General features: G+C 73.0%; 47 protein-coding genes and 1 tRNA gene. 14 read left to right on the top strand and 34 right to left on the bottom strand.

Annotated features, from left to right (window positions below; translation table 11 throughout):
* Positions 1-188: 188 nt before the first annotated feature.
* Both FHG89_RS10455 and FHG89_RS10450 read right to left on the bottom strand, forming a co-directional pair.
* Positions 189-2,186: an acetoacetate--CoA ligase gene (locus FHG89_RS10455; protein WP_139584175.1), complete on the bottom strand. Its 1,998-nt coding sequence runs from the start codon at positions 2,184-2,186 to the stop codon at positions 189-191.
* 142 nt (positions 2,187-2,328) lie between these two features.
* Entirely contained in the window at positions 2,329-2,847 is a 519-nt protein-coding gene (locus FHG89_RS10450) for an acyl-CoA thioesterase (RefSeq protein ID WP_139584174.1), read from the bottom strand.
* 23 nt (positions 2,848-2,870) lie between these two features.
* On the opposite strand from FHG89_RS10450, the gene FHG89_RS10445 reads away from it, so the two are divergent.
* Positions 2,871-3,545, top strand: coding sequence for a hypothetical protein (locus FHG89_RS10445; RefSeq protein ID WP_139584173.1), 675 nt, complete (start codon positions 2,871-2,873; stop codon positions 3,543-3,545).
* 31 nt (positions 3,546-3,576) lie between these two features.
* Here the strand turns inward: FHG89_RS10445 and FHG89_RS10440 are convergent, their stop codons facing one another.
* Together FHG89_RS10440 and FHG89_RS10435 are read right to left on the bottom strand one after the other, a co-directional pair.
* Positions 3,577-4,869, bottom strand: a complete 1,293-nt coding sequence (locus FHG89_RS10440; protein ID WP_208760920.1) for a multidrug effflux MFS transporter — start codon at positions 4,867-4,869, stop codon at positions 3,577-3,579.
* 184 nt (positions 4,870-5,053) lie between these two features.
* Positions 5,054-6,223: an acyl-CoA dehydrogenase family protein gene (locus FHG89_RS10435; RefSeq protein ID WP_139584172.1), complete on the bottom strand. Its 1,170-nt coding sequence runs from the start codon at positions 6,221-6,223 to the stop codon at positions 5,054-5,056.
* A gap of 250 nt (positions 6,224-6,473) precedes the next feature.
* On the opposite strand from FHG89_RS10435, the gene FHG89_RS10430 reads away from it, so the two are divergent.
* Entirely contained in the window at positions 6,474-7,901 is a 1,428-nt protein-coding gene (locus FHG89_RS10430) for a UDP-glucose dehydrogenase family protein (protein WP_139584171.1), read from the top strand.
* 151 nt (positions 7,902-8,052) lie between these two features.
* Complete coding sequence (locus FHG89_RS10425) at positions 8,053-12,939, top strand: SCO7613 C-terminal domain-containing membrane protein (protein WP_139584170.1); 4,887 nt, start codon at positions 8,053-8,055, stop codon at positions 12,937-12,939.
* An 84-nt stretch (positions 12,940-13,023) separates the two neighbouring features.
* On the opposite strand, the gene purE is transcribed toward FHG89_RS10425, so the two are convergent.
* A complete protein-coding gene (gene purE, locus FHG89_RS10420; RefSeq protein WP_139584169.1) occupies positions 13,024-13,515 on the bottom strand; it encodes a 5-(carboxyamino)imidazole ribonucleotide mutase in 492 nt (163 codons plus the stop codon).
* 32 nt (positions 13,516-13,547) lie between these two features.
* Positions 13,548-14,723, bottom strand: a complete 1,176-nt coding sequence (locus FHG89_RS10415; protein ID WP_139584168.1) for a 5-(carboxyamino)imidazole ribonucleotide synthase — start codon at positions 14,721-14,723, stop codon at positions 13,548-13,550.
* Positions 14,724-14,956: 233 nt separating this feature from the next.
* Between FHG89_RS10415 and FHG89_RS10410 the strand changes: the two genes are divergently transcribed.
* A complete protein-coding gene (locus tag FHG89_RS10410; RefSeq protein WP_139584167.1) occupies positions 14,957-15,427 on the top strand; it encodes a hypothetical protein in 471 nt (156 codons plus the stop codon).
* Positions 15,428-15,434: 7 nt separating this feature from the next.
* Here the strand turns inward: FHG89_RS10410 and FHG89_RS10405 are convergent, their stop codons facing one another.
* The 4 genes from FHG89_RS10405 to mca all read right to left on the bottom strand — a co-directional run bounded on the left by FHG89_RS10405 (position 15,435) and on the right by mca (position 21,446).
* Positions 15,435-17,480 carry a thioredoxin domain-containing protein gene (locus FHG89_RS10405; protein ID WP_139584166.1) on the bottom strand — a complete coding sequence of 682 codons (2,046 nt, stop codon included), beginning with the start codon at positions 17,478-17,480 and terminating at the stop codon, positions 15,435-15,437.
* Positions 17,481-17,520: 40 nt separating this feature from the next.
* Positions 17,521-20,043, bottom strand: coding sequence for a putative bifunctional diguanylate cyclase/phosphodiesterase (locus tag FHG89_RS10400; RefSeq protein ID WP_139584165.1), 2,523 nt, complete (start codon positions 20,041-20,043; stop codon positions 17,521-17,523).
* A gap of 179 nt (positions 20,044-20,222) precedes the next feature.
* Positions 20,223-20,516, bottom strand: a complete 294-nt coding sequence (locus tag FHG89_RS10395; RefSeq protein ID WP_139584164.1) for a hypothetical protein — start codon at positions 20,514-20,516, stop codon at positions 20,223-20,225.
* A 48-nt stretch (positions 20,517-20,564) separates the two neighbouring features.
* A complete protein-coding gene (mca, locus tag FHG89_RS10390; RefSeq protein ID WP_139584163.1) occupies positions 20,565-21,446 on the bottom strand; it encodes a mycothiol conjugate amidase Mca in 882 nt (293 codons plus the stop codon).
* A gap of 200 nt (positions 21,447-21,646) precedes the next feature.
* Here mca and FHG89_RS10385 point away from each other — a divergent pair, with 200 nt between their 5' ends.
* The gene (locus FHG89_RS10385) at positions 21,647-22,087 is read left to right on the top strand and encodes a DUF4307 domain-containing protein (protein ID WP_139584178.1); all 441 of its coding nucleotides are present in this window, start codon (positions 21,647-21,649) and stop codon (positions 22,085-22,087) included.
* A 156-nt stretch (positions 22,088-22,243) separates the two neighbouring features.
* The gene (greA, locus tag FHG89_RS10380; RefSeq protein ID WP_139584162.1) at positions 22,244-22,741 is read left to right on the top strand and encodes a transcription elongation factor GreA; all 498 of its coding nucleotides are present in this window, start codon (positions 22,244-22,246) and stop codon (positions 22,739-22,741) included.
* Between the two features lie 48 nt (positions 22,742-22,789).
* Here the strand turns inward: greA and ilvA are convergent, their stop codons facing one another.
* The 3 genes from ilvA to FHG89_RS10365 all read right to left on the bottom strand — a co-directional run bounded on the left by ilvA (position 22,790) and on the right by FHG89_RS10365 (position 26,639).
* Complete coding sequence (gene ilvA / locus FHG89_RS10375; RefSeq protein WP_139584161.1) at positions 22,790-24,010, bottom strand: threonine ammonia-lyase; 1,221 nt, start codon at positions 24,008-24,010, stop codon at positions 22,790-22,792.
* 64 nt (positions 24,011-24,074) lie between these two features.
* On the bottom strand, positions 24,075-25,484 hold the full coding sequence (locus tag FHG89_RS10370) for an amidase (RefSeq protein ID WP_139584160.1): 1,410 nt from the start codon (positions 25,482-25,484) through the stop codon (positions 24,075-24,077).
* A 12-nt stretch (positions 25,485-25,496) separates the two neighbouring features.
* Positions 25,497-26,639 (bottom strand): cystathionine gamma-synthase, encoded by a 1,143-nt coding sequence (locus FHG89_RS10365; protein ID WP_139584159.1) that lies wholly within the window; start codon positions 26,637-26,639, stop codon positions 25,497-25,499.
* Positions 26,640-26,706: 67 nt separating this feature from the next.
* Here FHG89_RS10365 and FHG89_RS10360 point away from each other — a divergent pair, with 67 nt between their 5' ends.
* From FHG89_RS10360 to FHG89_RS10345, 4 genes are all read left to right on the top strand, one after another.
* Positions 26,707-27,129, top strand: coding sequence for an HIT family protein (locus FHG89_RS10360; protein ID WP_139584158.1), 423 nt, complete (start codon positions 26,707-26,709; stop codon positions 27,127-27,129).
* Between the two features lie 74 nt (positions 27,130-27,203).
* Positions 27,204-27,866, top strand: coding sequence for a peptide-methionine (S)-S-oxide reductase MsrA (gene msrA / locus FHG89_RS10355; RefSeq protein ID WP_139584157.1), 663 nt, complete (start codon positions 27,204-27,206; stop codon positions 27,864-27,866).
* A gap of 372 nt (positions 27,867-28,238) precedes the next feature.
* Positions 28,239-29,168: a ribonuclease Z gene (locus FHG89_RS10350; RefSeq protein WP_139584156.1), complete on the top strand. Its 930-nt coding sequence runs from the start codon at positions 28,239-28,241 to the stop codon at positions 29,166-29,168.
* A complete protein-coding gene (locus FHG89_RS10345) occupies positions 29,165-29,674 on the top strand; it encodes a GNAT family N-acetyltransferase (RefSeq protein ID WP_139584155.1) in 510 nt (169 codons plus the stop codon). Before FHG89_RS10350 ends, FHG89_RS10345 begins: the two co-directional genes overlap by 4 nt.
* Before the next feature lie 254 nt (positions 29,675-29,928).
* On the opposite strand, the gene FHG89_RS10340 is transcribed toward FHG89_RS10345, so the two are convergent.
* Both FHG89_RS10340 and FHG89_RS10335 read right to left on the bottom strand, forming a co-directional pair.
* Positions 29,929-31,299 (bottom strand): cystathionine beta-synthase, encoded by a 1,371-nt coding sequence (locus FHG89_RS10340; RefSeq protein ID WP_139584154.1) that lies wholly within the window; start codon positions 31,297-31,299, stop codon positions 29,929-29,931.
* A 72-nt stretch (positions 31,300-31,371) separates the two neighbouring features.
* Entirely contained in the window at positions 31,372-31,728 is a 357-nt protein-coding gene (locus tag FHG89_RS10335; RefSeq protein ID WP_139584153.1) for a YkvA family protein, read from the bottom strand.
* A 150-nt stretch (positions 31,729-31,878) separates the two neighbouring features.
* Between FHG89_RS10335 and FHG89_RS10330 the strand changes: the two genes are divergently transcribed.
* The 3 genes from FHG89_RS10330 (at position 31,879) to FHG89_RS10320 (ending at position 35,076) form a co-directional block, all read left to right on the top strand.
* Entirely contained in the window at positions 31,879-32,931 is a 1,053-nt protein-coding gene (locus FHG89_RS10330) for an SGNH/GDSL hydrolase family protein (RefSeq protein ID WP_139584152.1), read from the top strand.
* Positions 32,928-33,740, top strand: coding sequence for an SGNH/GDSL hydrolase family protein (locus FHG89_RS10325; protein ID WP_139584151.1), 813 nt, complete (start codon positions 32,928-32,930; stop codon positions 33,738-33,740). The genes FHG89_RS10330 and FHG89_RS10325 overlap by 4 nt, the downstream gene beginning before the upstream one ends.
* A 73-nt stretch (positions 33,741-33,813) precedes the next feature.
* Positions 33,814-35,076, top strand: a complete 1,263-nt coding sequence (locus tag FHG89_RS10320; protein WP_139584150.1) for an acetyl-CoA C-acetyltransferase — start codon at positions 33,814-33,816, stop codon at positions 35,074-35,076.
* Between the two features lie 7 nt (positions 35,077-35,083).
* On the opposite strand, the gene FHG89_RS10315 is transcribed toward FHG89_RS10320, so the two are convergent.
* The 4 genes from FHG89_RS10315 to FHG89_RS10300 form a co-directional block, all read right to left on the bottom strand.
* The gene (locus FHG89_RS10315; protein ID WP_139584149.1) at positions 35,084-35,404 is read right to left on the bottom strand and encodes a hypothetical protein; all 321 of its coding nucleotides are present in this window, start codon (positions 35,402-35,404) and stop codon (positions 35,084-35,086) included.
* Between the two features lie 46 nt (positions 35,405-35,450).
* Positions 35,451-36,209: a Bax inhibitor-1/YccA family protein gene (locus FHG89_RS10310; protein WP_139584148.1), complete on the bottom strand. Its 759-nt coding sequence runs from the start codon at positions 36,207-36,209 to the stop codon at positions 35,451-35,453.
* Between the two features lie 136 nt (positions 36,210-36,345).
* Complete coding sequence (locus FHG89_RS10305; protein WP_139584147.1) at positions 36,346-37,161, bottom strand: Bax inhibitor-1/YccA family protein; 816 nt, start codon at positions 37,159-37,161, stop codon at positions 36,346-36,348.
* A gap of 106 nt (positions 37,162-37,267) precedes the next feature.
* Positions 37,268-37,351: transfer RNA gene (locus FHG89_RS10300), tRNA-Leu, on the bottom strand.
* A gap of 101 nt (positions 37,352-37,452) precedes the next feature.
* Between FHG89_RS10300 and FHG89_RS10295 the strand changes: the two genes are divergently transcribed.
* Positions 37,453-39,288, top strand: coding sequence for a hypothetical protein (locus FHG89_RS10295; protein ID WP_139584146.1), 1,836 nt, complete (start codon positions 37,453-37,455; stop codon positions 39,286-39,288).
* Positions 39,289-39,343: 55 nt separating this feature from the next.
* Here FHG89_RS10295 and FHG89_RS10290 read toward each other — a convergent pair whose 3' ends face one another.
* The 15 genes from FHG89_RS10290 to FHG89_RS10220 form a co-directional block, all read right to left on the bottom strand.
* Positions 39,344-40,675 (bottom strand): NAD(P)/FAD-dependent oxidoreductase, encoded by a 1,332-nt coding sequence (locus FHG89_RS10290; RefSeq protein WP_139584145.1) that lies wholly within the window; start codon positions 40,673-40,675, stop codon positions 39,344-39,346.
* 103 nt (positions 40,676-40,778) lie between these two features.
* Positions 40,779-41,339, bottom strand: coding sequence for a hypothetical protein (locus FHG89_RS10285; RefSeq protein ID WP_139584144.1), 561 nt, complete (start codon positions 41,337-41,339; stop codon positions 40,779-40,781).
* Positions 41,336-42,754: a DUF58 domain-containing protein gene (locus tag FHG89_RS10280; RefSeq protein ID WP_139584143.1), complete on the bottom strand. Its 1,419-nt coding sequence runs from the start codon at positions 42,752-42,754 to the stop codon at positions 41,336-41,338. Before FHG89_RS10280 ends, FHG89_RS10285 begins: the two co-directional genes overlap by 4 nt.
* Positions 42,754-43,761 (bottom strand): AAA family ATPase, encoded by a 1,008-nt coding sequence (locus tag FHG89_RS10275; RefSeq protein WP_139584142.1) that lies wholly within the window; start codon positions 43,759-43,761, stop codon positions 42,754-42,756. Before FHG89_RS10275 ends, FHG89_RS10280 begins: the two co-directional genes overlap by 1 nt.
* Positions 43,761-44,345, bottom strand: coding sequence for a hypothetical protein (locus tag FHG89_RS10270; protein ID WP_139584141.1), 585 nt, complete (start codon positions 44,343-44,345; stop codon positions 43,761-43,763). Before FHG89_RS10270 ends, FHG89_RS10275 begins: the two co-directional genes overlap by 1 nt.
* A complete protein-coding gene (locus FHG89_RS10265) occupies positions 44,342-45,127 on the bottom strand; it encodes a DUF4129 domain-containing protein (RefSeq protein ID WP_139584140.1) in 786 nt (261 codons plus the stop codon). Before FHG89_RS10265 ends, FHG89_RS10270 begins: the two co-directional genes overlap by 4 nt.
* Before the next feature lie 20 nt (positions 45,128-45,147).
* Positions 45,148-45,861: a uracil-DNA glycosylase gene (locus tag FHG89_RS10260; RefSeq protein WP_139584139.1), complete on the bottom strand. Its 714-nt coding sequence runs from the start codon at positions 45,859-45,861 to the stop codon at positions 45,148-45,150.
* A 19-nt stretch (positions 45,862-45,880) separates the two neighbouring features.
* Positions 45,881-46,567 (bottom strand): dienelactone hydrolase family protein, encoded by a 687-nt coding sequence (locus FHG89_RS10255; protein WP_139584138.1) that lies wholly within the window; start codon positions 46,565-46,567, stop codon positions 45,881-45,883.
* 197 nt (positions 46,568-46,764) lie between these two features.
* Positions 46,765-47,271: an LppU/SCO3897 family protein gene (locus tag FHG89_RS10250; RefSeq protein WP_139584137.1), complete on the bottom strand. Its 507-nt coding sequence runs from the start codon at positions 47,269-47,271 to the stop codon at positions 46,765-46,767.
* 130 nt (positions 47,272-47,401) lie between these two features.
* Entirely contained in the window at positions 47,402-48,397 is a 996-nt protein-coding gene (locus FHG89_RS10245) for an HAAS signaling domain-containing protein (protein ID WP_139584136.1), read from the bottom strand.
* Positions 48,394-48,726 carry a PadR family transcriptional regulator gene (locus tag FHG89_RS10240; RefSeq protein WP_089017691.1) on the bottom strand — a complete coding sequence of 111 codons (333 nt, stop codon included), beginning with the start codon at positions 48,724-48,726 and terminating at the stop codon, positions 48,394-48,396. Before FHG89_RS10240 ends, FHG89_RS10245 begins: the two co-directional genes overlap by 4 nt.
* An 89-nt stretch (positions 48,727-48,815) precedes the next feature.
* Positions 48,816-49,757, bottom strand: a complete 942-nt coding sequence (locus tag FHG89_RS10235; protein WP_139584177.1) for a Ppx/GppA phosphatase family protein — start codon at positions 49,755-49,757, stop codon at positions 48,816-48,818.
* Positions 49,758-49,804: 47 nt separating this feature from the next.
* Positions 49,805-50,326, bottom strand: coding sequence for an amino-acid N-acetyltransferase (locus tag FHG89_RS10230; protein WP_139584135.1), 522 nt, complete (start codon positions 50,324-50,326; stop codon positions 49,805-49,807).
* Positions 50,323-50,880, bottom strand: a complete 558-nt coding sequence (locus FHG89_RS10225; RefSeq protein WP_139584176.1) for a DUF501 domain-containing protein — start codon at positions 50,878-50,880, stop codon at positions 50,323-50,325. Before FHG89_RS10225 ends, FHG89_RS10230 begins: the two co-directional genes overlap by 4 nt.
* A gap of 32 nt (positions 50,881-50,912) precedes the next feature.
* A partial coding sequence (locus FHG89_RS10220) for an FtsB family cell division protein (protein ID WP_139584134.1) occupies positions 50,913-51,396 on the bottom strand: 484 nt, incomplete at its 5' end.

Raw genomic sequence — 51,396 nt, 5'->3', positions numbered from 1 at the left:
GGGTTGAGTCCTGCGGGTGGGCAAGCGGGTGCCTGCGCCCCTTTGCTCTGCTGCCCCCCATGCGACACGACAGCAGGTGCGAGACCGCGAGCGCCTGCGGCATGCCACAGAGACTCGGGGGTCCCCGGGGCCCCGGTCGACCGGGCGGCGGAGGCTCGGAGGTCGCCCGGGGCCGCCGGGAGAGGGCGTCAGGCGGGGGTTCTCGACTGGGCGAAGGCGACGAACGCGGTAAGCGACTCGGGGTTGGCCAGGGCCCCCTTGGCCGCTGCGCGATCGACCGGGGTGCCGGTGAGGATCTTCTTGACCGGCACCTCCAGCTTCTTCGCCGACAGGGTGCGGGGTACGGCGCGTACCTGGTGGATCTCGTCGGGCACGTGCCGGGGCGAGAGCGCGGTCCGCAGCTCCCGGCGGATCTTCCCGCGCAGCTCGTCGTCCAGCTCCCGGCCCTCGGCCAGCACCACGAACAGCAGCAGCTCGCCGGCGCCACCCTCGTCGTCCTCAAGGTGGACGACTACCGAGTCGACGACCTCGTCGAGGCCCTCGACCACCGAGTAGAACTCGGCGGTGCCGAGCCGCACCCCACCACGGTTGAGGGTGGCGTCGGAGCGTCCGGTGATCACGCAGCCGCCCCGCTCGTTGATGGTGATCCAGTCGCCGTGCCGCCAGACGCCCGGGTAGACGTCGAAGTAGGCCTCGCGGTAGCGGGTGCCGTCCGGGTCGTTCCAGAAGCCCACCGGCATGCTCGGCATCGGCTCGGTGATCACCAGCTCACCCAGTTCGCCGATCACCGGGGTGCCGTCGGCGGACCGGGCCTCCACCTTCGCGCCCAACGCCCGGCAGGCGATCTCACCGGCGTACACCGGTAGGAGCGGCACCCCGCCGACGAAGCCGGTGCACACGTCGGTGCCGCCGGAGAGCGACTGGAGCTGCACGTGGTCGCTCACGGTGTCGTACACCCAACCGAAGCCCTCGGCGGGCAGGGGCGCGCCTGTGGAACCGACGCCGCGCAGCGCGGACAGGTCGGCGACGTCCCGCGGCACCAGGCCGGCCTTGCGGCACGCCAACAGGAACGGCGCGGAGGTGCCGAAGTACGTGGTACCGGTCTCGGCCGCCAGCCGCCACAGCCCACCCAGGTCGGGCTCAGCCGGCCGGCCGGGCTCCGCCCGGACCCCCGGGTTGCCGTCGAACAGCACGATGGCGGCGCCCACCGCCGGCCCGGACACCAGGAAGTTCCACATCATCCAGCCGGTGGTGGTGAACCAGAAGAACCTGTCGGACGGGCCCAGGTCGTGGTGCAGGGCGAGCATCTTCAGGTGCTCCAGCAGGATGCCACCGTGGCCGTGCACGATCGGCTTGGGCAGCCCTGTGGTGCCCGAGGAGTACAGCACGTACAGCGGGTGGTCGAACGGCACCGGCGTGAACGTCAACGGCTCGTCGGTGGGCGCGGCCAGCTCGGCCCAGTCCAGGACGCCGTCCTCGGGGGCGGCGGCCGGGTCGAGGTACGCGATGCCGACGGTGTGCCGCAGCGACGGCAGGGCGGCGCGGATCGCGGCGACCTCGGCGCGCCGGTCCACCGGCTTGTCGCCGTACCGGTAGCCGTCCACGGCGACGAGCACGGTCGGCTCGATCTGCTGCCAGCGGTCGGTGACGCTGCGGGTGCCGAACTCGGGCGCGCAGGACGAGAAGATCGCCCCCAGGCTGGCGGTGGCCAGCAGCAGGACGTACGTCTCCGGGATGTTCGGGGCGTACGCCGCCACCCGGTCCCCGGCGGTGACGCCGAGTCGGCGCAGCCCGGCCGACACCCGACGGACCTGCTCGCGCAGCTCCCCGGCGGTCAGCGTGACCGGCGCGCGGGTCTGACCGTGCGCGATCACCACCGGGTCGTCGTCGGCGCGGCCGGGTATCCGCAGCACGTTCTGCGCGTAGTTGAGCGTGGCACCGGGGAACCAGCGGGCGCGGGGCATCCCCCGCTCGGCCAGGGTGGCGGTCGGTGGGGTGTGCGCGATCACCTCGAAGTGGTCCCAGATCGAGCGCCAGAAGGCGTCCAGGTCGGTGACCGACCAGTGCCACAGCGCGTCGTAGTCCGCGAAGTCAAGCCCGCGGTGCTCGCGCAGCCAGCGCAGGTAGTCGCCGATCCGGGACCGCTCGCGTACGTCCGCCGGCGGCGCCCACAGCATGTCACCCACTGCTCAACCCTCCCCTGGCCCGGCACGACACTGTGAATGGGCCGTGGCGCCATCTTGCCCTACCTCGAAGCGCCATTCTGCGCACCGGGTGCGCCGATCGACGCGTGCGCGGCCCACACTCCACCCGGCCAACCCATGTGGTTCAGCTCGCGCGGTGGGCCTGGATGGCGCGACGGCGGGCCAGGCGGTGCGCACGGCGGATCTCCGCCTCCCGGTACCGGCGCTCGTCCTCCGGTGTCTCCGGCAGCACCGGGCGGACCGTGCGCGGCGTGCCGCCCACGTCCACGCCGACGAAGACCAGGTACGCGGTGGCCACCCGCACCGGCGCGTCCTCGGCCGAGTCCCAGCGTTCGGCGACCACCCGTACGCCCACCTCCATCGAGGTCTGCCCGGTCCAGTTCACCTGGGCGTGCGCGTGCACGAGGTCACCGACCCGGACCGCCTCGGAGAAGACGATCTCGTCGATCGCCGCGGTGACGGCCGTTCCGCCGCTGTGCCGGGCGGCCGCGGCTCCCGCCACGTCATCGACGAACTTCATCAGGACTCCGCCGTGCACAGTGCCGTAGAGATTCACATCGACAGCCGTCATGATCTTGCTGAGAGTGACGCGGGAGTACGACGTCGGCTTGCCGGTCGGAGCGGCGGAGAGGTGCTCGGTCATGCCGGAAACGGTACGGTGCGCGGATGCGACATCTCTGGAGCTTCCTCGCCGGGCTGGTGGTGGCGCCCATCACCTGGGTGCTCGTCACACTGGGGCAGGACGGGTCGAGCCGGACGGTCGACCGCTGGGTGGAGATCGGCACCTTCAACACCGCCAACCTGATCGAGCCGGCCGTCTACCTCGGCGTCGGCGGTGTCCTGCTGGGCCTGCTCGGCACACTGCGCTTCTCGCCGCTGGGCCCGATCGTGGCCGGGTTGCTGCTGGTCACCCCGTACGTCGGGATGTTCGTGGCGCCGTTCGAGGTGCGCGACGCGGTCCCGCAGGGCTGGAAGGTGTTCGGCGATCCGCTGCCGCTTCGGCTGCCGGTGGAGAACGGCACGCTCTTTCTGATCGGCATGCTGCTGCTGATGGCGGCGTTCAGCCGCCAGCGCTGGCGGCGTTGGCCGCAGCCGGTGGCCGTGCCGGCCGAGGTGCCGGCGGCGGCGCCGTCGGACGGCCCCCGCAGCGACAACTTCACCCTGACCGACTGGCCGCCCACCGAGCCCGCCGAGCGGGACGCCGCCCCGCTCACCCTCGGTTACCCGGCCGACCCGACGCCCACCGAGCCGCTGCCGCGCCGGGTGGGCGGCGAGTCGCCCTGGTCGGCGCCCCCGCGGGGCCAACCGCGCCCCGAGGACAACACCACCGAGATCCGTTGATCGTCGGGCGGGCCGGGGAACCGGCCCGCCCCTAGTGCAGGGCGACGGCCAGATCCGGGTCGACCGTGCGCAGCGCCGCGCGGGGCACCACCAGGACCATGACCGCCAGCGCCGCGGCCATGCCGCCCGCGATGACGACCGCCATCGGTACGGCCCCCGTGCCGAACAGGCCGGCGAGGGGCGCCGACAACGCACCGATGCCGCACTGCACGGCCCCGAGCAGCGCGGCGGCCGTCCCGGCGGCCTGGCTGTGCCGGCTCATGGCCAGCGCCGGCCCGTTGGGCAGGGCGAGCCCGATGGTGGCCAGGACGAGCCACAGTGTCGCCAGCAGGGCGGCCAGCCCACCGACGCCGGTGACGGCGAGCAGGATGAGCAGCAGCCCGGCCGCCGTTCCGGCGATCAGGGTGCTGACCAGGATCTGCTGCGAGGTGTAGCGGTGCAGCAGCCGCACATTGAGCTGGGTGCCCGCGATGAGGCCGACGGCCCCGGCCCCGAAGGCCACACCGAACTGCTGCTCGTCGAGGCCGTACTGGGTCTGCAGGACGAAGGACGACCCGGAGATGTAACCGAACAGGGCCGCCATGGCCAGCCCGGCGACCAGCACCAGGCCGACGAAGGCCCGGTCGTTGAGCAGCGTGCGGTAGTCGCGCAGCGTGCCCGCCATCCCACCGTGCCGGCGTCGCGCCACCGGCAGGGTCTCCGGCAGTCGCAGGGCCGCGATGACGACCAGCACGGCGCCCAGCACCGCCAGCGCCGCGAAGACGCCCCGCCACTCGGTCCAGCGAAGCAAGGCGCTGCCCAGGGTCGGCGCGAGGATCGGCGCGAGACTCATCACCAGCATCAGCCGGGAGAAGACCCGGGCGAAGGAATCGCCGCTGAAAAGGTCACGGATGACTGCCGTGGCGACCACCGCGGCGGCCGCGACGCCGAGCCCCTGCACGACGCGTAGAACGCCGAGCGTGGCGATGTTGGGGGCGAAGACACACAGCACGGAGGCCAGGACGTGCGCGGCCAGGCCGGCCAGCAGCGGCGGGCGCCGGCCCACCACGTCGGAGAGCGACCCGATCAGCAACTGGCCCAGCGAGAGGCCGAGCAGCGTGCCGGTCAGCGTCAGCTGCACGGCGGTCTCGGTGGTCTCCAGACCCGCCGTGATGGCGGGCAGCGCCGGCAGGTACATGTCGATGGTCAGTGGGCCGATCGCGATCAACGAGCCCAGGACGAGGACGAGTTGGAGCCGGTCACGCTTGCTCATCAGGTCGCCCGGCAGCACCTCAGGCTCGGGGGCGGAACCGGGGCCGGACTTCTCCACCAGCTGCTTCATCATCTCGATCTCTCTGCGGAGGGTCGTCGGTCGTGGGAGCGAGCGGTGGTGGGATCGGTCTCGGTGATTCTCCCGTGCCGACAACGTCGCAGAGGGGTACGACATCCCGCTGTGTGCGGCCTCACGCGCACGACGACCGCCCCACCGCCGGTTGCGGCGATGGGGCGGGGACGTGAGCGGGTGGCGGCTAGGCGATGCCGGCCAGCAGTTGACGTGCCATGACGATGCGCTGCACCTGGTTGGTGCCCTCGTAGATCTGGGTGATCTTGGCGTCCCGCATCATCCGCTCCACCGGGTAGTCCCGCGTGTAGCCGTAGCCGCCGAGCAGCTGCACCGCATCCGTGGTGATCTCCATGGCGGCGTCGGAGGCGAAGCACTTGGCCGCCGCGCCGAAGTAGGTCAGGTCGGCGTCACCACGCTCGGACCTCCCGGCGGCCGCGTACGTGAGCTGCCGGGCCGCCTCCAGCTTCATGCCCATGTCGGCGAGCATGAACTGGACGCCCTGGAACTCGGCGACCGCCTTGCCGAACTGCCGACGCTCGGCCACGTACCCCTTGGCGTAGTCGAGCGCGCCCTGCGCGATCCCGACGGCCTGCGCGGCGATGGTGACCCGGGTGTGGTCCAAGGTCTTCATGGCGGTGGCGAAGCCGGTGCCCTCCGCGCCGATCATGCGGTCGGCGGGGATCCGTACGTTGTCCAGGTAGACCTCGCGGGTGGGCGAGCCCTTGATGCCGAGCTTCTTCTCCGGGGCGCCGAAGCTCACCCCGGGATCGGACTTCTCGACGACGAAGGCCGAGATGCCCCGGGACCGGGCGGCCGGGTCGGTGACGGCGAAGACGGTGTAGAACTCGGACACGCCGGCGTTGGTGATCCAGCGCTTCACGCCATTGAGCACCCAGTGATCCCCGTCACGTACGGCCCGGGTGGTCATCGAGGCCGCGTCGCTGCCCGCCTCCGGCTCGGAGAGGCAGTACGAGAACATCGCCTCGCCGGCCGCGACCGGCGTCAGGTAGCGGCGCTTGAGCTCCTCGGAACCGGACAGCAGCAGCGGCATCGTGCCGAGCTTGTTCACCGCGGGGATCAACGAGGAGGACGCGCAGGCGCGGGCCACCTCCTCGATCACGATAGCGGTGGCCAGCGCGTCCGCGCCCGCCCCGCCGTACTCCTCGGGGATGTGCGGCGCGTGGAAGTCGGCGGCCCGCAAGGCGTCGTACGACGCCTTGGGGAACTCGCCCGTCTCGTCGGCCTCGGCGGCGTGCGGGGCCACCTTCGCCGCGCAGACCTCACGGACCGCCTCCCGGATCGCCTGGTGCTCCTCGGGCAACCGGTAGACGTCGAACGACTCGCCTGCGGCCATGTCGGCCCCTCCCCTTCACCGCTATCATGCGCAGTCTGTGACGTCTCCTGACCGCCGAACGCGCAGACTGAAGACTAGCGACTGCAGTTCAGGTGATGTTACCGGCGCGTAGGTATGGGCATGACGGAGCACCCACGCGGCTGGGCGATGATGGAAGACAGACAGTGAGCCACCCCTCCGGTGCCCGCCCAGGCGCCGCAGCAGAATGCGACGCGACGACGCGCCGCCAGTGCGAGCGGAGAAGACAGGCGTGACGATCCCCTACCCCACCATCCAGCCGACCCCCGCCATCGCCGCGGTGACGCCGCCCTCGGGCGCACCTCGGCCGCGGGTGACGTTCCTGGGGACCGGATACCTCGGTGCGACGTACGCCATCTGCTACGCCGAGCTGGGCTACGAGGTGCTCGGGTTCGACGTCGACGCCGACAAGATCGCGATGCTGAACGCCGGTCAGGTGCCGATCCACGAGCCCGGCCTGGACGAGCTGCTCAAGCGCAACCTCGCCGCGGGCCGGCTGCGGTTCAGCACCGACATCGCCGAGACCGCCGAGTTCGGCGACGTGCACTTCATCTGCGTCGGCACCCCGCAGCGGGCCGGCGGGATGGGCGCCGACCTGTCGTACGTCGAGGCGTCGGTCACCAGCCTCGCCCAGCACCTGACCCGCAAGGCGCTGATCGTCGGCAAGTCGACCGTGCCGGTGGGCACCGCGGAGTGGGTGGAGCAGCTGGTCGGCAAGCACACCCCCGGCGACCTGGGCGTCGAGGTGGCGTGGAGCCCCGAGTTCCTCCAGGAGGGCTTCGCCGTCGACGACGTGCTGCGCCCCAACCGGATCGTGGTCGGCGTGAAGAGCGAGTGGGCCAACGGCATGCTCTACGCCGCGCACAAGGGCGTCTTCGACCTGGCCGCCACCGAGGACCGCGAGGTGCCCCTGGTGGTCACCGACTTCGCGACCGCCGAGCTGGTCAAGGTCGCCGCGAACGCCTTCCTCGCCACCAAGATCTCCTTCATCAACGCGATGGCCGAGGTCTGCGAGGCCTCCGGCGGCGACGTCACCCAGCTGGCCCGGGCCATCGGGTACGACCCGCGGATCGGCAACCGGTTCCTCCAGGCCGGTCTCGGCTTCGGTGGCGCCTGCCTGCCCAAGGACATCCGCGCCTTCCAGGCCCGCGCCCAGGAGCTGGGCGCCGGTGAGGCGCTGCGGTTCCTGCACGAGGTCGACCTGATCAACCTGCGCCGCCGCACCCGGGTCCTCCAGCTCGCCGCGGACCTGCTCGGCCGCCGCTCCGGGCCGGCCGGTCCGGACTTCTCCGGCACCCGGATCGCCGTGCTCGGCGCCACCTTCAAGCCCAACACCGACGACGTCCGCGACGCCCCGGCGCTCGCCGTCGCCGCGCTGCTGCAGAAGGCCGGCGCCGACGTGCACGTGTACGACCCGCAGGGCACCGAGAACGCCCGGCGCGCCGTGCCCGAGCTGACCTACGAGGTCGGCATCAACGAGGCGGTCGCCGACGCCGACCTGGTCTGCGTTCTCACCGAGTGGGCCGACTTCCGCAACGCCGACCCGGTCGCCCTCGGTGAGCTGGTCGCCGGCCGCAAGGTCGTCGACGGCCGCAACTGCCTCGACTCGACACTGTGGACGCAGGCCGGCTGGGAGTACCGGGGCATGGGCCGCCCCTGACGGATCCGACGGCCACGGCCGGTCGCGGAGCACTCTCCGCGGCCGGCCGTTGTCGTTTGTTTGCCCCGGACCCGCCGACAAGTGTCGAAATCCGCGCCAGCTTTGGGCATGCTGCGACAGTGGGAGTCCACAGTGCGAGCGGAGGGGTGTCGTGGCGACCTTTCAGTGCACCTCGTGCGGTCGGGAGATCAAGCCGGCCGTCCGCTGCCCGCACTGCGGCGCCGACCAGCCGCAGTGGGTCGAGCACCTGGCGGACATCGAGCGCTCGATCGCGGAGATGAAGGCGCGCGACGCCGCCATCGCCCGCGAGCAACGGCAGATCGCCGCCAAGATGCAGGCCGCGCTCTTCCAGCGGGACATCCTCGCGCACGCCGGTGAGGAACGGATCAAGCAGGCCACCCGGCCCCGGCGGGTGCTGCGTCGCCGTCCCGGCCGCCGCCCACCGACCGCCACCACCGGCGCCCCACCACGGGTGCCGCGCCAGGGCACACCGCACGCGCCGGAGGATCCGCCGCCACCCCCACCCCGGCCGTCCTGGCTGGACGCCGACGACCCGGAGCATCCGCCGGAAGCGTCGTCGCGGGAGGTGCAGAACATCCCCCTCGGGCTGGGCGCGCTGCTGCTCGGCGTGGCAGCCGTGGTCTTCGCCGCGGTGGCGACCAGCTCGATGGACGCGCTGGCCCGGCTCGGCATCCTGCTCCTGGCCACCGCGCTGATGCTGCTCGCCCCGCCGGCGCTGGCCCGGCGTGGGCTCACCTCGACCGCCGAGACGATCTCCGCGGTCGGCCTGCTGCTGGTGCCGTTGGCCGGCAACGCGCTCTGGGCGGTGGACCGGGTCGGCGTCACCGGCGCGATCTTCGCCGGGGTGATATTCGCGGTCACCGCAGGCGTCGCGTACGGGTACGCCCGGTGGACGGGTCTGCGCGTACCCCGCTTCGCCACAGTGCTCGCCGCGCAGCCGGTGCTGCCCCTGCTGGCGTACGACCGGGTCACCGGGCCCGCCGGCTGGGCCCTGGTGCTGACCCTTGTCGCCCTCTTCGACCTGTGGCTGACCCGCTCCGGGGTGGCGTTCGAACGGCCCGTCCGGCAGGACCTGCCGGACCCGGTCGCTCCGACCGCGCCCCGCCAACGCGACCCCGAGAGCCGACCGGAGGGCGACCCGGAGGAGGCCGTCGAGGTGGTCGACGCCATCCCCGGCTCCGCCGACCTCCGACCGACCCGCCCGGTGCCCGGGCTGCGTGAGCTGATCTGGCTGCTGCACGCGGCGGCGGTCGCGGTCGCCCTCGCGTACGCGGTCACCGCCCTGCTGCGCGCACAGACCGTGCCGACGGCGGTAAGCGCCGGAGCGGCGCTGCTGCTGGCCGCCGCGGTGGGGCTGGCCGGCGCGCTGGTGCTGCGGCGCCCGCCGCTGCCGGACGTCGCCGCCGGCATCCTCACCCTGGCCGTGATCGGCGCGCTCGGCCGGGTCGTCTCGGTGGCGCTGCCCGGCCGGTCGCTGCTGCTGATCGCGGCGGTCATCACGGTCACCGGGCTGGCCGTCCGCGCGGTCCCCGAAGCCGCCCGGCGGGGCCCACAGATCGCCTCGGCGGTGGCGCTCACCGTCAGCGGGGTGGTGGTCGCCGGAGGCGCGCTGCGCGCCGGGGTGGCGCCGGTCCGGGCGTCACTTCCCGCCTGGGCAGCCGACCTGGACCTCTACCCGGCCGAACTGGCCGCCGCGGTCGGCCCCACCGCCTGGCAGCTCGCCGCCGCCGCGTTCCTGCTCACCATCGCCGCCGTACTGGCGCTGCCACCGGAGATCCGCCGGGAGTTCGCGGTCGCCGGCGCGGCGCTTAGCGCACTCGCCGTACCGGCCTCGTTCGGTCTCGGTTGGGCGTCCGCGCCCTGGCCGATGGTCGTCACCGCAGTCGGCATCGGGGTGAGCGGCCTCTCCGCGCGCAGCAGCCGGGCCGCTCTGGCCCACGGTGCCGGCGCCGCCGTGGTGGGCCTGTTCGGCGCGGGCGCCAGCCTCGCCCGGCCGACGCTCACCGCCGCGGTCCTGCTCACCCTCTTCGCGGCCGGCGCGCTTGTCGCGCTGGCGCCCCGGGTCCGCCTCGCCTCCGAGGCCGCCGACACGATCACCGCCTGGGCCGCCGGCGGCGCCGCCTTCGCGCTGCCCGGCGCGGTGGCCGCCTTCGTGGCCTCCACCGTGCCGGTCGACCTCACCCCCACCCCGGCCAGCCTCCGCGAGGCGACCGTCCCGGTGCTGGCGGCGAGCTTCCTGGCCGTCTGCGTGACCCTCGGGTACGCGGCCGTCGTGCAGGTCTCCCAGCGGCGCATCCCCGCGCCGCTGTCGATCGGCACCGGGCTCGGCGCGCTGGTGGTCACCGCCGCGGCCTTCGGCGCGCCCGGCGCGACAGTCGCCGACGCATGGGTCGGCGCGCTGCTGCTGGTCGCCGCCGTGCTGCTCTTCCTGGCTCCGTCGATCGACGCCGGCCGCCGCTCCGACCTCACCCTGGACGGCTCGGACCTGGCTGCGGCGGCGGTAACCACCGCGCTGATCGCGACGCTGGTACGCATCGCCGCGGTCCTCACACCGGGCGGGCAGCTGGCGGTGGCCGCCGGCCTCGTGCTCGTGGTCGCCGTGGGCGCCCGCGCCATGCCGGAGGAGTGGCGGCGCGGGCCGATCCTCGGCATCGCCGTCGGCGGCGTACTCATCGGTGTGCTCGCCGGTTGGACGGCGCTGCGCGGCGGGGTGGGTGTGCTGGCGACTCCCGGCCCGATCTGGGACGGCGACCTGAGCGGCTGGCCGGCCGCACCGACCGGCGGGTCCACCTGGCAGGCCCCGGTCGCGCTGGCGCTGCTGGCCGTCGCCGCCGGCATCCTGCTCCCGCCGCCATGGCGGTGGGACGTGTCCGGCGCGGCCGTGGTGCTCGCCACGATCGGCGCACCGGCCGCGTTCGACCTGCCCTGGTGGTCACCGGTCCTGGTCGGCGGCATGGTCGCCACCGTCTTCGGGATGGCCTCGGTGGCCACCGAGGAGGCCCGGGCCGCGCTGTCCCGGGCCACCGTCGCCGGGGTGGTGGCGCTGCACGCCGCCGGGGCCGGTCTGGTCCGGCCGTGGACCACCGCGCTGGCGCTGGGCAGCATCGCGCTGATCGGCGTGGTGGTGGCCACGCTGGCCCGCGTCCTGGCCGGGCCGCAGGTGACCGACATCGAGACCGAGGGGATGCCACCGCACCTGGTGCAGATCGGCGGAGCGGCGATCGGCGCCGCGCTGCTGGCCCTGCCGGGGGCGGTGGCGGCGCTGTCCGCCGAGTTCGACCACTCGGCGCAGGTGGTGCTCACCGCCGCGCTGGCCGCCACCAGCCTCGGCCTGGCCGCAGTGGCAGCGGTCCGGCGCCACGTTCCGCAGTACCTGCCGTGGGTGAGCGTGGCGGTGGTCGGCGGGGCCACCATCAGCGCGCTCGCGGCGATCCCCACCGGTCTCGCCGCGGGCGTCTACGCGGCCGCCGCCGCCCTGCTCGGCGTGCTCGCCGAGCTGATCCGGGCCGCGACCGTGCCGCCGACCGGCTCGGCCCAGCCGGTCCGCCGGTGGTCGGTGCTGCTCAACGGCGCGCTGCGACGGTTGCCCGACGACCCGGAGAACCGGCGGTGGCGGGTCAGCCCGTCCGCCGGTGCGCTGGCCGCGGCGGCTCTGCCGACCGTCCTGGCCCTCGTCTCGATCGCACCCGCCCTGTTCACCGCCCTGGTCGAGCCGCACCGCACGTTGACCCGAATCTGGCAGGGACCGCCGCCGGAGCTGCTCACCCCACCCTCGGACGTGATCAACCCGACCCACGTGCTCACCGCGTTGCTGCTCACCGCGACCGCGGCGCTGGCCGCCACCGGCTTCAGTGGCGGCCGACGGTCCCGGGCCGTTCCGGTGGTGCTGCCCGGCGCCGCCGTCACCCTGCTGATCGCGCCCATCGCGCTGGGCCGGGGCTGGCCGGCGAGCACCGTCGCCGCGCTCGCCGTCTTCACCATCGCGATGCTCGGCCTCGCGCTGACCCCGCCGCCCCCGCTGGTCGACCCGGCCCGCTCGCTGCGACTCGCCCGGGTGCTGGTGTTCGTCATCGGGTTGACCGCCGGCAGCGCCGGTCTGGCCGGCAGCCTGGCCACCAGGGACATGACCCTGTTCACCCTCGGCAGCGCGGTCGCCGTCGGCGCCGTGGGGGCGTTCTACGGCACCACCCAGCGGGCCCGCATCCTCGGCTGGCTGTTCGCCTCACTGATGGCGCAGCTCTTCGTGCTCACCGCCGGCCTGGTGGCCGGGCTGGCCGCCGTCTGGTCCGCGTTCGGGGTGCTCGCGGTCGGGGCGGCCCTTCAGGTGTTCGCCGCGACCCTGCCCCGCCTGCGCCGTCCGGAAGCGCAGCGCGAGGCCTCCACCGTGGAGTGGAGCGGGTACGCGGCCGCACTGATCGCCCTCGCCCTCGCCTTCGACTCGCCGCGGCACATCGCCGCCCTGCTAGCCGCCTGGGGGGCGGTCCTCGGCGTGGCCGCCACCCGGCCCGGCCGGCGGCCGGTGGAACGCCGGATCCTGTTCTGGTCGGTGGTGGCCTGCGAGATCACCGCCTGGTGGTTCCTGATGAGGGTCGCCGACGTGGCGCTGCCCGAGGCCTACACGCTGCCGTTCGCCGCGCTGGCCCTGCTGGTCGGCGTCCTGGAGCTACGCCACCGACCGGAACTCAGCAGCTGGGTGGCGTACGGGCCGGCGCTGGTCGCCGCCTTCGTGCCGACCCTGGCGATCGTGCTGGCCACCGAGTCGAGCACGTTGCGGCAGATGCTCCTGCTGCTCGGCGCCGTCGGGGTGCTGATCTTCGGCTCGTCCAGCCGGCAGCAGGCGCCGGTGATCGTCGGCGCGTCGGTCACCGCGATCGCCGCCATCCACGCCCTGTTCAGTCTCGGCCCGTGGCTGGCGCTGATCCCCGTCGGCATCCTGCTGCTGGTGCTCGGCGCCAGCAACGAACGCCGCCGCCGCGCCCAGGAACGCCTCCAGACGGCCCTACGCGGCATGAGGTGAATCCGGAGGGTCACGGCGGCGTGGCTGAGTGGGGACGGTGAGTGGGCCGGGCTCGTGGGCCGCTGCGACCCTGCCCTGCGGAGGTCAGGGCAGGGTGGAGTGGAGGGTTGCTTCCTTCTCCGCCACCAGCTTCTCCAGGTCCTGCTGGTAGGTGGCCATGCGGGCGCGCAGCGCCTCGTCGGACGCACCGAGGATCCGTACGGCGAGCAGGCCGGCGTTGCGGGCGTTGCCGATCGACACCGTGGCCACCGGAATCCCCGCCGGCATCTGCACGATGGACAGCAGCGAATCCATGCCGTCGAGGTGCTTCAGCGGCACCGGCACACCGATCACCGGCAGCGGGGTCACCGAGGCGACCATGCCGGGCAGGGCGGCGGCGCCACCCGCGCCAGCGATGATCACCTTGAGGCCCCGGTCGGCGGCGTCGCGGCCGTACTCGATCATCGCCACCGGCGTCCGGTGCGCCGAGATCACCCGGACCTCGTACGACACCCCGAAGTCGTCCAGCACCTCCGCCGCCGCCCGCATGGTCGGCCAGTCCGAGTCGCTGCCCATGATGAGCCCGACGGTGCTCACTGCGGTTCCTCCCTGGTTCGCTGCCGCGCGGGTCACTCGTGCCCCTCCCGCAACCAGCGCACGGCGCGCGCCGCCCGCGCCCGTACGTCGTCCAGGTCGTCGCCGAGCACCGTCACGTGCCCGATCTTGCGGCCGGGCCGCACCTGCTTGCCGTAGAGGTGCACCTTCGCGCCCGGCTCGGCGGCGAAGAGGTGGTGCAGCCGCTCGTCGATGGACATGCCGCCCGGCTCACCACCGAGCACGTTCGCCATCACGACCACCGGCGCGGTCAGCGCGGTGTCGCCCATCGGGTAGTCCAGCACCGCCCGCAGGTGCTGCTCGAACTGGGAGGTCCGGGCGCCCTCGATGGTCCAGTGCCCCGAGTTGTGCGGGCGCATCGCCAGTTCGTTGACCACGATCGCGGGGCGGCCGGCCGCGTCGCGCACCTCGAACAGCTCCACGGCGAGCAGTCCGACCACGCCGAGCGCGGTGGCCAGGTCGATGGCGAGCTGCTGGGCGGCGACCGCCAGGTCCTCGTCCAGGTCGGGGGCCGGGGCGAGCACCTCCACGTTGATGCCGTCCCGCTGGACCGTCTCGACGACCGGGTACGCGGCCACCTGACCGAACGGCGACCGCGCCACCTGCACGGCCAGCTCCCGGCGCAGCGGCACCCGCTCCTCGACGATCAGCCGCGTGCCACCGGCGAGCAGCGTGGTCGCCAGCTCGGTGGCCTGGGCGGCGTCGTCGACCATCCAGACGCCCCGGCCGTCGTAGCCACCGCGGGCCGCCTTGAGCACCACCGGCCAGCCGACCCGCGTGCCGAAGTCGACCAGGTCGGCCGGGTCGCCGACCGGCCGCCACGCGGGGTTCGGCGCGCCCAGCTCGGTCAGGCGTTCCCGCATGACCTGCTTGTCCTGGGCGTGCAGCAGCGCGTCCGCCGGCGGGTACAGGGACACGCCCTCCGCCGCGAGCGTGCGGATGTGCTCGTTGGGCACGTGCTCGTGGTCGAAGGTGACCACGTCGCAGCTCTTCGCGAAGGTGCGCAGCGCGGCGAGGTCGGTGTGGTCGCCGTACTGGACGTCGGCGGCGACCAGGGCCGCGCCGTCGTCGGGGGCCGCCGCGAGCACGCGCAGTGACTGGCCGAGGGCGATCGCGGCCTGGTGGGTCATCCGGGCCAACTGGCCGCCACCCACCATGCCGACAACTGGTAGTCCGGTGCGGGAATCCATAGCGCGGCCAGCCTATCCGGGCCATCGACGTGGCCACCCCGGAGGGCCGGCGACCCACCCGGGCGGCACGGGAGCACGGCCCCTACGGGCACGGTGGTGACTATTAGGCACATTTCGGGATGTGGCGCAGCGTGCTGCCGGTTGTCGCCAAAGCGACGGTGTCCGGCGCAACCCTGCGGCTCAACCGGACGTGTGACAGACATCGAGCATCCACGCTGGACCATGGGGGAATGATGAATCTGGCAGCTCTACGCGTCCTCGCGCCCGTCACCGTGCTGGCGGGGCTGACAGCCTGCACCACCGCGTCGCCCGATCCCGTGGCTGGAGCCGGCGCCACAACGCCCGCACCCAGCGCCACGCCCTCCAGCGCGACGACATCCGGCGACGCGTCGTCCACCCCCAGCGCGGCACCCAGCCCGTCGGCCAGCACCCGGGGCGCCTGCCCGGTGAGCGCCGCCACCCTGCACAAGGCAGCGGGGCTGGGCAGCACCCACCGGATCGACCCGGACCACATCAAGTGCGCACGCCGGTGGGCGACGGCAGGTGTGATCGCTGTCGATCCGGCCCAGCAGGGCGACGGCGTGATCGTTTTCGAGTACGCGGCCGGCAGGTGGAAGAAGATCGGCGAGGGCAGCGCCCTCGAATGCAGCTCGTTCGGCATCCCCAACGAGATCGGCGACCAGATCGGCTGTCACGACCAGTAGCCGACGGTCAGCGGTCCCCACCCAGCTCGGCGACCAGCTCATCGACCGAGGTGACCGGCCGCTGGCAGACGAAGCCCCGGCAGACGTACGCGGCGGGCCGTCCGTCGACCAGCGGCCGGTCGGCGAGCAGCGGCACGCCGGGCTGGTCCGGGAGCCCGGCCACCACCACCGCGCCGGGCGGGGCGTGCCGCCGGGCCGCGGCCACCAGCGGGTCGCCGGCCGGGTCGTCGGTCACCACGGCGATCTCGTACGGCCCGGACAGCAGCGCCTCCCCGACCGTGGCGGCGTACCCGGTGAACCGGGCGTGCCGCCCGACGATCGGCGCGACGGTGGCCAGGGCCTCCTCGGCGGCTTCCCGGTAGCGGGTCTCCCCGGTCAGGGCCGCGTACGCGACGAGCCCGGCGACCAGAGCGGACCGGCCGGACGGGGTGGCGTTGTCGGTGGGGTCGGCCGGTCGGGTGACCAGCCGCTCCGCGTCGTCGGCCGTGTCGTAGTACGCGCCGCCGGACGCCGCGAAGTGCTCCAGCGCGGCGTCAAGCAACTGGCCGGCCAGGGTGAGCCAGCGGCCCTCGCCGGTGAGCTGGTGCAGCGCGCAGAACGCCTCGGCCACGCAGCCGTAGTCCTCCAGGACGCCGGCCGGATCGCCGACCCTGCCGTCGCGGGAGACCCGGCGCAGCCGGCCGTCCACCACGTGAACGGTGGCCAGGTGCTCGGCGGCGTCGCGCATCGCGCCGTCGGCGACGATGGTGACGCCCTCCATCAGGTTGACGTCGTCGTCCTTGGGCGACGCGTACAGCGCGGCGACCTGGATGAACTCGGCGATGGCGGTGATCGCCAGGCCGTTCCAGGCGGCCACCACCTTGTCGTCGCGGGCCGGCTGGGGGCGGGTGTCGCGGGCCGCGAGCAACTGCCCGACGATCCGCTGCCAGCGGGCGCGGATCACGGGTGCCACGTCGTCGACGTCCCGGGCGAGCTTGAGCACACTCGTGCCGTCCTCGAAGGTGCCGGCGTCGGTCACTGTGAACAGGTCGGCGGCGAAGCGGCCGTCGTCCTCGCCCAGCGCCTCGACGAGCTGGGCGGGCGTCCAGGCGTAGGTGAGCCCCTCGACGCCCTCGGTGTCGGCGTCCAGCGCGGACGCGAACCCCTGGCCCGGCACGTGCAGCTCGTCGGCGAGGAACCGGGCGGTGTCGCGGGCGATCCGACGGGCCAGCGGGTCGCCGGTGAGCCGCCACAGCTGGGTGTAGACGCGCAGCAGCAGCGCGTTGTCGTAGAGCATCTTCTCGAAGTGCGGCACCGTCCAGTGCGCGTCCACCGAGTACCTGGCGAAACCGCCGGCGAGCTGGTCGTAGATGCCGCCCCGGGCCATCGCCTCGGCGGTGTGCCGGACGATCTCCAGGCTGCGCGGGTCGGCGGTGCGCTGGTGGTGGCGCAGCAGGAAGAGCAGGTTCATGTGCGGCGGGAACTTCGGGGCGCCCCCGAAACCGCCGTTCGTCGCGTCGTACTCGCTGGCCAGCGTGGCGGCCGCGGCGTCGAGCAGCGCGGCGTCCAGCGGCGCGGTGGGGCCGGCCACGACCTGCGCGCCGCCGATCGCCTCGACCACGGCGGCGCCCTGGCGCAGCACCTCCTCGCGCTGGTCCTTCCAGGCGGTGGTGACCGACTGGAGCAGCCGGACGAAGTTGGCGCGCGGGAAGTAGGTGCCGCAGAAGAACGGGGTGCCGTCGGGGGTGGCGAAGACGGTCATCGGCCAGCCGCCCTGACCGGTCATCGCCTGGGTGGCGGTCATGTAGACCGCGTCCACGTCCGGGCGTTCCTCGCGGTCCACCTTGATCGACACGAAGTTGTCGTTCATCAGGGCACCGACCTGCTCGTTCTCGAACGACTCGTGCGCCATCACGTGGCACCAGTGGCAGGCGGCGTAACCCACCGAGATGAGCACCGGCACGTCGCGCCTCTTCGCCTCGGCGAACGCCTCGTCGCACCACGGCCACCAGTCGACCGGGTTGTCGGCGTGCTGGAGCAGGTACGGACTGGTGGCGTCGGCGAGTCGGTTCACCCGACGACCATAACCACAGCCGCCCGGACGTGCCCGGCGGTCAGGAGGCGCCGTCGGCGCGGAGCCGGAACACGTTCGACTCGGCCGAGTCGCGCAGCGTCCCCAGCACCGCGCCGATCTTGTCCGCCGGCATCGGCTTGAAGAAGTGGTAGCCCTGCGCGGAGGTGCAGCCCAGCTCGGCCAGCGCCATCCGCTGCTCGGCGGTCTCCACCCCCTCGGCGACCACCCGCAGGCCCAGCTCGTGGGCGAGACCCACGGTGGTCCGGACGATCGCCGCGGCCTCCGGCGAGTCGGCCATCCGGATCACGAACGAGCGGTCCACCTTCAACTCGTCCACCGCGATCCGGGTGAGGAAGGTCAGCGAGGAGAAGCCGGTGCCGAAGTCGTCCACGGCGAGCTGCACCCCCATCGACCGCAGGGTGGCCAGCACCTCGTCGATGACCTCCAGCTCGCTCATCACCACGGTCTCGGTGATCTCCAACACGAGCCGGTGCGGTGGCACCTGGTGCCGACGCAACGCGTCGGCGATCTCCGCCGGCAGCCGGGGGTCCAGGAGGCTGCGCGCCGACAGGTTCACCGAGATCGGTACGTCCAGCCCCTCCCGTGCCCAGCCGGCGGCCACAGCGAGGGCCTTGTCCAGCACGTACCGGGTGAAGGTGCCGAGCTGCTCGCTGTTCTCCACCGGACGGATGAAGTCGGCCGGGCCCAGCCAGCCACGCCGGGGATGCTGCCAGCGGATCAGCGCCTCCACGCCGGTGGGCGCGCCGGTGGCCAGGTCGACCGCCGGCTGCAACGCCAACACCAGCTGGTCGTCGACCTTCAGCGCCTCACGCAGCTCGGCAAGCAGGGCGAGCTGGTCGGTGCTGGCCGCGTCCCGGCTGCCGTCGTACGCGGCGACGCTGCCCCCACCCTCCTTGGCCTGGTACATCGCGATGTCGGCCCGGCGCAGCAGCTCGGTCATGTCGGCCGTGCCGGCGTCGGCGACGACCACCCCGACGGACACCTCGATCGACATCCGCACCCCGGCCACCTCGGTCGGGGCGGCCAGCCGTTCGGCGATCTCCCGGGCCTGGCGCAGCGCGTGCGCCAGCGGCGCGGCCCGGTCGCCGAGCACCGGCACGGACGTCAGCAGCAGCGCGAACTCGTCACCGCCGAGCCGGCCGAGCAGATCGCCGGGCCGGGCCATCGAACTGAGCCGGTTCGCGGTCAGCCGCAGCAGCTGATCGCCGGCGGCGTGCCCGAGGGTGTCGTTGACTTCCTTGAACTGGTTGATGTCCAGCAGCAGCAGCGCCACCGGATGGTCGTGGGCGAGCTGACGCAACGACTGGTCACCCTTGCCGAGCATGGCCGCCCGGTTGGCCAGCCCGGTGAGCGGGTCGTGCACCGCCTCGTACGACGACCGCGCGGTCACCAGCCGCAGCTCGCGGTGGGTCGCGGCGTCGTGCAGCGCGGCGGCCAGGGCGTCGCCGAACGCGGCGACGGCGTCGCGCTCCCGGTTGCTCGGCGGGGCGGATCGCGGGAACCGGACCCGCAGCCGGCCGACCGGCGCGGCGCCGACCGAGAGGGGACGGATCAGCTCGTGCTCGTCCGGCTCCGACAGGTCCGGTGGACCCACCTCCCGGTCGACCATCTGGCCGCCCGCGTCACCCCGGTAGCGGCGCCACCGGCCGTCCGCCCGCGCCACGTCGACGTCCACCAGCTCGGCGTTGAACAGCGCCAGCGCGCCGGTGACCGCCGCACTGGCCGCGCCCCGCTCGTCGAGCTGGTTGAGGGCCGCGGTGGCCTCGGCGAAGGCCCGCCACGTCCGGCGTTCCTGGTCGGCCCGCAGCCGGTAGCGGTAGGTCTGCTGGAGCAGCCAGAGCAGCGGCGGGAGCAGCAGCAGCCAGCGCGCGTCCAGCTCCAGCAGCGCGACCACCACCAGGCCTACCGCCACGTTGCCGACGAACATCAGCAGCTTGCCGCGCAGCGCCGCGAGCAGGGGCGGGCCGATCGGCAGACCGTGCCGCAGGCTCAGCGTCACCCCACCGAGCCAGGCCGTCACCAGCAGGTACGTCACCGAGCCGGCGAGCACGGCCAGCGCCAGCATCGGGGTGGGCGCGGCGAGCAGCGGCTCCCCCAACGCGGTGGCCACGGACACCGCCAGCGCCGTGGCGGCCGCCAACGACGCCGCGATCCGGACGATCTCCAGCGCCGGGCGGCGGTCGTTGTGCAGCGAGAGCACCGTCCAGGACAGCCCGGCGCCGAGCAGGGTGGCCGACGGCAGCCAGCCGGCGGGCGCCAGGTAGAGGCAGACGATCAACGCCGCCTCGCCCCAGGTGATGCTGACCATGCCGGCGGGTGAGCGGAACCGCAGCCGGGCGAGCTGGGCGATGGCGACGACGCCGACGACGATGCCGAAGCGGGCCGGACCACCGAGCGGGTCGTCCGACGGCAGGCTGGCCGGCAGGGTCAACCCCACAGTGGCGGCGACGACGGCGGTCAGCGTGACCGCGGCGGTGAGCACGAGCAGCCGTACCGGCGTGCCGCGTACCCCGAGCCGGTCGCCGACCGGGCCGGAGGTCACCGACCTCCTCCATCAGGCGGCCGCGTGAGGGTACGACGGGCGGCCGGTGCTGTGACTGTCATCGGCGCCCCCTCCCGCGCACGGCTCGGGGATTTTTGGTCCCCCCGGCGGAAGGCTAAGCCAAACCGGGTGGTCGCAACAGGGGGCGACCACCCGGTTGGGCGTGAATCATGCGGGGACTACCCGTTCCGGTGCTGCTGGTGCCCGTCGGGAGCGGGCGTGGATGAATCACGGCCTCCGGTCCCGTCTGTCGGATCAGCGACTGCCGCGTCGGCCCTGGTCGGGTCGGTCGGCCGCCCCTGCTGGGGGAACCGGTCGGGCAGCCGGCGCAGCCGGGCGTTCATGTTGCGGATCAGCAGGATTGTCGCGGCGGCCAGCAGCAGGATGAGGAAGAGGCCCATCGGGCCGGCCAGCCCACCCGTGCGGGTGTCCCCGAAGTTGTTCTCCGCGAGCACCTGGGCAGCGGTCAGCATGGCGTTCCTCCGATGTGCGGTTGGTTACCAGAGTAGCGCCGCGGTGAATCAGCGCGCGTGCGCCGTCTCCCGCACACCGGCGAAAAGGTCGGACTCGGGCATCGGGCTGTCCACCATCGATCGGGCCAGCTCGAAGTCCTCAGTCGGCCAGGCACCCTGCTGCAACTCCATCGGCACCTGGAACCAGAAGCCGTCCGGGTCGACCTGGGTGGCGTGGGCGCGCAGCGCGTCGTCGCGGACCGGGAAGTAGTCGGCGCACTCCACCCGGGTGGTGATCCGGGGGCCCTTGTCCGGGCGGTCCTCCCAGCGCTTGAGCCACTCCTCGTACGGAGACTCCCGGCCCGCGGCGAGCATCCCCTCGTGCAGGGCCATGATCTTGGCCTTGGAGAAGCCGATGTCGTAGTAGAGCTTCAGCGGCTGCCACGCAGCGCCCAGCTCCGGGTAGCGCTCCGGGTCGCCGGCGGCCTCGAAGGCGGCCACGCTGACCTTGTGGCACATGATGTGGTCGGGGTGCGGGTAGCCGCCCTCCTCGTCGTACGTGGTGACCACGTGCGGACGGAACTCGCGCATCAGCCGCACCAGCGGCCCGGCGGCCACCTCGACGTCCTGGAGGGCGAAGCAGCCCTCCGGCAGCGGCGGCAGCGGGTCGCCCTCGGGCAGCCCCGAGTCGACGAAGCCGAGCCAGGCCTGGTCGACGCCGAGGATCGCCCGCGCGGCGTCCATCTCGGCGCGCCGGATGTCGGCGATGTTGGCCCACACGTCGGGCCGGTCGAGCTTGGGGTTGAGCACGCTGCCGCGCTCACCGCCGGTGCACGTCACGACCAGGACGTCCACCCCTTCGGCGACGTACTTCGCCATGGTCGCCGCACCCTTGCTCGACTCGTCGTCCGGGTGCGCGTGGACGGCCATGAGACGCAGTTGCTCTGCCAACTTCGGCGCTCCTCGTCTGTGCCGGACGGTGGACCCGACCGGACTCGACCGGCTTGACCTGCCGGGGATCCTCCACACCCCGCCGCCGGTCGCACCGCGCGGGGCCCGGCCTGCCGTTCCTGCCGCTGAGCCGGGCTGGGAGGATGGACCCTGTCATTCTTGCCGATGCCGCCGACAACAACGCCAGGAGATACCCGCCGGTGACCGAGACGCACGCCACAATTTCACCGGGCGCGCCGGTTTTTCCCGCCGGGCGCTACGGCCGCCGCCGCGAACCGGGCGGAAAGACCCGTCGTACGCTGCTGACCGCACTGGCCCTGCTGCTGCTGGTGGCCTCGCTGACGCTGATCTCGGTACGGCTCTACCGGCAGTACGGCGACCCGGCGTACGACGCGCAGGTGATCACGTACACCGACATCACCGACGGTCAGGTGCTCGTCGACTTCCGGGTGACCGTGCCGCCGGGCGGCTCGGCGGTGTGTGTGCTGCGCGCCCGCGACCGCGCGGGTGTCGAGGTGGCCCGCGAGGAGGTCACCGTGACCGCGGCCCCGGGCGACCGGCACGTCACCACCCGGCACCGCCTCGCCACCACCGCACGGCCGTTCATCGGCGAGGTGCTGCGCTGCCGACCCCCGGCCTGAGCTGGGGAGACGTCGCGCTCCTGGCGCGGCGGGGGCCGCCTACCCGGGGTGCTGCACACGGACACCGCCGGTGATGGCCGACACGCTGTGTCGTACCGCACTGGTAACTTGGTAGTTCACCTGTCAGCCAGCCACGCACAACTGAGGAGACCGCCTGTGTCCACTGGCAACGAGGCGCCCGCCACCTGGCTGTCCCAGGACGCGTACGACCGCCTCCAGGCCGAGCTCGACGAGCACATCGCCAACCGCCCCGCGATCGCAGCCGAGATCAACGCCCGGCGCGAGGAGGGCGACCTGCGGGAGAACGGCGGCTACCACGCCGCCCGTGAAGAGCAGGGCAAGGCCGAGGGCCGCATCCGCTACCTCCAGGAGCTGCTGCGCACCGCGAAGGTCGGCGAGGCCCCGACAGCGGACGCGGTGTCGCCCGGCATGGTCGTGACGATCTACTTCGACGACGACACCGACGACACCGAGACGTTCCTGCTCGGCTCCCGGGAGATCGCGGCCACCACCGACCTGACCGTCTACAGCCCGGAGTCCGCGCTCGGCAAGGCGATCCTGGGCGGTCGGCCGGGGCAGACCTGCACCTACACGGCGCCCAGCGGCGCCGACATCAAGGTGACAGTGGTCAGCTTCGAGCCCTTCTCCGGCTGACGCCAGCGCGCTGAGACACCGCTTCCGAGGCGTGACACCCCACAGGTGTCACGCCTCGGCTGCGAAGACCACCTGGTAGCCGCTGGCCCGCAGCGCGCTGATCAGCGTGTCCGAGTGCTCGACCCCCCGCGTCTCCACCGACAGCGCCACCTCCACCTCGCCGAGACTCAGGTGCGGGTTGGCGCGCTGGTGCTCCACATCCACCACGTTGGCCCGGTGCTCGGCGATCTGGCTGAGCAGCGAGGCCAGTTGTCCCGGCCGGTCCGAGCAGCGCACCGTCACCCGCAGGTAGCGACCCGCGGCGGCCAGGCCGTGCTCGATCACCCGCATCATCAGCAGCGGGTCGATGTTGCCGCCGGAGAGCACCGCGACCACAGGCGTCTCCACCTCTACCACGCCGGCCAGCAACGCGGCCACGCCGACGGCGCCGGCCGGCTCGACGACCTGCTTGCCCCGCTCCAACAGGCACAGCAGCGCCCGGGAGATGTCCTCCTCGGTGACCGTGACGATCTCGTCGACCAGCTCGCGGACGTGGTTGAAGGTGATCTCCCCGGGACGGCCGACCGCGATGCCGTCCGCGATCGTCGCGAAGGCGGGCAGCCGGACGGGCTGCCCGGCCACCAGGGAGGGCGGGAAGGCCGCCGCACCGGCCGCCTGCACGCCGATGATCCGGATGTCCGGCCGCAGCGCCTTGGCCGCCACCGCCATGCCCGAGATCAGTCCGCCGCCACCCACACCGGTGATGATGGTCCGCACGTCCGGGCACTGCTCGAGGATCTCCAGCGCCACCGTCCCCTGCCCGGCGATCACGTCCCGGTGGTCGAACGGGTGGATCAGCACCGCGCCGGTCCGCTCGGCGTACGTCTGGGCGGCGACAAGCGCCTCGTCGACTGTGTTGCCGGCCAACTCGACCTGCGCCCCGTACCCCTTGGTGGCGGCGACCTTCGGCAGCGGCGCGTTGACCGGCATGAAGACCGTCGCGTGCGTACCGACCAGACCGGCCGCGAGAGCGACGCCCTGCGCGTGGTTGCCGGCGCTCGCCGCGACGACCCCGCGTTCCCGCTCGTCCGCCGACAACCGGGAGATCCGCACGTACGCGCCGCGCACCTTGTACGAGCCGGCGCGCTGCACGTTCTCGCACTTGAGCCACGTCGGCCCGCCCAGTTGCGCGCTCAACGGCCGGGAGGGCTCGAGCGGGGTGGTCCGGATGACGCCGTCGAGCAGTTTCCGCGCAGCCCGCACGTCGTCGAGGCCGACCAGTTCCGTCATGCCCCGATCGTGCCACCCGCCTCCGGCGCCCCCGTCGGCGACACCGGGGCGACCGGCTCGACGATCATGCGGTGGCCGGCGACCCCGTTCCGACCCGGGGGTAACCGGGGGCGTGGCGCGACCAGGGCGCGGCCATCTCGAACTGACCGGCCACGCCGAGCAGCAGCAGCTCCGAGCCGGGCGGGCCGACCAGTTGCACCGCCACCGGCAGGCCGTCCGGGCGGCGGCCCACCGGCACGACGATCGCGGGCAGACCGGCGATGTTCCACGGCGCCGCGTACGGGGCGTACCGGATGTTGGCTGTCATGTTCGCCCGCCAGGACCTGTCGGACCAGCGCGCGGCCTCCGGCGGCGCGGTGGCCAGCGCCGGGGTGAGCAGCAGGTCGACCGAGTGGTCGGTGAAGAAGTCGACGGACCGCTCCCGCCACGCGGCCCGGTCGGCCTCCCTGACGTACCCGCGGCGCTGCGCCCACTCGCCCAACGCGACGTGTCGACGGGTACGCCTCTGCAGGCCGCGTCGATCCAGGCCGGCGGCCCGTACGTCGGTGGCGGCGGCGGCGAGCCAGGTGGCGATGCCCTGGAGGCCGAGCGCGGTGGGGTAGATCGGATCGGCCGGCACGGTGTCGTGCCCGGCGGCGGCGAGCAGCCGGCCGGCGGCGGCGACCGCGTCGCGGTTCGGCGCGTCCGGCGACACGCCCCGCACCGGGGAGCGCAGCGAGACGCCCACCCGCAGCCGCTGCGGGGGGACCAGCTTCTCCGGCCGCCGTCCGGCGAGCACCGAGAAGCCGACCGCCGCGTCGGCGACCGTGCTGGTCAGCATCCCGTGCTCGGTCAGACCGAACCAGTCGTCCGCGCCGAGCTGGCAGGGCACCACGCCCCGGCCCGGCTTGAGCCCGACCAGACCGCAGCAGGCGGCGGGGATCCGGATCGAACCGAGTCCGTCGTTGCCGTGCGCGATCGGCACCAGGCCGGCCGCCACCGCGGCGGCCGCGCCGCCGGAGGAACCGCCGGGGGTACGCGAGCTGTCCCACGGATTGCGCGTCACCGCGCTGCCGTCGTCGGTGAGCGCCCACAGTCCCAGCTCCGGCATCCGGGTCACGCCCAGGATCACCGCACCGGCGCCGCGCAGCCGGCGGACCACCTCGTGGTCGGCCTCCGCGACGTCGGTACGCGCGGCGGCCGACCCGTTCCAGGTGGGCAGCCCCGCGACCGGGGTGTTCTCCTTGACCGCCACCGGCACCCCGGCGAGGGGCAGGTTGGCCAGGTCCTCCTGCTCGTCGACCTTCTCCGCCTCGGTGATCGCCTCGCCGCCGCGAACGACGCGGAACGCCGCCAGTTCGCGGTCGGCCGAGGCGATGTGCTCAAGGTGGTCGGCGACGACCTGGGTGGCCGAGACGTCGCCCCGGCGCACCCCCCGGGCGATCTGCTTGGCGGTCGCTCCGACCCAGGTCGCCATGATGTCCTGCACGGCCATCCTCCCCAGCGGTCAGCCCAGTGCCTGCTCCAGATCGGCGAGCAGGTCGTCGACCGTCTCGATGCCGACAGACAGTCGCACGAGATCGCCGGGAACTTCAAGCGGCGAGCCGGCAGCACTTGCGTGTGTCATCCGGCCCGGGTGCTCGATCAGGGATTCCACGCCGCCGAGCGACTCGGCGAGCACGAAGAGCTTCGTGCGGTTGCAGATCTCCACGGCGTGGTCCTCGCCGCCTGAGGCGCGGAACGAGATCATGCCGCCGAAGCGGCGCATCTGCTTCGCGGCAACCTCGTGGCCAGGGTGCGAGGGCAGCCCGGGATAGATCACCTGGGACACCTTGGCGTGCCCGTCGAGGTACGCGGCGAGGCGCTCGGCGTTGTCGCAGTGCCGGTCCATCCGTACCCCGAGGGTCTTGATGCCGCGCAGGGTGAGCCAGGCGTCGAACGGGCCGTTGATCGCGCCCATCGCGTTCTGGTGGTAGCGCAGCTCCTCGCCGAGCGCGGCGTCGGCGACGACGAGCGCGCCGCCCACCACGTCGGAGTGCCCGCCGATGTACTTCGTGGTGGAGTGCACCACGACGTCGGCGCCGAACGCGATCGGCTGCTGGAGGTACGGCGAGGCGAAGGTGTTGTCGACGACCAGCAGCGCGCCCGAGTCGTGCGCGACACCGGCCAGGGCGGCGATGTCGGCGATGCCGAGCAGCGGGTTGGTGGGCGTCTCCACCCAGACGATCTTCGTACGGCCGGGCTGCACCGCGGCCCGGATCGCGGCCGGGTCGGAGACCTTGGCCGGGGTGAACTCCAGGCCCCAGCGCTGGGCGACCCGTGCGAAGAGCCGGTAGGTGCCGCCGTACGCGTCGTCCGGGATGATCACGTGGTCGCCGGGTTGGCAGACGGCCCGCAGCAGGGTGTCCTCGGCGGCCAGGCCGCTGGCGAAGGCGAGGCCGACCGGCCCGCCCTCCAGCGCCGCGAGGCACTCCTGCAGGGCGTCGCGGGTCGGGTTGCCGGAGCGGCTGTACTCGTAGCCGAGCCGGGGCGCGCCGACGGCGTCCTGGGCGTACGTGCTGGTCTGATAGATCGGTGGAATCACCGCGCCGGTGCGGGCCTCAGGGTCCTGACCGGCGTGGATGGCGAGCGTCTCGAAGCCGTGACTCATTCTGGTGAGGGTAGTGCCCCGGCCGGCGGGGCGTGGCGGAGCCGGGTGGTCGGCATAGCCTGGGCCGATGAGCGGGTGCGTCTTCTGCGAAATCGTGGCGGGTGCGGTGCCGGCGTTCCGGGTCGCCGACGAGCCGGACGGGGTGGCCTTCCTGGACACGCGGCCGGTGTTCAAGGGGCACGTGCTGGTGGTGCCACGGATGCATCTGGTGACCCTGGCCGAGCTGCCGGCCGAGCTGCTGCCCGGCTACTTCGCGCTGGTCCGGCGGCTGGCCGTGGCCGTCGAGACCGGTCTGGGCGCCGGTGGGACGTTCGTGGCGATCAACAACAAGGTGTCCCAGTCGGTGCCGCACCTGCACACCCACGTGGTGCCGCGGACCAGGGGCGACGGGCTGCGCGGCTTCTTCTGGCCGCGGACCCGCTACGACGACGACGCCGAGGCCCTGGCCCACGCCGACCGGGTCGCCGCCGCCCTCCCGCCAGGGGCCTGAGTCACACTGACGCGGGTAAGGAAGCAGAACCCACCGGTGTTACACGCTGGGAGAGGTACGAGAGGAGTCCCACCGTGTTCCTGCGCCGTATGAACGCCGAGATGGTCTCGCCCGACCAGGCCCTACCGGGCCGCCCGATCGCCATGCCGGTCGCCGATCGGCACGAGGTCCTGGGCACCCCGCTCAAGGGTCCCTTCCCGGAGGGCCTTCAGGTGGCCGTGTTCGGGATGGGCTGTTTCTGGGGCGCCGAGCGGCTGTTCTGGACGCTGCCCGGCGTGTACACCACCTCCGCCGGCTACGCCGGTGGCATCACCAGGAACCCGACGTACGAGGAGACGTGTTCCGGTCGGACCGGGCACGCCGAGGTCGTCCAGGTGGTCTACGACCCCAGCAAGATCACGTACGAGGACCTGCTGAAGGTCTTCTGGGAGAACCACGACCCGACCCAGGGCATGCGCCAGGGCAACGACGTGGGCACCCAGTACCGGTCGGCGATCTACACGACGACCGACGAGCAGCGGACCATCGCGGAGTCGTCCCGGGACGCGTTCCAGCCGATCGTGACGCGCGCCGGCAAGGGTGAGATCACCACGGAGATCGCCCCGCTCGGCGACTACTACTTCGCCGAGGACTACCACCAGCAGTACCTGGCGCCGACCAAGAACCCGAACGGGTACTGCAACCACGGCCCGAACGGGCTGAGCTGCCCGGTCGGCGTGGCCCGTACCGCCGGCTGACCGCCGTACTCCCGCACGACCTCGAATGCCCGGCCACCGAGAAGGTGGCCGGGCATTCCCGTCCGGCCCTGTGATCGAAATCCGTTGCCGAGCCCGACGAAGACTCGATAGCGTGGCGGTACACGTGAAAGGAGGTGGTCCAGACTTGTATAGCAATCGGACTCGTGAGGTGGCTGTCCGCTAGCCGCTGTCCTCGACAGTGAACGGTCCGCCGACAGGCGGGCAACCAGCACCATCGTCGAGACCGTGTGGCAGCGGTGCGGCGAATTCCAGGCAGCCACCCGACCCCCGGGGCGCCGGCCCAGTCCAGCCGGCCCGCGCGACAGCGCGGAGCGCCCCGGGGGTCGCTTCATATCCGGAAGAGGCCCGTCGATGTCGATGCGCGAGTTGGTGGTGCTGGGGACGGCCAGCCAGGCGCCGACGCGGCTGCGCAACCACAACGGGTACGTGCTGCGCTGGGACGACGAGGTGATCCTCTTCGACCCGGGCGAGGGCAGCCAGCGGCAGCTCCTGCACACCACGGTCACCGCCACCGACCTGACCCGGATCTGTGTCACGCACTTCCACGGCGACCACTGCCTGGGGCTGCCGGGCACCATCCAGCGGCTCTCCCTGGACCGGGTGGCGCACCCGGTGGCCGTGCACTTCCCGGCCGGTGGCACCGAGTACTTCGCCCGCCTGCGGCACGCCACCTCCTTCTACGAGACCGCCGAGCTGGCGGTCACCCCGATCGAGGCCGACGGGCAGCGGGTCGCGCTGAGCTGCGGTTTTATGGAGGCACGCCGGCTCCGGCACCCCATCGAGACGTACGGTTACCGGCTGATCGAGCCGGACGGGCACCGGATGCTGCCGGAGAAGCTGGCCGCGTACGGCATCGCCGGGCCGGCCGTCGGCGAGCTGATCCGCGTCGGGCACCTCGACCTCGACGGGCGCCGCGTGACCCGGGACGAGGTGAGCGTGCCCCGGCCGGGGCAGCGGTTCGCCTTCGTGATGGACACCGCCCTCTGCGACGGGGTGTACGCCCTCGCCGAGCACGCGGACCTGCTGGTCATCGAGTCGACGTTCCTGGAGTCGGAGGCCGCGTTGGCCGCCGAGGTCGGGCACCTGACCGCGGCGCAGGCCGCCCGGGTGGCGACCGAGTCCGGGGTACGCCGGCTGGTGCTCACCCACTTCTCCCAGCGGTACCCCGACCCGCGCCGGTTCCACGACGAGGCGCGGGTCCACTTCGACGGTGAGCTGATCATCGCCGAGGACCTGACGACGGTGCAGGTGCCGCCGCGCCGGGTACCCTCGGCCGGGTGACCGTCACGCTCCGTCCCGCCACCGGTGACGACCTGATGGGGGTGGGTGCCCTGCACCAGCGTTCCCGGGTCGCCGCGTACTCCTCGTTCCTGCCGGCCGCGGCGCTTGCCGACCCGACGCCGGAGGCGATGGGGCGGTACTGGGTCGAGCGGTGGCAGTGGGAGCGGGACACCCACCGGATGACCGTGGCCGAACGGGCCGGGAGGTTGGTCGGGTTCAGCCACCTGGGCCCGGACGACGAGGACGACCCGGCCACCGGGCTACTCAACGCGATCCACCTCGACCCGACCGAGCAGGGCCGGGGCGTCGGCCGCACCCTGATGGTGGACGCGCTTGACGCCATGCGGGCGCAGGGCTGGCGGCGTGCCGTGCTCTGGGTGCTGCGGGAGAACGCCCACGCCCGTTCCTTCTACGAGCGCGGCGGCTGGACCCCGACCGGAGCGGAGCGTGACGAGCACATCGGCACCGCCCTCACGCCCCAACTGCGCTACGCCCGCCCCCTCTGAGCAGCCCTCGCCCGCCCGCCGAGCGCGCCCGCGCGCCGTGCAGTCCTCGCCCGTGCGCCTTTGCTCTGCTTACCGATACGCACCAGCGGCGGTGGCGACCGTGAGTGGTGGCGGCGGCGGCGGCCGTGAGTGGTGGCGGCGGATCGGCGACGGGGGTTCGGTGGTTCGGTGGGTGGTGCATATGCGTAAGCAGAGCAAAGGGCGCGACAGGGTCACCTGGTGCCCCGCCCGCAGGCGGGGCACCAGGTGGGAACTCAGTGGGCGCCGAGGTGGGACAGCAGGTCCTGGCGGGTCAGGACGCCCTTGGGCTTGCCGTCGACCAGGACCAGCGCCGCGTCGGACTTCTCCAGCAGCCCGACCGCCTCGCTGACCGGCTGACCCCCACCGATCATCGGCAGCGGGTCGCCCATGTGCCGCTCGATGGTGTCGTGCAGGTGGGCCTGACCGGTGAACAGCGCGTCGAGCAGATCCCGCTCGGCGATCGAGCCGGCGACCTCACCGGTCACCACGGGCGGCTCGGCCTTGAGCACCGGCAGCTGCGAGACGCCGTACTCGCGCATGTAGTCGATCGCGTCGCGGACCGTCTCGGTCGGGTGCACGTGCACCAGCTCGGGCAGGCCGCCCGGCTTGCTCGCCAGCGCGTCGGCCACCGTCGGCTCCGCGCCGGAGTTGTCGAGGAAGCCGTACCGGGCCATCCACGAGTCGTTGAAGATCTTCGACAGGTAGCCCCGGCCGCCGTCCGGCAGCAGCACCACGATCACGTCGTCCGGGCCGGCCCTGCGGGCCACCTCCAGCGCGGCGACCACTGCCATCCCGCAGGAGCCGCCGACCAGCAGCCCCTCCTCGCGGGCCAGTCGCCGGGTCATCTCGAACGACGCCTTGTCGGACACCTCGACGATCTCGTCGGCCACATCCCGGTCGTACGTCTCCGGCCAGAAGTCCTCGCCGACGCCCTCCACCAGGTACGGCCGGCCGGTGCCGCCGGAGTAGACCGAACCCTCCGGGTCGGCCCCGATGACCTTCACCCGGCCCTCGGACGCCTCCTTCAGGTACCGGCCGATGCCCGAGATCGTGCCGCCGGTGCCGACACCGGCCACGAAGTGGGTGAGCCCGCCCTCGGTCTGCTTCCACAGCTCCGGACCGGTGGTCTCGTAGTGCGAGCGCGGGTTGGCCGGGTTGCTGTACTGGTTCGGCTTCCAGGCGCCGGGGATCTCCCGGGTCAGCCGGTCGGAGACGTTGTAGTACGAGCGCGGGTCCTCCGGGGCGACCGCGGTCGGGCAGACCACCACCTCGGCGCCGTACGCCCGCAGCACGTCCTGCTTGTCCTGGCTGACCTTGTCGGGGCAGACGAAGACGCACCGGTAGCCCTTGAGCTGGGCCACCAGGGCCAACCCGACGCCGGTGTTGCCGCTGGTCGGCTCGACGATGGTGCCGCCGGGCTTGAGCAGGCCGGCGTCCTCGGCGTCCTCGACCATCCGCAGCGCGATCCGGTCCTTCACCGAGCCACCCGGGTTCACGTACTCCACCTTGGCGAGCACGGTGGCCTGGATGCCCTCGGTGACGTTACGCAGACGTACCAGCGGGGTGTTGCCGATCATGTCGACGACGTTGTCGTAGTACTGCACGGTGTGCCCTTCGTTGCGGCGCCGGCGACGGCGGCCCGGCAGACGTTTCCTCGCCGCCCAGCGTACGTGCCGTCAGGGCACCAGGCCCCCGGGGATGACCGAGCTGCGTCGGGCCTCCCACTCCAGGAAACGGTCGGTCTCGGCGAGCACGCTGCCGGCCAACCAGGTGATCATGACGGCGTCGTCGGCCAACCCGAAGATCGCCAGCGGGATCTCCGGCAGCAGGTCGATCGGCGAGACGATGTACGCCGTCGCCGCCGTCATCAGGGCCAACCGGAGGCCGCCGTCGTACTCGCCCCTGGTGGTGGCCCTGATCATCCGGGGCAGCGCCGCCAACCGGGTGCCCAGTGACGGGCCACCGCGCGCCCCGGCAGCCAGTGCCCGGGCCAGTGCCGTGAACGCCGCGCTGCGCTTGAGTGTCTTCCCCATCGTCGCGCTCCTCTCCGCCGGATCAGCGTGGCGGGTCGGCGCAAGTCGGCCGGCCTCCCCCGTACTGGTACCCCGTCGCGTCGCTTTCCAGGCACCCGGGTGCCGTCACGACGACAGCGGCGTGTCGGGCCGGCGCGATAATGTCGCTGTATGGGGGTGGCTGGTTTCGTCGTACCCGTTGGTCCGCGCTGGCGACAAGCCCGGCGGGTCGCCCGCCTGGCGGCCATCTGGACGGGCGCCACCGCGGCGGCCGCTGTGGCCACCGGCGGGGTGCTGCTCGGCCAGGCCCGGCAGGCCCGGCGCACCATCCCGATGGCCGAGGCGCCGCCGCCGCGCTGCGACGGGGTGTACGGCGCGAAGTTCCCCGGCCCCGCGCTCACCATGGTCGTGCTCGGCGACTCGTCGGCGGCCGGCTACGGGGTGCACCGCCGCCGGGAGACGCCGGGCGCGCTGCTCGCCACCGGTCTGTCGCGTCGGCTGCACCGACCGGTGCAACTGCACCGCTTCGCGGTGGTCGGTGCCATCTCGTCGGCGCTGCGGCACCAGGTGGAGGCGGCGTTGGAGCACCACCCGGACATCGCGGTGATCCTCATCGGCGGCAACGACATCACCAACCGCACGCCGCGCGGTCTTGCCGTGCGTTACCTGGTCGAGGCGGTGCGCACCCTGCGGGAGGCGGGGTGCGAGGTGGTCGTCGGCACCTGCCCCGACCTGGGCGCGATCCGGCCGATCCAACCACCGCTGCGCTGGCTGGCGCGCCGCTGGAGCCGACAGCTCGCCGCCGCCCAGACGGTGGCGGTGGTCGAGGCGGGCGGCTGGACGGTCTCCCTCGGTGACCTGCTCGGCCCCCGGTTCGCCGCCGAGCCGGCCCGGATGTTCGCCTGGGACCGGTTCCATCCCTCCGCCGAGGGGTACGCGATGGCCGCCGCCGCCCTCCTACCGACGATGCTCTCGGCACTCGGCGCGGGGCAGGAACGACGGGCTACACAGGCGCGCGGCGAGGGCGTACGGTCGCTGCCTGAGGCCGCGCAGGAGGCGGCCCGGCACGCCGGCACCGAGGTCAGCGGCACCCAGGTCCGGGGCCACGACCGAGGACCGGCCGGTCGGTGGGCGCAGCTGCGCCGCCGGGCGTTCTTCGGTGTCGGCGCGGTGCCGCAGCGCGGCTCCGCCCCGGACACCTCGACAGTGGAGGGACTGGCATGAACGAGCGCAGCGGGCGGGACGTGACCGCCGGCCTCCCCGGCCGAGTGGGGCGGGCGGCGGCACTCTCGCTGCTCGCCGGCACGGTGGGCGGTGCCGCCGTCCTGGCCGGTGAGGCGTTCGTCGCCCGTCACCGGCGGTACGCGCAGCCGGAGCTGGGGCTGGCCTTGCGCGCCACGATCGGCCGGGCCGGTGCGCCGCCGCTGCGGCTGGTGCTGCTCGGCGACTCGTCGGCCCTGGGCGTGGGCGTGGACCGCCTGGAGGACACCATCGGCGGTCAGTTGGCTCATCTGCTCGCCGAGGGTCCGGCCGGCCGCCTGGTGCACCTGTCCAGCGTCGGAGTCTCCGGTTCCCGCTCGACGGACCTGGCCACCCAGGTGGCCCGTGCCCTGCTCGGCGAGCGGCCCGACGTGGCGTTGATCCTGATCGGCGCGAACGACGCCACCGCGATGCGCCGGCCCGCCGACGCGGCGGCGTACCTGGGGTCGGCGGTGCACCGGCTGCGCGAGGCGCGGGTCGAGGTGGTGGTGGGCACGTGCCCCGATCTCGGTGCGATACGAGCCATCGCCCCACCGCTGCGTCAGATCATCGGCTGGTCCGGCCGGCGGATGGCCCACGCGCAGACCACGGCCGTGCTGGACGCCGGCGGGAGCGTGGTCGACCTGGCCACCGAGACCGGGCCGGTGTTCCGGGCCGACGCGGGGACGCTCTGCCACGACGGTTTCCACCCCTCGGCCGACGGCTACCGGGTGTGGGCGCACGCGCTGCTGCCCGCCGTCGCGGCGGCGGCCGCGGTCGCCTCCCGGCGTTAGGCCCGGGGCGGGGTGACATTTCCCGCCGCGCTCGCTTCTTCCCGCCATGTTACCGGCGGGTTAACGTTGGTCCATGCCGATTGAGTCGTCCCGCGACGCTGTCATCGTCGCCACCGCCCGCTCCCCCATCGGCCGGGCGCACAAGGGGTCCCTGCGCGACGTCCGCTCCGACGACCTCGCCGCGACCATCGTCCAGGCCGCACTGGACAAGATTCCCCAGCTCGATCCGACCACCATCGACGACATCTACCTCGGGTGTGGCCTGCCCGGCGGTGAGCAGGGCTTCAACATGGCCCGCGTGGTGGCCACCCTGCTCGGGCTCGACACCGTGCCCGGCGCCACGCTGACCCGCTACTGCGCGTCCTCGCTCCAGACCACCCGGATGGCCCTGCACGCGATCCGCGCCGGCGAGGGCGACGTCTTCGTCTCCGCCGGTGTGGAGATGGTCTCCCGGTACGCCCGGGGCAGCTCCGACGGTCTGCCGCCGGAGGCGCAGGCCCTGGTCGGAGGCGGCTGGGAGAACCCGCGCTTCGCGGAGGCCGCCGAGCGCTCGAAGCGTCGCGCGCAGGGCGGCGCCGAGGTGTGGACCGACCCGCGCGAGTCCGGCGAGCTGCCGGACATCTACCTGACCATGGGGCAGACCGCGGAGAACCTGGCCCAGGTGTACGACGTGACCCGCGCCGACATGGACGAGTTCGGCGTCCGCAGTCAGAACCTCGCCGAGAAGGCCATCGCCGACGGCTTCTGGGCCCGGGAGATCACCCCGGTCACCACGCCGGACGGCAAGGTGGTCAACACCGACGACGGCCCGCGCGCCGGCGTCACCCTGGACGCCGTCGCCAGCCTGAAGCCGGTGTTCCGCCCGGACGGCCGGATCACCGCCGGCAACTGCTGCCCGCTCAACGACGGCGCCGCCGCCGTGGTCGTGATGAGCGCCCAGCGGGCCGAGGAGCTCGGTCTGACCCCGCTGGCCCGAATCGTCTCCACAGGCGTGACCGCCCTGTCGCCGGAGATCATGGGCCTCGGGCCGGTCGAGGCGTCCCGGCAGGCGCTGAAGCGGGCCGGCATGACAATCGACGACGTCGACCTCGTCGAGATCAACGAGGCGTTCGCGGCGCAGGTCATCCCCTCGTACCGCCAGTTGGGCATCCCGGAGGAGAAGCTGAACGTGATGGGCGGCGCGATCGCCGTCGGCCACCCGTTCGGCATGACCGGCGCCCGGATCACCGGCACCCTGCTGAACGCGCTGGAGTGGCACGACAAGACCATCGGCCTGGAGACCATGTGCGTCGGCGGCGGGCAGGGCATGGCCATGGTGCTGGAGCGGCTGAGCTGAGCTGTCCTCAGAGCGCGCCGCGGGTCGCCGTCACCTCGGCGGCGGCCCGCGCCAGTACCTCGTCGCCAGGCCTGGCGGCCAGCAGGTCGGCCGTCACCACCCGCAGCTGGTCGGGCAGGGCCAGGTCGTTGTCGAGCCGCGGCACCACCCGGCGCGGCTGCCCCTCGGCGTCGGCGGCCAGGTTGGCGATCTCCTGCACCAGCCGGTGCACCAGGTCGGCGCGGGGCACGTTGCCGGTGGTCGCGGTCGCCGCCCAGCGTGGCTGCTCCCAGTGCCCGACCTGGCCGACCAGCAGCCGTACGGTCTGATCCAACTCCGTTGCGCTCATCGGCGCCGAGTCTACGACCGGCACGGGCCACGCCGGGCCGGGCCGGTCAGCGACGCAGGTAGCTGAGCAGTCGCAGCAACTGCCAGTACAGGAACACCAGCCCGGTGAGCAGCCCGAACGCGCTCAGCCACGCGTACCGGCGGGGTCGGCCGTCGCGCACCGAGCGCTCGACGAGGTCGAAGTCGAGGATGAAGCTGAACGCCCCGGCGATGATCGCCACCACCGAGAAGGCGTACGGCAGCCAGCCGACCTCCCCGCTGGCGCTGTAGACCTCCAGCCCCGGCCGTCCCGAGATCAGATACGACACCAGGTTGACGACGCTGAGCACGGCGATGCCGAGCAGCGTACCGATCACCAGACGGGCCAGCCGGGGCGTCGCCCGGATGATCCGGGCGCGGTAGAGCGCCGCCATGCCGAGAAAGACACCGAAGGTGCCGGCCACCGCCTGCACCACGATGCCCGGATAGACCTGCTCGAAGGTCCGGCTGGCCACCCCCAGCAGCAGCCCCTGGAGCAGGGCGTAGCCGACGATCGGCACCGGGTTGGTGATCCCGCGCAGGGAGATGACGAGGACCAGCGCGATCGAGGCGAGCGCGCTGCCGGCCAGCGCGGCACCCAGCCACACCGCGTCGGGGATCACCGCCCAGGACACCGCGGCGGCCACCCCGGTGACGAGCAGCAACCCGACGGTACGGACCACCACGTCGTCGACAGTCATCGGCTCGACGTCGCGGGCGCCGAGCACCCGGGCCTCCAGCCGGCCGGTCTCGTCCAGCCGGTTGAGCACCGGGTTGTTGCTGCGCACCGCCGCCTCCTTCGCCCGCGTACCCCTCGCAGTCACTCTGCCCCGGGCGGACCGGCGGCGGCGGGCAAACGGCGCGCACGACGGCGCCCGCCCCCGCGAGAGCGGGAGCGGGCGCCGGTCGACAGTGCGGACGAGGTCAGTCGTCGCCCTGGAAGTAGCTCAGCAGGCGCAGGATCTCGATGTAGAGCCAGACCAGGCTGACCAGGATGCCGAACGCGGCCACCCAGGAGTAGCGCTGCGGCAGGCCCATCCGGACGCCGTCCTCGATCTCCTTGAAGCTGAGCACGAAGCTCAGCGACGCGACCACGATGCAGACGAGGCTGAAGCCGATGGCCAGCGGACTGCCGTCGCGCAGGCCCGTGTTGACGCCGAACAGCGCCAGCACCAGGTTGATCATCATGACGGCGAAGAGGCCGACCATCGCCGCGATCATGCCCTTGACGAAGGCCGGGGTGGCCCGGATGACCTTCGCCTTGTAGAGCATCGCCATCAGGAAGAAGATGCCGAAGCTCGCCACGGCGGCCTGGAGCACGATGCCGTCGTAGAGCGTCTCGAAGGCCTTGCTGACCATGCCGACGAAGACGCCCTCGACGACCGCGTACGCGATGACCAGCGCCGGGTTGGCCATCCGGGAGAACGAGATGATCAAGCCGAGCACCAGGCCGACCACCGCCGCGCCGATCCAGGCGGTGCTGACCAGCGAGTCGGGCACGAGCACCCAGGCCGCCGCGGCGGTGATGCCGAGGATGCCGAGCAGAGCGACCGTCTTGACGACCACGTCGTCGACAGTCATGGGTGCGACGGCCGGCGGCGCGGCCGGGTAACCGGCCTGGGAGGGGTACTGCTGGGGAATGCCGGGCTGTCCGTACGGCCCGGCCGGGGCGTACCCGGCGGAGCGCTCCCGCTCGGCCGCCTGGCCGAGCCGGGCGAGCACCGGGTTCGAGGTCTTCACTGTCTGGCCTCCCTCAGGGGGTCGTTTGCACGTGAACGTGCCCTCCAAGAGTAAACGGCGCAGCCAAGTCCCGGTGATCACGAATGAGGATGCGTACCGAGTCGACTGGTGCCCGGGGCGGGGGTCGAACCCGCACGCCTTTCGGCAGCCGCTTTTAAGGCGGCCGTGTCTGCCGTTCCACCACCCGGGCGGGTGGCACCGGCGCGCCGACACGCGCGGTGCAATGTCACCGTAGCCGGTCTGCGACGACCCGACGTACCCCGACGGGCTCGCCAGTTTAGGGTCGATGCCGTGAGCAGCGCAGCCCCCACGGCCCCCGACGCCGCACCTGAGCAGGCCCTGCGCCTCGCCGATCAGGTCAACCGCCGGCCCCTGGCCGTCCGGCTGCTGGCTGCCGTCCGCCGCCGTCGGGCGGACCTGCCGGCCGTCCTGCTGTTCGTGGTGCTCGCCGGCTGGCTCACCCACGGGCTGTGGCCCGACCCGGCCGGGCGCACGCTCGCGCTCAACCCGGAGGACCAGGCCCTCTACGAGTGGTTCCTGGCCGTCGACGCGCGAGCGCTGCTCGGCGACTTCGGCCTGCTCACCGACCGGCTCAACGCCCCGGACGGGGTCAACCTGATGGCCAACACGACGGTCATCGCGCTCGGCGTCGTCTGCGCGCCGGTCACCCTGCTGCTCGGCGCCCCGGTCACCTTCGCCCTGCTGGCCGCCGCCAACCTGGCCGGCACCGCGCTCGCCTGGTATCTGCTGTTCCACCGGACCCTGCGTGCCCGCCGGCTCGCCGCCGCGCTCGGCGGCGGGCTGTGCGGGTTCGGCCCCGGGATGGTGTCGCAGACCAACAGCCACCTGCACATGACCGCCCAGTGGCTGGTACCGGTGATCGTCTGGCTGGTGGTCCGGCTGCTGCGGGCGTCCGACCCCGGGGCGACGACGCTCGCCGGACCGGACCGGCGGCGGATCCTCACCTCCGCGGCCGGACTGGCCGCCGCGGTCACCGTGCAGGTCTTCGTCGGCGAGGAGGTGCTGTTCCTCGCCGCCATCGCGCTCTTCGTGATGGCGGTCAGCTACGCGGTGACGGACCGGGACCTGGCACGGCGGGCGTTGCCCAACTTCGCCGCCGGGCTGGCGGTCGCCGCCGGACTGGCGCTCCTCGTGCTCGGCTATCCGCTGTGGTTCCAGTTCGCCGGGCCGCAGGGCGTCGCCGACGGCATGTTCAGCCCCGCGTACTTCTCGGCCGACCTGAGCAGCTGGTGGATGGTCTCCCCACTGTCGGTGCTCGGCAGCGACGAGTCCGCGCGGCTCACCACCGGCCCGGCCGAGTACAACACCTTCCTCGGCTGGCCACTGCTGCTGGCGGCCGTGGCCTGCGCCTGCTGGGCCGGGCGACGGCGACTGGTGCTGGCCTGCGTCGCCGCAGGACTCGTCATGGTGGCCCTGTCGCTCGGCCCGGAGGTGGTGCTCGGCGGCACCCGTACCGCGCTGCCCGGCCCGTACGCCCTGCTCGCCGGGCTGCCCGTGGTGGACGGCGCGCTGCCCATGCGGTTCGGCCTGGCGCTCCTGCCGATCGTCGCGACGCTCCTCGTCCTCGCGGTCGACCGTGCGTTGGGCAGCACCGGTCGGGTACGACGGTTCGTGCCGCTGGCCGTGGTCGCGGCGCTGCTGCCGATCTTCCCGACGCCGCTGCCGACCGCCGAGCGGCCCGCCGTGCCGGAGTTCATCACCGGCGGGCACTGGCGGCAGTGCGTAGAACCCGGCGGGGTGCTGGTCCCGGTCCCGCTGCCCACACCGAAGGAGCCGTGGCCGATGCGCTGGGCGGCCGCCGCCGCCGCCGGGTTCGGGATGCCCGAGGGGTTCTTCATCGGCCCGTACGGGCGGGACGGCACCGCCGCGATGGGCACCTTCAAGCAGCCCACCTCGGCTCTGCTGGCGGACGTCGCACGGCGTGGCGACCAGCCGGCCATCGGCGACGAGCAGCGCCGACAGGCCGCGCGGGACGCCGACTTCTGGGGTGCGTCCTGCGTGGCGCTGGCCGACGACGCCCCCCACGCGGACGCCCTGAAAGCCACCCTGGAACAGCTCTACGGCCCGTCCACCCGGATCGCCGACGCCTGGACCTGGCGGGTCTGACCGGAGACGACGAGGGGACCCGCCGACACGGCAGGGCCCCTCGTCGTCGATCGGGTCAGACGCGGGGGGCGCCTACCGGCTGGGACGCCTCGACGAACTCCTCGCGCGGATCGTGCAGCTGGCCCAGGGCGACCACCTCACGCTTGAGGAAGAACGCCAGCGACCAGTCGACGACCACCCGGACCTTGCGGTTGAACGACGGGATCCGGCTCATGTGGTACGTACGGTGCATGAACCACGCCGGCCAGCCGGTCATCTTGATGCCGTACACCTGGGCGACGCCCTTGTGCAGGCCGAGGCTCGCCACGCTGCCGACGTGCTTGTGCTTGTAGTTGACCGGCTCGCGGCCCCGGATCACGTTTGCGATGTTGTCGGCCATCCGCGCCGCCTGCCGTACCGCGTGCTGGGCGCTCGGCGAGCAGAAGTTGCCGGGCTCCTTGGTGAGGTCGGGCACCGCGGCGCAGTCGCCCGCACTCCACGCACCCTCGACCACCCGGTCACCGTCGACCACCTGGAGGGTGGGGATGCAGGTGACCCGCCGGCGCTCGTCGCGCGGGAAGTCCGTGGCGTCCAGCATCGGCGACGGCTTCACGCCGGCGGTCCAGACGATCGTGTCGGAGCGGAAGCTGTCACCGTCGGACAGCTTGACCACGCCGTCGACGCAGGACTCCAGCCGGGTGTCCAGCCGGATGTCCATGTTCCGCTTGAGCAACTGCTGCACCGTGTAGGCGCCCATGTCCCGATCCACCTCGGGCAGCACCCGCTGGGTCGCCTCGACGAGCACCCAGCGCATGTCCTCCGGCTTCAGCTCCGGGTAGTAGCGCAGCGCGTCGCGGGCCATGTCCTCCATCTCGGCGAGCGCCTCGATGCCGGCGTACCCACCGCCGACGAAGGTGAAGGTCAGCGCCGATCGGCGGACGTCCGGGTCCGGGGTGACGGCGGCGACGTCGAGCCGGTCCAGGACGTGGTTGCGGAGGTAGATCGCCTCGCCGATGGTCTTGAAGCCGATGCCCTGCTCGTGCAGGCCGGGGATCGGCAGCGTCCGGGACACCGAGCCCGGCGCCACGATCACGTGGTCGTACGCGATCTCCCGGGCGGGCCCGATGATCGGCTGCACGGTGGCCACCTTGCGCTCGTGCTCGATGCGGGTGACCGTGCCGGCCACCACCTTGCACCGGCGCAACTCCCGCCGCAGCGGCACCACGGAGTGCCGAGGGGAGATGTTGCCCGCCGCAGCCTCGGGCAGGAACGGCTGGTAGGTCATGTGCGGCTGGGGGTCCACCACGATGACCTCAGCCTCACGGGAGCTGAGCTTCTTCGACAGGCGCAGGGCGGCGTACAAGCCGACGTGCCCGGCACCCACCACAAGGATCCGCTTCGGATTCACGTCATCTATCTTTCCCCGGCCTGCTCAGGTAATCCCGCTCGCGCCCCTCATCTGTGATGGAGCACAACCCCTGTGACCTGCGTAACCCTGCCGCCCCACCGGGCTACCTGCGCCGCAGCAGCCAGCCCAGCAACGCGGACGTGCCCACCGCGACCAGCAGGCCGAGCACGGTGACCCACTGGTGGCCGGTCTCGCCACCCAGGCCCGCCACCTGCACCAGCAGTACCGCGAGCACCGCCGAACCCAGCAGCACCGCGCCCGCCCGCAGCAGCCAACTGACGACCAGTTCCGGGTCGACCACGGCGTCGTAGGGCAGCAGCGCGGCAAGCGCGCACAGGGTGTGCCCCAGGTAGAGCAGCGCGGCGATGGCGAGCAGCCGCCACAGCGCCACCGGTCGGCCGTACCCGTCGGTGGCGAGCAGCCAGCCACCCACCGTGAGGAGCGCCGCGAAGGTCGACCAGATGCGCCGGGGCCCCACCAACGGCAGCAGCGCGGCCACCGTCAGGAAGAGCAACGGCCGGCCGGGCAGCACCTCGGCGGGGAACGCCAGCGCAAACCCGGCGAGCACTGTGACGAAGATCCCGCCGCGAACCAGCAGCGGTACGAGACTGATCCGGCCGAAAGCGGCCTGGGCCGCCCGGACCCGCTCGGCGACGGCGTTCACCGGCCACCCACCCTCGGAGCCGTGGCCAGGCGGGCCACGTCACGCAACACCTGGTCCAGGCTGCCGGCGCCGGCCCACCGCACCACCGGAACGCCGTGCTCCCGCAACTGGCCGATCATGGTCTCCCGGTCCAGTCGCCACAGCCGGTACGCCACCTCCGCCCAGCCCCTGTCCTTCGGCGGCGTCAGGTCGGTCGGCAGCGTGTCGACCGCCACCACGAACCGCCCGGCGCGGGCCAGCCGGGCCAGCATCTGCGCCGAGCGTTCGTCCAGCAGCGGCGTGAGCACCACCACCAGCGCGTCCGAGGAGAGCAGTTGCGGGCCGAACACCTGGTCGTACGGCTCGTGCGGGGAGGAGTCGGCGCGGACGTCGAGCAGCCACTCCAGCACCGTCAGGTACTGCCGGCGACCGGCGGCGGGGCGCAACCGTCGCGCCCCCGGCCCGTACTCCAGCAACGACACCCGGTCGCCACGGTGCAGGTAGTGCTCGGCGATCGCGGCGGTGGCCCGCACGGTGGTGTCCAGCACCGAGGCGGCACCGCCCACCCCGCCGGATCGACCGGCCTCGGCGAGCACGTCGAGCAGCACCACCACCTCGGCGTCCCGGTCGGAGAGGGTGGCCGCCACGTGCAGTTGCCGGGCGCGCAGCGACACCCGCCAGTCGATGCGGCGCAGCCGGTCACCGGGAGCGAAGATCCGTACGCCGGCCAGCTCACCGCCCTCGCCGGGCCGGCGGGAGTGGTGCGCCCCGACCAGGCCGGCCGCCCGCGGCATCGCCTCCACCGCCTCGAACGGCTCCGTGCGCGGGTAGACGCGCACCCCGACCGGCGCGGTGATCACCGCGCGGGAGACCAGCAGGCCACCCGCCGTGGCGACCCGGGCTCCGGCCGGGCCGACCGGATGCCGGCCCCAGCGCAGGGCCCGGCCGGCGAGTTCCAGGTCCACGGCCGCGCCGGTGGGCACCGACGTCACGAACGGCCGGTCCGCGGCGGACCGACCGGCGCCGCCCGTCGCGGTGGCATCGGCCGCCGGCGCGTCGTCGACGGACCCGGCGAAGCCGGCCCGGTCGATCCGCAGCCACGGCGAGACCCGGGACCGCACCACCACCAGGTCGTAGTCGACCGTGTCCGGGTTGCCGACGCTCACCGCCGCCGCCACATCGCCGCCCTCGACCAGCGGCCCGTCGTCACCGGGGTTGATCCAGACCTGCGGCAGCGCGGTGGGTCGGCGGCGCAGCGCGTACGCGGTGCCCAGCGCGAACGGCGCGGCCAGGACGATCAGGTCGACCCGCCCCAGCAGCACCCCCGCCACCAGCAGCAGGCCGGCGAGCAGCACCGCCCGGCCGAGCGCCCGGGTGGGCGCCCAGCCGGGGGCCGGCTCCGGCTCGGCAGCGTGCGGCACTGTCGATCCGGTCATCAGCGCCGGGGCCCGCCGGCGGCGTAGCTCGGCAGCGCACCGCTGGCCGGCGCGGGCGTGGCGTCCAGCACCTCACCGACCACGAACGCCGGGTCGACGCGGCGCAGCCACATCTCCGGGCGCAGCGTGATCCGGTGCGCGAGCGCGGGCGCCGCCACCTCCTTGACGTCCTCCGGCACGACGTAGTCCCGGCCGCCGAACACCGCGCGGACCCGGGCCAGCAGCAGCAACGCCAGCGAGCCACGGGGCGAGGCGCCGACCAGCACCGACGGGTGTTCCCGGGTGGCCGCGGTGAGGGCCACGATGTACCGACCGATGGAGTCCTCCACCACCACGTCCTCCAGGGCGGCCTGCATCGTCCGCAGGGTGGCCGCGTCGACCACCGGCTTGATGTCGGCCTCCTCGCGGCGGCGGCTCATCCGGCGACGCAGCACCTCCCACTCCTCGTCGCCCTCGGGGTAGCCGAAGGAGACCCGCAGCAGGAAACGGTCCAGCTGCGCCTCGGGCAGCGGGTACGTGCCCTCGTACTCGATGGGGTTTGCGGTCGCCAGGACGTGGAACGGCTCGTCCAGCTTGTACGTCACCCCCTCCACCGAGACCTGCTTCTCCTGCATCGCCTCCAGCAGCGCGGACTGGGTCTTCGGCGGCGTCCGGTTGATCTCGTCGGCGAGGAGCAGGTTGGTGAAGACCGGCCCGGCCCGGAAGGTGAAGTCGCCGTTGCGCTGGTCGTACAGGAACGAACCGGTGACGTCGGCGGGCAGCAGGTCCGGGGTGAACTGGAGGCGGCGGAAGTCCAGCCCGAGGGCCTGGGCGAAGGAGCGCGCGGTGAGCGTCTTGCCGAGCCCCGGCAGGTCCTCCAGGAGCACGTGCCCACCGGCCAGGATGCCGGCGAGGACCAGCTCCAACGCGTCCCGCTTGCCGACCACGACGGTGCCGACCGCGTCCAGCACCGCCCGCGCCAGGTGGCCGACCTCGGCGGCGGGCATGGTCCGGTCCACGTCGTTCATCAGATCTTCTCCAGTTCGGCGACGATCGCCGCGACGTCGCGCGGCGACGGGGGGCGGCGGGAGGGGGTGGTGAGGAAGCTCCAGAGCTGGTCACCGAGCAGCGCCTGGGCGCGGGTCGGATCGGATTCGCGGGTGAGGCCGTGCCGCTGGCGCAGCCGCTCGTCGGCCAGCTCGCCGAGGCGGGGCAGGATCCGTTCGGTGAACCGCTCACGGTTGCCCGACGACCAGTCCAACGGCCGCTCCCAGCCGTTGATCGCCGCGCGCAGAGCGTCCCGGGATGTCCAGCGGTAGGTGCCGTCCTCCTCGCCGGTGGACATCCGACCGGCGGGCGGCGGCGGGGGTGGCGGCGCGAGCAGGGCGGTGACCCGACGGACCGCCAGCACGGCGAGCACTCCGGCGACAAGCACGGGCAGCGAGACCTGGAGCCCGACCGCGCGGAGGCCGACGAGCAGCACCGCGACCACCGCGGCGGCCACCGCGAGCGAACGCAGCACCGGGCGGGCCCGGGAGCCGCGCTCCTGCGGGCCGGCCGGCGCCGCCTCCTCCTCGAAGGCGAGCAGGTCGTCGATGCTGGTGCTGCTCATGAGCCCACCGCCGTCGTCAGTTCGCCGCGCAACCGGCGCAGCGCGGCGCGGGCCTGGTCGCGGGTGCGTTCGTCGACCAGGCGGGTGGCGTATCGGGCCTCCCGGTAGACGTATGCCAGCTCGGCCAGCACGTCGGCGCTGACGATCGCCGGCACGCCCGCGTCCGGGTCGCCGCGCAGCAGCCGGCTGACCAGGTCGGTGGGGGTGTCGCCGGTACGCCGGGGAACACCTGCCGTGGCGGCGGCCTCCTCCAGACGCACCCAGCAGGCGATCACCGCCACCCGGGGGTCGGTGGCCTGGTCGTCGAGGTCCACCAGGCCGGCGTCGAGGGCGGCGACGACCTCGCGGGCGGTGCCCTCGGCCGTACGCCGGGACCTCTGCGCGGGAAGCGCGCGGGTCGCCCGACGACGCCGCAGACCGCGCAGCAGGGTCCAGCCGAGGTAGCTGAGCGCGGCGAGGATGGCCAGCCCGAGCAGCACCATCGCCACTGTCGCGATCCACTGCGGGATGTGCGCCTGGGTGGCCTCTCCGGCGTCGCGCGGCTCCACCGGGATCGACGGTGGCGGCTCGGCCGTCGGGTACTCCGGAACCCACGGCACCTGTTCCACAGGCGGGATCCGGCTGGCCCCGATCGACGAGTTCCCGGACGCCAGCGCGGCCCCGGCGAGCAGGACGGCGATCACGCCCACCGGCCACCAGCGGCGCAGCAGACCGACAGCCGGACGCAGCACCCCCTGCTCGGCAACCGGGTACGGCGTGGGCGGGCGCGTACTGTCCGTCATTGCCACCGCCCCACGCGTTCTCAGTCCACTCCGGCCAACTGCTTGGCCCGGCCGAAGACATCGTCCAGCATCTCTGGTGTCAGCCGCCCGGTGAAGGTGTTCTGCTGGCTGACGTGGTAGCAGCCGAGCAAATCCGGCGCGCCCGTTGCGGACCAGTGTGCCCCATGGCCGAACGCCGGTCGCGGGCTGGGCGGGCGCTGACCGTACACCTGGCGCAGCACCGGCCACCACGCGGCCCACGCGAACGCGCCCAGGGCGACCACGACGCGCAGGGTGGGCCGGATCAGCGTGACCTCGCGGTGCAGCCAGGGAGCGCAGGTGTCCCGTTCACCCGGCGTGGGCTTGTTGTCCGGCGGCGCACATCGGACGGCCGAGAAGATCCGCAGGTCGCGCAGGGCCAACCCGTCGTCGCTGGCGACGCTCGTCGGCTGGTTGGCGAGCCCGGCACGGTGCAGGGCGGCGAACAGCACGTCGCCCGAGCGGTCACCGGTGAAGATCCGGCCGGTGCGGTTTCCGCCGTGCGCGGCCGGCGCAAGCCCGAGGATGGCGATCCGCGCGTCGGCGGTGCCGAAGCCCGGGACCGGACGACCCCAGTACTCCTGGTCGCGGAAGGAGGCACGGCGGGTGCGCGCCACCTCCTCCCGCCACTGGACGAGCCGGGGGCAGGCGAAACAGTCGCTCACGGCCGCGTCGAGGTCGGCCAGGTCGGTCGCCCGCGCTGCGCGGGCGACCACCTGCTCGGGGGTACGCGACTCAGCCAAGCTTGGCCCGGAAGAGTTCCAGGGTCCGGGCCCAGGCGCTGGCGGCGGCACGCTGGTCGAACGCCTCCGGCCGGTCGTCGTTGAAGAACGCGTGCGAGGTGCCCGGGTAGTCGTAGAGGTGGCAGGTGCCACCGGCCTCCTCGATGGCCCGGCGGGCGGTCTGTACGCCGTCGGCGGTGGAGGTGCCGTCCTCTTCGGAGCAGTGGATGACGGCGGCCTTGCCTGCGTAGTCGGCCCAGTCGGGGCGCATCGACTCCCACGGCAGCATCGGGTAGAAGCCCGCGGCGGCGACGATCCGCTCGGAGATGGTGGCCGACCACAGGGCCAGGCTGCCGCCGGCGCAGAAGCCGACGGCGCCGACCTTGCCGGTGACCTCGGGCCGTCCGGCGAGGTAGTCGGCCGCGCCGGCGATATCCTTCGCCGCCTCGTCCATCCGCATCGCCATCAGCAGCCGCTGCGCCTCGTCCGGCTCGCTTGTGGTCTCGCCGTGGTAGAAGTCCGGGGCGAGCGCCACGAAGCCGGCCTCGGCGAACCGGTCCGCCACCGAGCGGATGTGCGGCACCAGGCCCCACCATTCCTGGATGACGATGACGGCGGGACTGGCCGTGCCGCTCGCGGGTATCGCGAGATACCCCTCGCTCGTGCCCCCGTTGCTGCGGTAGCGCACCATCTCGCCCATCGGCCGTCCTCCTAGCGGTCAGTCATCGTTGGCTGGTCGCCCAGTGGTCCTACGTGCCGGTAGCCTGCCACGCCGCGGGGCCGTCGGGAAGACGCGCGAACAGTGGCGTTCACCTCCTGTTCGCCGGCCGGTGACCTTGGGTACGACGACGGCGGCGAGGATTCTTCCCCGCCGCCGTCGTCCGCGCCGATGTGCCGTCAGGCCTTCTTGGTCAGGCAGAGCACGTAGCCCGTCTTGCCCGGCTCGATGTTGTAGAAGACGTAGCCCTCGTCGCCCTCCTTGAGGAACTGGTCACACGAGGTGGGCGCCTTGGCCTGCGCCTCGGTCTGACCGTCCACCCGGCCGACCACGTTGTACGCCGCCTCGGTGGAGGTGCAGGAGACGACCTTGGCGCCGTCGACCTCCTCCTCCTTGGTGCCGGTCACCTCGGGAAGCTCGGCGATGCAGTCACCGGCCTTGGCGTCGGCCGTCTCGTCCTTGTTCAGGTAGTTGCCGATCGCCGAGCCGACACCGAACTTCAGGCCGGCGATGACGAGGAACACGACGATCGCGCCGATGATGCCGAGCGCCTTCTTCGCACCGGACTTCTTCGCCTCCTGCTCGACCGGCGGGGGCGTCGGCGTCTCGACGGCGGGCTGCGTCTCAGCGGCCGGCTGGGGCGGTGCTGCGTCGGGCGCGGGGGGCGGTGCGACCTGCTCTGACACGGGGGTTCCTTCCGAGGGGTTGATGAGCAGACGACACCGTAACGACCATTGATTTCCGGTGCCGTCCCGCTCGCCTCGTCCGTTCAGCTATTTCCCAGCTTCCGTCACATGATCCAGTTCACATCGTCGGTCAGCTCGTCGGGCTCGGCTCACCGGTCGGCGTCGCCGGGGGCGTACCGGGCGTCGCCGGGGGCGTGACGGCCGCTGTCGGGTTCGTCGACGGTGTCTCGGTGGGCTCCGGCGTGCCGGTCGGTGTCGGGACGACCGCGCCCGGCGCCCGGTGACCGAAGGGCGCCTGGTCGAGGCAGTACGGGTAGGGCCGCAGCAGCGGATTGCCGTACTGGTCCACGGGGCCGGAACAGTCCGGGTAGCCCAGCCGGATCGGGTTGCCGTTCTGGTCGAACAGCCGGGCGTTCTCCACCAGGCGACCCTCGCTGTCGTAGACGAAGACGTCCCGAACCTGGCTGTACTGACTGTCGACCGAGGTCTGGTCGTAGTAGTAGTCGTTGTAGCCGAGCCGGTCCTCCGCGTTGCCGACCGCGGCGAGCGCGAAGATCGCCAGCACCACGCTGCCGGCGTGCACCGCCCACCGTGGCCAGCCGGCCAGCTGGGCGGAGCGGCGGCCGAGCCAGATCGACGCGAGCACGAAGCCGGCAAGCATGAACAGGCCGGCGAGCAGCTCGCCGCCGAATCGGGGCAGCAGACCGAAGCCTCCCCCGGTGCTGATCACGGTGACCAGCATCGCCGCCAGGTAGCCGCGCAGCACCCACCAGGCGGGCCGCAGCAACCGCAGGAACTCGCCCGCCGTGTCGTACCCCAGCAGCGGGCCGAGCCGGGTGTCGAGCACGCGCAGCCGGGCGCGGACCCGGACCACCGCGGATGCGACCCGCTGGTCCAGGTTGCGTCCGCCGCGTCCGGTCGCGCCGGCCGCGGCGCGCAGCTCGGCGGCGTACGTCTCGGGCTCGCCCAACCGCTCGACGAGGGTGCCGTCGGTCTCGGCGGCGAACTCGGCGAGATGGTCGGCCAGGTCCTCGGTCAGCTCGTCGCGCTGGGTGGGCGGCAGGTCGGCCAGTGCGGCCCGGACCCGCGCCACGTAGTCGGTGATTTCCTGCTCCGTGACGGTCATGCCGCCATCCCCCGATCGTCGAGCAGACTGTCCATTGTGGTGGCGAACGAGCGCCAGAGCTTGCCGGAGCGGGTCAACTGGTCGCGCCCCGCGGCGTTCAGCGCGTAGTACTTACGGTGCGGCCCGGATTCGCTCGGCACGACGTACGTGGTGAGCAGGCCGGCGGCGAAGAGGCGGCGCAGCGTCCCGTAGACCGAGGCGTCGCCGACCTCCTCCAGCCCGGCCTCGCGGAGCCGGCGCAGGATGTCGTAGCCGTAGCCGTCCTCCTCCCGGAGAACGGCGAGGACGGCGAGGTCGAGCACGCCCTTCAGCAACTGTGTGGTGTCCACGCAGTGCACACTACTGTGCAGTGCGAAGTACCGTCAACGGAACGCGCCGAAGCGGTGATCGACGCAGGTCCGCGTCGGCCGACCGCGCGTCAGTTCGATGCGGGCTGGAGGCTCCAGGCGATGCCGTCGAGGATGTCGTGCTCGGAGGCGACCACCGACGGCATCCCGGCCCGCTCCATGATCACGCGGAGCACCAGCGCGCCCGCGCCGATCACGTCGGCGCGGCCCGGGTGCATCACCGGGATCGCCAACCGCTGCGCGCTGGTGCGCGACAGCAGATCCGCGGTCACCCGCGCCACCGACTCGTACGACACCCGGGCGTGGTGGATACGCTCCGGGTCGTACTCCTCAAGGCCCTGAGCGATGGCGACCACTGTCGTGACGGACCCGGCGAGGCCGACAAGCGTGGCGGCCTCCCGGCCGGGCACCACCGCGAGAGCCCGGTCCACCGCCGCCGCGATGTCGGCCTGCGCGGCCGCGACCTGCTGGGGCGTCGGCGGGTCAGCCGCCAGGTGCCGCTCGGTCATCCGGACACAGCCGATGTCCACCGAGATCGCCGCCCGCACCCCGCCGGCCCGGTCGCCCACCACGAACTCGGTCGACCCGCCACCGATGTCGACGACCAGGAGCGGCTCCTTCGCGTCGGCGGGCAGCCCGCGCACCGCGCCGGTGAACGACAGCCGGGCCTCCTCGTCGCCGCTGACCACCTCCGGCGCGACCCCGAGGGTGGCCCGCACCATCTCGGTGAAGTCGGCCGCGTTGGCGGCGTCCCGAGAGGCGGAGGTGGCGCACATCCGCACCCGCTCGGCGCCCCACTTCTCGATGTCGGCGGCGTACGACGCCAGCGCCACCCGCGTCCGCTCGATCGCCTCTGGCGCCAGCCGCCCGGTCCGGTCCACGCCCTGCCCAAGCCGGACGATCTCCATCCGCCGGGTCAGGTCGACCAGCGGCGCCTGCGGCCCGGCCGAGGCGTCGGGCAGGTCGGCGACCAGCAGTCGGATCGAGTTGGTCCCGCAGTCGATGGCCGCCACACGCGTCGTCACCCGGCAACCCTACGACAACCCGCGACCCGCGCCGCTCACAGGCGCAGCAGCATCCGGGTGTTGCCAAGCGTGTTCGGCTTGACCCGCTCCAGGTCCAGGAACTCCGCGACACCCTCGTCGTACGAGCGCAGCAACTGCTCGTACACCGGCTGCGGCACCGGAGCTCCGTCGATCTCCCGGAAGCCGAACGAGCCGAAGAACCGCGTCTCGAAGGTGAGCACGAAGATCCGGGCCACGCCCAGCTCCCGGGCCGCGTCGATCAGCTCACCCACCAGCCGGTGACCGATCCGCCGGCCCCGACAGGACGGATCCACCGCCACCGTACGGATCTCGGCCAGGTCCTCCCACATCACGTGCAGCGCGCCGCAGCCCACCACCACGCCGTCCTCGGCGCGGACCGCCACCCGGAACTCCTGCACGTCCTCGTACAGGGTGACGGTGGCCTTGCTGAGCAGACGCCGGTCGTCGGTGTACGTGTCGACCAGCCGCCGGATGCCCCGCACGTCGCCGGTGCGGGCCCGCCGCACCAGGATCTGACCCTCGACCTGCGCTGTCATTCGGCGGGAGGCACGTCCACGCACGGACCGGCCGCCCACCAGGGCTCGACCAATTCCAGCGTCTCGTCGCCGAACGGGTTCACACCCGATCCGGCACCCAACGCGTGCCCCAGGTGCACGTGCAGGCACTTCACCCGACCCGGCATACCGCCGGCCGAGATGCCGGCGATCTCCGGGACCGTACCGATCGCCTCCCGGCGGGCGAGGTAGTCCTCGTGTGCCGCCCGGTAGTGGGCGGCCAACTCGGGATCCGTCGTCAGCCGGTCCGCCATCTCCTTCATCAGCCCCGCCGACTCCAGCCGGCTGCACGCAGCGGTGGCCCGGGGGCAGGTCAGGTAGTACAGCGTCGGGAACGGGGTGCCGTCGGCGAGGCGCGGCGTCGTCTCCACCACGTCCGGCAGGCCGCACGGGCAGCGGTGCGCCACCGCCCGGGTGCCCCTGGGCGGGCGGCCGAGCTGCGCGGCCACCGCGGCCAGGTCGGCCTCCGTGGCCGGTTCCCGCTTCGGCGGAGGTACGGAATCCGCCGCCGGCTCCGGCGGTGGTACGACAGTCACGGTGCCCATCTCTCCTGATGCTTGTCGGTTGGTCACTTGCCCGGCTGCTGGCTGTCCGCCGCCTGCACGCTCGACCACAGCGTGTCGTACCAGGTGACCGGACCCGCCGGGGCGGCCGGACCGGCCGACTTCCCGGCGTCGCGGGCGGCGCCCTCCGGATCGTGCAGGACAACCATCATCTTCTCGCCCGGTCGACCCATGAAGAACCGTTCCCGGGCCTTGGTCTCGATGAACGCCTTGTCCTGCCACTTCGCGGCCTCGGCGGCGAGCTTGGCGATCTCCTCCTCCTGCACCGCCTGCGCAGCCTCCATCCGTTCGATGTCGGCCTGCTGGTCCAGGTAGACGCGCACCGGGTAGGTGTACGCCAGGGCGAGCGCGATCAGCACCGCGAAGAGCACCGTGGCCCGACCGGTGAAGCGACGGGGATGGGGTGCGGCGAGCCGCTTGACGGCGCCACCGGCGGCGGTACGCCGAGCGGCGGCCGGCCGGTTCGCCGAGCGCACGCCGTCGGCGCCC

It is taken from the genome of Micromonospora orduensis, assembly GCF_006228125.1.
Classification (GTDB): Bacteria; Actinomycetota; Actinomycetes; order Mycobacteriales; family Micromonosporaceae; genus Micromonospora; species Micromonospora orduensis.
The sequence above is the reverse complement of the archived record's forward strand: the minus strand, read 5'-3'. Positions and strand labels throughout refer to the sequence as shown.

Coding starts and splice junctions, on each gene's coding strand:
- FHG89_RS10450 (WP_139584174.1), bottom strand. CDS start 2,847: ATGACCGAGCACCTCTCCGCCGCTCCGACCGGCAAGCCGACGTCGTAC.
- FHG89_RS10445 (WP_139584173.1), top strand. CDS start 2,871: ATGCGACATCTCTGGAGCTTCCTCGCCGGGCTGGTGGTGGCGCCCATC.
- FHG89_RS10440 (WP_208760920.1), bottom strand. CDS start 4,869: ATGATGAAGCAGCTGGTGGAGAAGTCCGGCCCCGGTTCCGCCCCCGAG.
- FHG89_RS10435 (WP_139584172.1), bottom strand. CDS start 6,223: ATGGCCGCAGGCGAGTCGTTCGACGTCTACCGGTTGCCCGAGGAGCAC.
- FHG89_RS10415 (WP_139584168.1), bottom strand. CDS start 14,723: ATGGATTCCCGCACCGGACTACCAGTTGTCGGCATGGTGGGTGGCGGC.
- FHG89_RS10410 (WP_139584167.1), top strand. CDS start 14,957: ATGAATCTGGCAGCTCTACGCGTCCTCGCGCCCGTCACCGTGCTGGCG.
- FHG89_RS10395 (WP_139584164.1), bottom strand. CDS start 20,516: ATGCTGACCGCTGCCCAGGTGCTCGCGGAGAACAACTTCGGGGACACC.
- ilvA (WP_139584161.1), bottom strand. CDS start 24,010: ATGACGGAACTGGTCGGCCTCGACGACGTGCGGGCTGCGCGGAAACTG.
- FHG89_RS10370 (WP_139584160.1), bottom strand. CDS start 25,484: ATGGCCGTGCAGGACATCATGGCGACCTGGGTCGGAGCGACCGCCAAG.
- FHG89_RS10365 (WP_139584159.1), bottom strand. CDS start 26,639: ATGAGTCACGGCTTCGAGACGCTCGCCATCCACGCCGGTCAGGACCCT.
- FHG89_RS10360 (WP_139584158.1), top strand. CDS start 26,707: ATGAGCGGGTGCGTCTTCTGCGAAATCGTGGCGGGTGCGGTGCCGGCG.
- FHG89_RS10350 (WP_139584156.1), top strand. CDS start 28,239: ATGTCGATGCGCGAGTTGGTGGTGCTGGGGACGGCCAGCCAGGCGCCG.
- FHG89_RS10335 (WP_139584153.1), bottom strand. CDS start 31,728: ATGGGGAAGACACTCAAGCGCAGCGCGGCGTTCACGGCACTGGCCCGG.
- FHG89_RS10330 (WP_139584152.1), top strand. CDS start 31,879: ATGGGGGTGGCTGGTTTCGTCGTACCCGTTGGTCCGCGCTGGCGACAA.
- FHG89_RS10325 (WP_139584151.1), top strand. CDS start 32,928: ATGAACGAGCGCAGCGGGCGGGACGTGACCGCCGGCCTCCCCGGCCGA.
- FHG89_RS10320 (WP_139584150.1), top strand. CDS start 33,814: ATGCCGATTGAGTCGTCCCGCGACGCTGTCATCGTCGCCACCGCCCGC.
- FHG89_RS10315 (WP_139584149.1), bottom strand. CDS start 35,404: ATGAGCGCAACGGAGTTGGATCAGACCGTACGGCTGCTGGTCGGCCAG.
- FHG89_RS10280 (WP_139584143.1), bottom strand. CDS start 42,754: ATGACCGGATCGACAGTGCCGCACGCTGCCGAGCCGGAGCCGGCCCCC.
- FHG89_RS10275 (WP_139584142.1), bottom strand. CDS start 43,761: ATGAACGACGTGGACCGGACCATGCCCGCCGCCGAGGTCGGCCACCTG.
- FHG89_RS10270 (WP_139584141.1), bottom strand. CDS start 44,345: ATGAGCAGCACCAGCATCGACGACCTGCTCGCCTTCGAGGAGGAGGCG.
- FHG89_RS10265 (WP_139584140.1), bottom strand. CDS start 45,127: ATGACGGACAGTACGCGCCCGCCCACGCCGTACCCGGTTGCCGAGCAG.
- FHG89_RS10255 (WP_139584138.1), bottom strand. CDS start 46,567: ATGGGCGAGATGGTGCGCTACCGCAGCAACGGGGGCACGAGCGAGGGG.
- FHG89_RS10245 (WP_139584136.1), bottom strand. CDS start 48,397: ATGACCGTCACGGAGCAGGAAATCACCGACTACGTGGCGCGGGTCCGG.
- FHG89_RS10230 (WP_139584135.1), bottom strand. CDS start 50,326: ATGACAGCGCAGGTCGAGGGTCAGATCCTGGTGCGGCGGGCCCGCACC.